The following is a 57671-nucleotide window of genomic DNA, read 5'->3' as shown; positions in this document are numbered from 1 at the left end:
TAATTGTAGTTTGGGATGCAGATACTGAACGACGTCATGGTTCCCCCGGGGCGCGGCGTAGTGATGCGCAGCGGCTATCGCATGGCGGCGCGTATATCGCCATGCCCGTGTGACCTGGCGGGCGCCAGTGCTTGACAGCCGCGTCCACGCTGTGAATGCGGGACCACCCAATGTTGGGTGTGTACGGAGCGTAACATGGCAGGCGATGGCAGAATTGCTGATCTGAAATCGCTGACGTCGTTCCGCTTTTTCGCCGCCTTGTGGGTGGTGCTGTTCCACTTCGGCGACCAGTTGCCGCTCGACTACCTGGCAATGAACCCGATCCTGCATGGCCAGCGTGCCGTGGATTTCTTCTTCATCCTCAGCGGCTTCATCCTGGCGCACGTCTATGGCGGACAGCTCGCGTCAGGTAGGTTCGTGTTGCGCAGCTTTCTCGTTAAGCGCCTCGCCCGGCTGTATCCCGTGCATGTCCTGGCGCTGTTCGGATCGCTGGCGTTCTTCATCGGCGCACACCTGCTGGGCGTGCAGATCAACAATGCCGCCAAATACGACCTGCGCCAGTTCGTGCCCAATCTGCTGCTGATCTCGACCTGGTTCCCCTTCGTCAGGCCCGCGTTCAACCTGCCGGCGTGGTCGATCAGCGCCGAGTTCGCCGCTTATCTGCTGTTTCCGTTTATCGCTCGGGCCGTGCTGTCACCGAGGTTCGGCGCAAGGACCTGGGTGGCGATATCGATCGTGCTGTTTGCGGTGTTCGAATTGTTCTCGAAGGCGGTGTTCGGGCATTCCGTGCTCCGGCTGATCGAGATGGGCGTCTTCCGCATCATGCCGCTGTTCGTGCTCGGCATCGTGCTGTGGAAGGGGTGGTCCGCGCGCGTGTTCGTGCCGCCGTTGTGGCTGCTGCTGCCGCTGATGGTCGTTGCGCTGGTGCTGGCTCCCTATCCGATGCTCGACGTGCCGGTCTTCGCGTTGATCGTCCTGATCGGCGCCGAGCAGACGGTGGCGGGCAAGGAGGGCGCTTTCGGTTCCGGACGGCTCGTGTTCCTGGGCGAGGCTTCCTACAGCCTGTATATGACGCACGGCCTCGTGCAGACGGTGTATTACGCCGTGCTGGGCAAGCTGCACGTGCCGCTGACGCAACTGCCGGTCGCGTTGGCGGCGTTCGCGATCGGGCTGGTCCTGTGCGTGCTGGTTTCGATCCTGACCTATCTTCTGGTCGAAGCGCCGTGCCGCAACCTGATCACGCGCTGGGCGCACACGCGGCTGCGGGCGCCCGAGAGTACCGTCGTGATCTGACGCAAGCGCCGGTACGCGCCGCCTGCGGTCACAACCAGCGTGGGATCGCCGATCGCATGCCGAATGACGGCGGTTGGGCGACTGTGCTCGGCTAGAGCGCCAGCTTCCAATCCCAGACCAGGGGATCCCCGTCCATCACTTCCACGCCCGCCGCGGCCAGCGCGTCGCGGATCGCGTCCGAGCGGGCGAAGTCCTTGGCGGCGCGCGCGTCGCGGCGCGCGGCAAGCTGCGCGTCGATCTCCGCGTCGCTCAGCGTGGCGCTGGCCGGGCGCAAGCGCAGCTCGGCGCGGGGCAGGGTGGCGAGATCGAGGCCCAGCAGCTCATCGAACCGCGCCAGCAGGGCGAGGCGCTCGCCCGGTTTCAGCTTCTTGTCGGCCAGCATTTCATCGAGCAGCGGCAGCGCGCGGGGCGTGTTGAGATCGTCCGATACCGCGGCGTCGAGCTGGTCGAGCCACGGGCTGTTCCACGGTTCCTCGATCTCGCCATCAGCGGTGTTTGCTACCTTGGCCTGCAGCGCCTGAACGACGATCACCAGCCGCTTCAATCGCGTGAACGCGGCAGCGAGGTTTTCCAGGCTAAATTCCAGCTCGCTGCGGTAATGCGCCTGCAGGCACATGAGGCGGTAGGCGAGCGGGTGTACGCCGAGATCGACGAGCGTCTGCAGCGTGGTGAAGCCGCCGCCGGATTTGCTCATCTTTCCAGACCGTTCGACCAGGAAGTTGTTGTGCATCCAGAAGCGCGCGCCGGTATCCGCGCAGTCGCAATGTGCCTGATTCTGCGCGATTTCGTTGGGGTGGTGGATCTCGCGGTGATCGATTCCGCCGGTATGGATGTCGAAGCTGGCGCCGAGATATTTCTGGCTCATCACCGAGCATTCGAGATGCCAGCCCGGCGCGCCGCGGCCCCAGGGGGAATCCCATTCCATCTGGCGGTTCTCGCCGGGCTCGCTTTTGCGCCAGATCGCGAAATCCTGCGGATGACGCTTGCCGGCGACGGGGTCGATGCGGCCCTCGCGCTCATCCTCGCGGATGCCGGCAAGGTGGCCGTAATCGGGCACCGTGCTGGTGTCGAAATAGAGCCCGCTGTCGAGCTGGTAGCAATGGTCGGCGATCTTTTCGCCAAAGGCGATCATTTCGGCAATGTGATCGGTGGCGAGCGGGAAGGCGCTGGGCGCGCGGATATGCAGGTCTTCCAGGTTCTGCTTGAACGCCGCGGTGTAATGCGCGGCGATGTCCCAGATGCTCTGCGCGCTGGCCCTGGCGGCGGCCTCCATCTTGTCGTCGCCGGCATCGGCATCGGAGGTCAGGTGGCCGACATCGGTGATGTTGATGATATGGGTCAGCGGATAGCGTTTCCATGTCAGGACGCGGCTCAGCGTATCCGTAAAGATGTACGCGCGCAGATTGCCGATGTGCGCGTAATTGTAGACGGTCGGGCCGCACGAATAGACGCGCACGTTGGCGGGATCGATCGGCGTGAACGTCTCGAGGCTGCGCGAGAGACTGTTATATAAGGTAAGCGGGGTCATGGGGCTCCCTTAGCGAAGCCGGAGCAGTCCGGCAAAGGGGAGGAGCCCGGGCGGCCAAACCGGCTTTTGGCTTGAAAGCCGGCCGGCCCACTGCTACGGCGCTCGCCTTCGCGGCGCGGACCTTAGGTTCGCGACGGCGTTAATGTATTGATTCGGCCATCACTGCGGCCACAACATCCGGAGCGTCTACACAACATGCAAATCATCGTTCGCGACAACAATGTCGACCAGGCGCTGCGCGCCCTCAAGAAGAAGCTGCAGCGCGAAGGTGTGTATCGCGAGATGAAGTTGCGCCGGCATTACGAAAAGCCGAGCGAAAAGCGTGCGCGTGAGCGCGCCGCGGCGATCCGCCGTGCGCGCAAGCTCGAGCGCAAGCGCCTGGAGCGCGACGGCGCCCGGTAAGACCTCCGGGGCGGCGGACTGCCGCCCCGTTATACCTATGATTTGATACCAACCGGCGGCGCGCCGTCGAGCCGAAGGCAGCCCCATGTCCAGCATCACCGCCGTTCCCTTGCAGCCGACCAAGCGCGGCGTGCTGGTGCTGATCTGGATCGGCGTGCTCGTCGCCGTGCTTGGCGCGTTCGCGCTCGCCGCAGCAGCGCCGGGCAATCCGGTGACCGACCTGCTGGCCACGAACAAGCGCGCCAAAGGCGTGGTCGAGACGCCGTCCGGCCTGCAATATCTCGTGCTCGAGCCGGGCACGCCGGGGCCCAAGCCGACCGATACCGATATCGCGCTGGTCAATTACGAGGGCAAGCTGCCCGACGGCACGATCTTCGATGCCTCCAAGCAGCCGACGCCGATGGCCGTTTCCGGCGTGGTCCCGGGCTTCTCCGAAGCGCTCAAGCTGATGCCCAAGGGCGCCAAGTACCGCTTCTGGATCAAGCCCGAGCTCGGCTATGGCGCACCGCGCCCGGCCGGCGCCCCGCCGCTCGACGGCACCGCCGCCGAGCTCGCCAAGAACGTGCTGATCTTCAACGTCGAGATGATCGAGTTCCTGCCCGAGGAAACCGTCCGCCGCCTGCAGATGCAGCAGCAGATGATGCAGCAGCAGGGCGCGGCACCGGGGCAGGGCGCTCCGGGCGGCATGCCGCAGCCGATGCCGGGCCAGTAAGCCGGCGCTTCGATCCGACCGCTCGGCCTATGTCTCCGGGCTGGCCGGCGGTGGCCGCCGGGTAGCGACTGCCCGGCGCAAGCCATAGCAAGCGCTTAACCAATATCGCTTATGCCCTGCCGATCCGGGACCTGATGGATCGACACGCGTATGAAGGGCATCATTCTCGCCGGCGGCAGCGGCACCCGCCTGTATCCGGCGACACTGGCGATTTCGAAGCAGTTGCTGCCCGTGTTCGACAAGCCGATGATCTATTATCCGCTGTCGGTACTGATGCTCGCCGGGATCCGCGAGATCCTGATCATTTCCACGCCGCGTGATCTGCCGCTGTTTCGCGAGCTGCTCGGCGACGGGGCGATGTTCGGCATCGCCATCTCCTATGCCGAGCAGGATGCGCCGCGCGGGCTGCCCGAGGCATTCATCATTGGCGAGGAATTCCTCGCCGGCGAGCCGTGCGCGCTGATCCTGGGCGACAATATCTTCCATGGCGACGGGCTGGTGGCGAAATGCCGCGCGGCGGCCGAGATTGCCGAAGCGGGCAGGGCGATGGTGTTTGCCTATCAGGTCGACGATCCAGAGCGCTACGGCGTGGTGTCGTTCGATGGCGCCGGCCGGCCCGTTGCGATCGACGAGAAGCCGGACGTGCCGGCCTCGACCTGGGCGCTGACCGGACTGTATTTCTGCGACGCCCGGGCCAGCGGGATCGCGCGCGGGCTGACTCCTTCGGCACGCGGTGAGCTGGAGATCGTCGATCTGCTGCGCGCCTATTTGGCGGAAGATGCGCTGGACATCGGGCGGCTCGGGCGCGGCTATGCCTGGCTTGACACGGGGACGCACGATTCGTTGCATGATGCCTCGTCCTTCGTGCGGACGATCGAGCGGCGGCAGGGCATCAAGATCGCCTGCCCGGAGGAGATTGCGCTGGATCTTGGCTATCTCGATGCGGCGGCGGTGAACGCGCGCGCCGATCTGCTCGGCCATACCGATTATGCGCGCTACCTGCGGGTCTGCGCGGCGGCGGCACGAGCGTGACCATCGGCGCCGCTCCCTCGGTCCGGACGGTGCTGGTGACCGGCGGGGCGGGCTTTATCGGCTCGGCGGTGTGCCGCCATCTGATCGGCGCAGGCGATACGCGCGTGATCAATCTCGACAAACTGACCTATGCCGCATCGCCCGAGGCTCTGGCGGCGGTACAGGAATCGCCGCGCTATCGCTTCGTGGCAGGCGATATCGCCGATCGCGCCTTGGTGTCGCGCATCCTGGCCGAGGAGCGGGTCGATGCGATCATGCATCTTGCCGCCGAAAGCCATGTCGACCGATCGATCGACGGCCCGGCCGTGTTCGTCGAAACCAACATCACCGGCACGTTCCACCTGCTGGAGGCGGCGCTGGACCATTGGCGCACGCTGACCGGCCGGGCAAAGACAACGTTCCGCTTCCACCACGTCTCGACCGACGAGGTGTTCGGCGATCTGCCGTTCGACGACAGCCGGTTCGACGAGGCCACGCCCTACAATCCGTCATCGCCCTATTCGGCCTCCAAGGCGGCATCGGATCATCTGGTGCGGGCCTGGCATCATACGTTCGGCCTGCCGGTGGTGCTGTCCAACTGCAGCAACAATTATGGCCCTCACCAGCATGCCGAGAAGCTGATCCCGCTGACCATTACGCGCGCCGCGGCGGGCGAGACGGTGCCGGTCTATGGCACGGGCGCGAACGTGCGCGACTGGCTGTACGTGGAGGATCACGCACGCGCGCTGGATCTGGTGGTGCGGCGCGGCGCGATCGGCGAATGCTATGTCGTGGGGGGGCGCGCGGAACACAGCAATCTCGCGGTCGTGACGATGATCTGCGATCTGCTCGATGACGTCCGGCCGAAACCCGGCTTGCGGCGCCGCGATCTGATCCGCTTCGTCACCGATCGGCCGGGCCATGATCGCCGCTATGCGATCGATCCGTCGCGCATCGAGCGCGAGCTGGGATGGCGGGCGGATACCAAATTTGCCGACGGCCTGGCTGCGACGATCGAATGGTATCTGGCGCACCAGCCGAGCATCGGCCTGACGGAGCGGCGCGGGGTAGCCTGAAATGCAGTGCACACGCTCTATCCTATTAAGGGCTGGATGGCAGGGAACAGGCCCGGCAGCGCTTCCACGGTAGGCACGCTGATACCGCACCGACATGTGGCCGCGAGAACCGACCGGGACGGCCTTGCTGAACCCCGCTGCCGGCCCGGCGCCCGCCTGACAGGAGCCCGGCGGAGCGGGGAAGGGAGCAACCGTGTTGAAGAAGCCGGCAAAAACAGGCAGTGCGGCCCGATGAACTTGCAGGTTAGTCCATGTTGCGCTGGCTGAAGCCAAAACCCGTCGTGGTCGTGCCGCCCCGCATTCCCCAGGGTCGCCGCGTCTATGCCATTGGTGACGTGCATGGCATGGCGGATTTGCTGGTCGCGTTGATCGACCAAATCTCTGCGGACGACGCAGCGCGCGGCCCGGCTACCACGCACATCGTCTTCCTGGGCGACCTCGTGGATCGCGGGCCCGATACCGCCCGCGTTCTTGATTTGCTCATCGAGGCGCGGTTCGGGACGGCGACGTTGCACTTCGTTGCCGGCAATCACGAAGAGATGATGCTGGCCTCGATCGACAATCGCAACGGGGAACGCGACGCCTGGCTGTCGTTCGGCGGCGCCGAGGCGCTGGAGAGCTACGGCATCGCAGCGGCGGCGATCGCGGCCGGCGGATTCGCCCTGGAACATGCGATGCGCACGGCAATTCCGGCGGCGCACCTGGAATTCATGGCTGGTTTCGACGACAGCGTCCGAATCGGCGACTATCTGTTCGTCCATGCCGGAATTTTGCCCGGCGTGCCGCTCGATGCACAGCAGCCGCGCGATCTGCGCTGGATCAGGAATAAGTTCCTCGACAGTCAGGTCGATCACGGCGTGATGGTGGTGCACGGCCACACGGTCGTCGACGAGCCGACCTTCGCGCGTAACCGAATCGGTATCGACACCGGCGCCTATCAAAGCGGGAAGCTGACCGCGTTGGGGCTGGAAGGCGATGCGCAATGGATCCTGTCTACCTGACCGCGGGTACAGCCGTCGCTTTAGCCTCGGCCACGCGAAGCGCTCGTCCGCTCCTGCGCGCTGGCGTGTCTGCGGGAATAGAGTGGGCGGCACGTAGCGACGCCGGGCGATAGCTTTTCAGCGCAGAGCCATCGGTACCTAACCGAGCACCATTGTTGCCCACCGGCATGCGGAAAGCCGCGCGTGCGGCGGCGGAGGGCACCCGAGGGCGGGAGACGATTCGCTGTGCTTATCTTATCGGTGCGGTTCCGGATTGCCGTTCGCTGCACAGGCAGTTTGCCCGCGCGTGGCATCGACTGGCACTGACCTGGGGGTGGCGCTGGCGCAGAAGCAGCTATGCGGGAAGTGGGCCAACGTCATGGCGGTTGCCACCGTGCCGAGCCCGATAGCCGTCGATTGGCCTAGCGATTCGTCCAACAATATTGCCACCGATCATGCCGGGCGACTGTCAGCGAAGGATATTGGGGCGGATAGCCCGAGAATAGCCTCCGGGCATGGCTCTCAATCCGGCCAAAGTAGCCGGGATCGGAAAGGTGTGGATGACACTGATCCAGATCTGTCCGAGTCGCTGCTCATCCAACGTCCCTCAGCCACGGTATGAACGTATTCCGGACATTACAGTCGCCCAGATACAAAAAGCCAGCATATCGCAAAACGATACACTGGCTTTTGATTAGGTGTGTTCGAAAACCCTACCTTGGCTCCCGCGCGAACGCGGTTACCATTGGAAGATTACGAAGGGCTCGAGGGGTTGTCGTCGCCGTCAACGGCAACGTAGATGCCTGCAGCAATCGCCGCAGCGGCCGCAACCGCAACGATGATGCCTTCCGAGCCTTCGAGGTTCGACTTGTTACGATCTGCAACAGACGTTCCAACGCGCTTTACCTTGCCAGCTTTGGCAACGCTTGCCGTCGACGCGGCAGCGGTCGTGGGAGCTGCCGCAGCTGATGCGATAGAGCTAAAGGCCAGCGAAGCCAATGTCGCACCTACGGCGATCTTGCGAAACATAAGAAACTCCCTTTTTTCTGATCTCGAAGATCAATTAGCATCGGCACGTTTAAATTTCAACTGACATTGTGCGTCGCGTCAAATTTCAATCAGTGATCGACAGCGGTATATTTTGACGGCGGAAAGCTGTCAACGACGCAAACCAGCTAGGCCGGCATATGTTCCGCCTAAATCGATCGGCATCGCGATCACCGGCGGGAGGGCTCGTCGATGGCCTGCGAGCTACTGACGGTGTCACGCCGCAGCATTGCCCTGCGCGGCGGCCAGGGTTCCGCGTGATTGCTCGGCGCGACGGTATTTCGCACCCATTCGTCGGATATAGAGGTTTGCGTTCGGCATCGTACGCTCCTAAGGTCCGCGGCGGTCTGCGACGGTCTTCTCCATGGGTGACCATTTGCTATTGTAGCCGAAATCGCCGTCTCGGGAGTTTTGAACTGTGTTACGCGCTTTTATCGATCGATCGAGGTCGTCGGCTCAATGCGTCTCGGCGCTGGCGCTCATTGCGCTCTCGACTGGCGTGATTTCCGGCTGTGCCGGCAAGCGCGGCGGCCCCGTACCATATAATAGGGCGGACTTTGTCGCACCTGATCTGCGCGAGATAAAATCCAGTGCGGCGCATCGGCTGCGTCCTGGCGACGTGGTGACCATCACGGTATTCCAGGCTGACTCGTTTTCCGGCGATCGCACTGTTGACGCCACCGGCCGCATTCAGATGCCGCTGATCGGCGCTGTCGACGCCGAGGGTAAAACTTCGCCCGAGCTGCAGGCGATTCTCACGGCGAAGCTCGCCTCCAGCTATCTGCGCGCACCGAGTGTGCAGGTGGTGATCAAGGAAGCCAAGAGCGAGAAGGTGACGGTCGATGGCTCGGTGCTGCAACCGGGCATTTACGAGATCGAGGGCGACATGACGCTGCTGCAGGCGGTGGCACTGGCGCGCGGACCTAACCCCGATGCCAATCCGAAGCGCGTGGTGATCTTCCGTACGATCAAGGGGGAGCGCCAGGCGGCTGCTTTCGACCTCACGACGATCCGTACCGGCCTCGAGCCTGATCCGTCAGTCTATGGTGACGATATCATCGTCGTTGATGGCTCGGCCACACGTCAGCAATTCCGCGATGTCATCTCGTCGCTGCCGTTGCTGTCCGTCTTTACGCGTTTCTGAGCCGGCACCGTCCGGCTGAATAAGATCTTGGAGTCCTCCATCTAATGAATGATCAATTGCCACAGGGGCTGGCAAACGCAGGGGCTCTGACAGGGGGCGTTCGCGGACCGCTGCGCACGACCACGGGCGGGGCGCTGGCGCTGCCGTACAACCATCTGGGTCAGGACGCGCAGGGATCGAGCTATCTCGACCTGTGGCGTACGATCGTGAAATGGCGCCTGGTCGTGCTGGGCGTGTTGCTGGCATCGATCGCGCTGGCCATCGCGGTCACGCTGCTCACGACCAAGATCTACCGCGCCTCGGCGACGCTGGAAATCGCGGCCGAGCAATCGCAGATCATGAATACGGACGAATCGAAGGCCAATTCGGTCCTCCTGGCGCGCCCGGATTATCTGCGTACGCAATATGGCCTGCTCGGCAGTAAGGCGCTGGCCGACAAGGTCGCGCGATCGATGGATCTCGGCTCGGTCGAGGGATTCGGTTACGAGCGCGGCGGAAAGCCGAATAGCGATCGCGGTGCCGCGCTGCGTCGTGCGGCGTCGGTGCTCAAGGGCAATTTCAAGGTCGTGCCTGACAATACCAGCCGACTGGTCGAAATCATCTATTTCGACCCCGATCAAGCGACGGCGACGCGCATCGTCAACGCCTTTGCGCGCAACTTCATCGAGTTCAATCTCGACCGCAAGATGAGCGCGACGGCCTATACCGGCAAGCTGCTGCAACGCCGCCTGGCAACGACCAAGGCCAAGCTGGAAGCGTCGGAACGGGCGGCGGTCGACTATGCCCGCAGCGCCGGCATCATCAACGTTACCACCGGTACCAATGCGGCCGGCGAATCCAGCGAGTCCTCGTTGACCAGCGGATCGCTGGTCGACTGGAACGGCGCGTTGGCGAAGGCGCAACAGGAGCGCATCGCCGCCGAGCAGAAATTCCGTCAGGCACAGGGGACGACATCGGAGGACATCACCAATCCGACGATCCAGTCGCTCCTGTCGGCACGTGCCCAGATCACGGCCCAGGTCGGCGAACTGCTCAATGTCTATCGTGAGAATTATCCTCAGATCGTTCAGCTGCGATCGCGGTTGAGCGATATCGATCGCAACATCGCGACCGAAAAGGCGCGCATCCGCAAGGCATTGCAGTCCGATTACCAGGCGGCGCTGGCCAGCGAAGGGCAGCTCAATGCCCAGGTCAACTCGCTGAAGAATTCGGTGATGACGCTCAGCGACAAGAACATCCAGTACACGATCCTGCGGCGCGAGGTGGACACCAACCGTGAATTGTATGCGGCGCTGTTGCAACGCTACAAGGAAGTGGACGTCGCGGACGGTGTCGCCGCGAGCAACATCGCGATCGTCGACGACGCAACCAGTGCGTCGCTCGCGCGACCGAACGCGCTGTTCAACTTGGGGCTCGGCGCGCTGCTCGGGCTGCTGGTCGGACTGCTTGCCGCCTTCGTGCTCGAATTCCTCGACGATTCGATCAAGATGCCGGACGATCTCGGCAGCAAGCTGGGTCTCCCCACGCTGGGCGCGATCCCGAAGCTGCCAGCCGGCGAGAACGTGATCGGCGAACTGGTGCATTCGGGCAGCCAGATCGCAGAGGCGTATTTCTCGGTCCGTACCGCGATCGAGTTCGGCACGTCGGCGGGCGCCCCACGCACGATTCTGGTCAGCAGCTCGCGGCCGGCCGAAGGGAAGTCGGTGACGTCGTTCGCGCTGGCTCAGGCGTTCGCCAAGGTCGGCAATCGCACGCTGCTGATCGATGCTGATATGCGCAAGCCGACGATCAAGTTGAAGGACGACCAGCATGGGCAGGCGATCGGCCTGTCCAATCTGCTCAGCGGATCGGAAGAGATCGAGCAGGCGATCTACGACGCCGGCATCGCCAATCTCTCGCTGATGCCGGCCGGTCCCGTGCCGCCAAACGCCGCAGAACTGCTGTCCAGCCGTCGGACCGCCGAGGTGCTCATGTTCCTGCTCGGGCGCTTCGATACGGTGATCATCGATGCGCCGCCGGTGATGGGACTTGCCGATGCCCCGATCCTGTCGTCGCTCGTCGAAGGCACGGTGTTCGTGGTCGAGGCCGGCAGCCGCCGCCTCGCGGTGCGCCGCGCGGTCGCGCGCCTCGAAGCGGCAGATGCGCAGCTTCTCGGTGCCGTGCTCACCAAGTTCAATCATAGCGCCCCCGGGATGGGCGACGGCTATGGCTATGGCTATGGCTATGGCTACGGATATGGCGGCACGGGCAAGTCGCGGTCGACGTCCACCGAGATCCGGGTCGGCACTGAAGAAAGCTGAACTGGGGTGGCTGAATGAGCGTGATGCGGTGGCTGGGCCGGGGGGGGCTGCTGGCGGGATTGTTGGTCGTGGCGTGGCTGGCGTTACGGTCAGCGATCGTGACGACCACCGCGGCGGTCGCTCCGGCCACGGCGCTGCGCGTGTCGCCGGGCAGTCCGTCGGCGCTCGAGAAGCTCGCGCTTGCGCAGGTGGGGCAGGGGGCGGGCATGGTCTCGCAGGATGCGCTGCCGGACGCGCGGGCCGCGTTGATCGCCCGACCGATCGCCTCCGTGCCGTTCTTTGTCGCCGCCCGGGCCGCGGAACGCGCTGACGACACTGCAGCCGCACTGCGACTGATGACCGCCGCGATCCAGCGCGATCCGCGCAACATCACGGTGCGCAACTGGTTGTTCGATTATTATTTGCGTCAGGGCGATATTCCGCGGGCCATTGTTCAGGTTGACGCGATCATGCGGCTGCGCCCCGCGGTGACCTTCAACATGACCCGGGCAATAGCCCCGTTGCTCGCGGTGCCCGGCGCGGTCGAGGCGATGGCTGCGACTTTGGCGCGCAATCCACCGTGGAGCAATACGTTCATCGATACAGCGAGCCGCGTGGACGCAACGGCACGCTCGTTCTACCGTTTGCTGGAACTGCTGTCCGCTGAGCCGAATTTCCGGCCGCGGGAATCCCTTGTTGCGCAGGTCGTATCGCTGGCGCTCGCGCGCGGGGATATAGAGCAGGCCAGCGCGCTGTATCGCAAGCTCGCACGGCTGGATGCCGACGATACCGCGCCGTTCGCCAGCTTCGAATCGCAACGGCCGGCACCGTTCGGTTGGACGTTGACCAGCAATCAGTCTGGTTATGCCGAACGCCGTGAGGCGGGCGACGGTCGCGACCTGTATGTAGAAGTGTATAACGATGCCATCGCGGGCAAGTTCGCCGCGCAGTCAATGGTGCTGCCGCCGGGGCGATACGGGCTGAGCGTCAAACTGGTCGCTGATGGCGCCGCCGTATCGGCCGCATTGCGTTGGCGTGTGAGCTGCGTACGAACTGGCGCCGAATTGTTGCGGATCGACCAGCCGGCGGCGCCGCCAGGCGTCGTTGCGTTAAGTGGCGCGTTCACGGTCGACGGTACCTGCCGGGAGCAGTCGCTCGCGCTGGAATATGATCCTGCGCTCGCCGCCGATCTGGGCGGGGTGCAGTATCGTGACCTGCGGATATTCAAACTGACCGCGGCCGAAGATCGCGCGACTGGGAGCAAACCTTCGTGAGCGATCGCGTGTCGGGCATTCTGCTGTGCGTTCTGGTCGGGCTGGCTATTGTTCTGGGCGGATCGGGCTTTGGCGTGATCGGCAACCTGCTCCTTCAGTTGCTGGCTCTGCCAGTCATCTTCATCGCGATACTACGCCTGGCGCGAGAACGACTCGACAACTGGACCAGAGCCGGGCTGGCGACGGTCGCCTTGATTCACCTGTTGCCGCTGCTGCAGCTGGTACCGCTCAGCCCCGCGCTGTGGACACAGATGAACGGTCGCGACTGGATCGCGCGTGGCTATGTCGATCTGGGCATCGCGCTTCCCTCGATCGGCATCTCGCTGTCCCCAGAGGAGACGCTCGCCTGGTGGCTGCACCTGTTTCCGGCGACGGGCGCTTTCCTGCTCGGGCTGACAGTGCCGCTGCGCGAACGCCGCTGGGTGGCGTGGGTAATCGTGGCGCTGACATTGGTTTCTACGGTGCTTGGCATCGTGCAGGTGGCGACCGGGTACGGCTATCTGTATCGCATCACGAATATCGGCAGCGCAGTCGGCTTCTTTGCCAACCGCAACCATCTCGCGACGTTGCTGGTGATGGCGATCCCGCTGACCTTCCTGCTGCTCGAGAAACGTCGCAAGCCGATGACCGGTACCCGGCTGTGGACCGCGATCTTTTCGATCTTTGCGCTGATCCTCGTCATGCTGGTCGGTATCCTGATGGCCGGGTCTCGCGCCGGGTTCGGCCTGTCGCTGATCGCGATCCTGCTTGGCGCGGCGACCGGAATACGCTGGTCGCGCGATGTCGCGCGGTGGGTGCCGGCGGTCGCGGCAATCGCGCTGGTACTGGCTGGCGTAGCGGTCTCGACTGTCGCACTCGACCCTGTCACGACAACGCAGGCGGCGGTTAAGACCGAACTGCAGGACAAACGCATCCGGGCGATTCCGGAAACCGTGGCGTTGGGCTGGAAGTACTTTCCGTGGGGCAGCGGGCTGGGCGCGTTCGACGCGACATTCCGTACCTCGACGAGCGACATCAACTTGGAGGATTATTACCTCAACCACGCTCATAACGACTATCTCGAGACATGGTTGACTGCGGGGGTGCTCGGCGTCGGGTTGATCGGAATTATCCTGATCCAGTATTTGGGCCTGCTGGGACGTGCTTGGCGTGCACGGCTTGCCGACCAACAAATGCTGTCCCGGCTGGGAGCGCTTTCGGTCGGCCTGGCGCTGGTCCACTGCGCGGTCGATTATCCGCTGCGCACGATCGCGGATGCAACGGTGTTCGGCGTGCTGGCAGCCTTTATCTACCCGGCCATGGCCGGAGCGATCCGCACCATCCCGCGCCTTCCGCAATCGCGCGTCACGGTAATCGAGTAAAACGTCCGGTTTCGTTCGGCGTGACAGCGATCCACGTTGGTCGACATTTCTGCTCAGCAAGAGCCGATCGGGCGGCATAGGCGTTCCCGATGCGGGAAACGTCGTTGGTCTTGAGATCATGTCGCCCGCTATGGGCAAGGCATGTGAACTTTGGCCGCCGCCGCTGTTTCATTCGGACGTATTGCGCATTCCGCGGCTTCGTCGGACGTATGCGCCTGTCCCATTTCGAGCGTGGTGGCATACCTATCGACGGCTTTGTGTCATGCATTGGGCCCAGCGACTCGGAGCCGACATGATAGGCAATTTATGTTCCAATGCGGGACGATGCGGCTGGTCTATCGACAGGACGTGTTGGTGCGTTTAAGCAACCGGAATGGGTGCTTCCTTGAGAGCGCCGACCGACGTGATGTCGCTGCAGGACAGGGCCTGCGCGCGTCGTCGTCGACAGTTGGCATCTTGGTAGCCTCGCGCGACGTCCTGCATCGTGCCGCGGCGCTGGAATTTTTTTCGCAGGGCGGGATTCCGCGGCATAACATGTGTCGTCGGGATAGTCGGAGACGGCCGATGTATGGGCATATTTATGAGTATTCTTGAACGCGCGCTCGCTGGCCGCAACCTGATCGGTCGCCGTCGCGTGACGATGGCGATCGACGTGCTGTTGGCGTGTATGGCGGAATATCTGACGCTCGTCGTACTGTTCCGATACGACCGGCTTGAATTCATCCTGCCGCTGGTGGCGGGAGCGGGAATCGCCGGCACGCTAGCCTTATATGCGGTGCAGGCGCATCGACAGACCTGGTCGCGCGTGTCGCTGAATGATCTGATGGCGCTGGCCATCGCATCGGCTATCGTCAGCCCGATCGTCTCCATTCTCGCGTGGATCTTCGTCAACGGAACGACTGCCCCGCGTGTACTGATCGGCACGTTCGTAATGCTGCTGTGCGCCTGGTCGGCGCCACGGCTGTTGATCCGGCTGTATTTCGAGTCGAAATCGCGCCCCGTGCGCACCGGCAAGGACGAGACCGTGCTACTCTACGGCAGCGGGCGCCGGGCGGAGAACTTCATTCGCTACAATAACGAGAGCGGCACTTACAGGATCGCGGGGCTGCTGCACGAGAATCCGGGCCTCGAGGGTCGCAAGATCCGGGGTGTCGCGGCGCTCGGCCGGCTCGACCAGCTCGACATGGTGCTCGACAAGCTGCTCGACCATGGGATCAAGCCACAGCGCTTGATCGTTACCGAGGATCGCGAACGGCCGGATGAACTCAGCATCGCGCTGGATGCGGCGGCGCGCAACGGACTGCGTCTGGCCCGCCTTTCGAGCGTGCTGAGCCTGGTCGAGCGCGGTTCATCCGATGTGGTCCGCGACGTGTCGATCGACGAAATCCTGCACCGCGAGCAGGTGGTGCTGAATGACAATCGCGTGCCCGACACGATTCGCAACCGGGTCGTCCTGGTGACCGGTGCGGGCGGATCGATCGGGTCCGAGCTAGTGCGACAGATTGCCGGTCACCATCCGGCACGGATCGTGCTGGTCGAGCAATCCGAGTTCAACCTGTACCAGATCGACATGGAGATGAGCGTACGCTTTCCCGGCGTCGAGCGGGTACGTGCGCTTTGCGATGTGCGCGACCTGCCGGCGCTGCGTCGCGTGTTCAAGCGCGAGCGCCCGGACATCGTGCTGCATGCCGCGGCCTTGAAGCACGTGCCGATGCTGGAGGATCAGCCCGCCCAGGCAATCCTGACCAACGTGCTGGGGACGTTCAACGTCGCGTCGCTGGCGCGCGACTTCGACGTCGACGTGTTCACGCTGATCTCGACCGACAAGGCGGTAAATCCAACCAACGTGATGGGCACGACCAAGCGCTGGGCCGAGATCATCTGCCAGGCGTTCGATGCCGATCGCGCGAACAGCCGCCGGCGGACGCGGTTTGCCTGTGTGCGTTTCGGCAACGTGCTTGACTCGGCCGGATCGGTGGTACCGCTGTTCCGGCAGCAGATCGCGGCGGGTGGGCCGCTGACGATCACGCATCCCGACATCACGCGCTATTTCATGACCATTCCAGAAGCGTGCGAGCTCATCCTGACGGCGACCGCGGCCACGCGCGATACGTTGCAGTCCGCGAGTCAGGTGTTCGTGCTCGACATGGGCGCGCCGGTCCGGATCATGGATCTGGCGGTCCGCATGGTGCAGCTGCATGGCCTCCGGCCTCACCACGACATCGCGATTTCGATCACCGGCCTGCGCCCGGGGGAAAAGCTGTACGAGGAACTAGCCCATACCGAGGAAGCGCTGGTTCCCGCGCCGTTCGCCAAGGCCAGCCTGGCAAAGGCGCGGGCGTGCGACGTGGCGACGCTGACCGACGCGTTCGGCCTGTTGCTTGCCGCGGTGGAAGCAGGGCAGGACGAGGCGATGATCGTGCGGCTGCAGCAATTGGTGCCCGAATTCGTGCGCGGTCCCGTCGCGGTTCCGGGTCTGGCTGCCGCCTGATTTCGCTGACAGTTAAGGACTCCCGCCGATGCCGGATATGATCGCCTCGCAGGCGGGGCTACGGCGCACGCGTGTGCTGTTCGCATTGCCTGAGCTGGGTGCTGGGGGCCCGGACCGCGTGATGTTCGAACTGATCACCCACCTCCCGCGCGATCGGTTCCTGCCGCTGCTGATGGTCGGACGCCGCGGCGGGCGGTACTTCGACATGCTGCCGGCCGATGTCGAGATTCATGTCGCGGGCGGCGGGCGCCGCTATCCGGTGCGTGCCTATGCCCGGTTGGTCGATAGTCTCAAGCCGGATATCGTCTTTACCACGCTGCGCATGAACCTCACGGCGGGGCTGGGCAGCTTCGTGCATCGGCACCGGCCGGTGCTGATCGAGCGTCAGGCGAACGCGATCGCGGCCGATTTCGCGATCCTGCGGCGCTCGTCGCTGATCAAGCACCGCGTGGCCGAGTGGCTCGTCAAGCTGGCGCTGCGCCGTGCCGACTGGCTGGTGGCACAATCGGCCGATATGGGCGCGGAGCTGCGCGGTGCGATGCCGGCGGCACGGCGCGGCCGCGTGGTGGTGATCGGCAATCCGGTCGACATCGCTTCGGTCGAGCAGGCCGCGAAGGCGCAGCATGCCACCGTGCTGCGGGGCAGCCCGGCGCTGCTCGGCGTGGGCCGGCTGATGCCGCAAAAGGGCTTTGACGTGCTGATCGACGCGTTGCCGGCGGTGCTTGCAGCGCATCCCGGCGCGCACCTGACGCTGCTTGGCGAAGGGCCGGACCGCGCGGCGTTGGCGGCCCGTGCGGCGGCGCTGGGCGTCGGCGACCGCGTGACGATGCCGGGGCATGCCGAAGGCGTGCTGGCAACGATCGCCAGTGCGGATCTGTTCGTGTCGTCCTCGCGCTACGAGGGGTTCAGCAACGCCATCCTCGAGGCAATCGCGCTCGGCGTGCCGGTCGCGGCGACCGACTGCCCCGGTGCGACCCGCGAGATGATCACCGAAGGGGAAAGTGGGTTCCTGGCGCCACTGCAGGACCCGGTCGGGCTGAGCGCGGCGATCGGGCGCGCGTTGGCGTCCGACCGTGTCGCCGTCGCGGCGCGTGCGCGGGCTCATGTCAGCGCGACGTTCGGACGCGATCGGATCGTCTCCGCCTATGCCGCCCTGTTCGATCGGGCGCGCGGCTAGGCGGCTGGCTTTCGGCGGCGCGACTGGATACAGGCGGACTCAATCGCATGGCAGCGATTGGCGGAACGAAATCATGGCAACTCAACATCTGAACGCAATGCAGCGGCTTCAGCGCGCGGGCGACACGCAAGGTGCAGTCCGCGCCGCGCAGCCCGTCGCGTCCGAACAGGCGCTGGCAGACAATGCAGTCGCGGCGGCAGCATCGACCGACCGCCTCGGGCGGGCAGTCGTATGGATCTTCGGCTTCTACCTGATCGGTAAGATCTTTTACGTCTTCAGCGGCGGCAGCGCGCAGCCTGCGGACATCATACTCGCCGGCCTCGGTTTCGTGGTCGTGTCGCCGGCCGCGTTCCTGAGCTTTTTGCGGCGCGAGATGACGCTGACGCTGATGACGATATGGATCCTGCTCGTGAACCTCGTATGGTTCATGATCACCGCGAAGTTCGATTTCCTCGGCTCGAACCTGTATTATGTGTTCAATCTTGTAATCGTCGTGGCTGCGCTCAGCGCGCGGTGGCGGCAGATCGAGTTGTTCGATCGTGTCGTGCCGTGGATGATCGGGGCCTCCGTGCTGATCGAGACACTGTTCCTACGCGTCGGTGGCTCGGGCGGTATGTTGCGTTCGATCGGCACATTCCGAAACCCGAACCAATTGGCCTATTGGGGCATCATCGTGCTCAGCCTGTTGCTGGTGCTGCGCCGTAATAAGCCACGCTTGATCGACGTGCCGGTCATGCTGATGGTGCTGTATTGCGAGGTCGCCGCGGCATCGCGCGCTGGCCTGATATCGACGCTAGTGCTGATCATGATTTGGGCTTGGTTCTACCTCAGCACGCCGACCAAGCGGCTGATGGGAATGGCACTGGGGACGCTGCTGATCGTCGGTGTCTACACGTCGAACAATATCCTGCGCGCGGCGGAGAGCGGTGCGGAGAGCTCCGCCATTGGTGAACGGCTGCAGAACGACAACGACGAGAGTCAGGTTGAGGAGCGCAATTACGACCGGCTCTATCGTTTCTACCAATATACGGTCCTGGGATCGGGCGAGGGTCAGATCAGCCGGTTCGTGCGGCAGGGCCAGGCCAACATGGAAATCCATTCCACGTTCGGAACGCTGCTATTCTCCTATGGTATTCCTGGGCTGGGGCTGTTCCTGCTGTTCATCGTGACGATCTTCCGGCGGGTCGAGCTACAATTCGCGGTATATCTGCTACCGGCGCTCCTTTACGGCGTCACCCATCAGGGGCTGCGCTTTACGCTATTCTGGGCGCTGGTCGGTATCATGCTCAGCATGGCACGGGAAACGTCGCCATCGCTGTCGGGCACGGCGGCGGGAGGCACGGCGGCAGGGGGCGCGGCCCCGATCGGGCGGCGGGAGCGCGGCATGGCGTTCCTGGCTGAGCGCGCTGGACGGCGCTGATCCGCCAGCCCGGGATTAGGCGGGTGCGGCCTGCTGCACCGCGCGAGCCCGGGTAAGGCGATTGAGCAGCTTGACGATGCGCAACTCGAACTGCGTGTATAGCAGGATCGAGACGACGATGCTGCCCGCGACGGCCAGTGCAAAGAACAGATAGGGCATGCCCAGCCCAAGCTTGCGCCATATCACGACCAGCACGTTGATCGTGTAGGGATGCGACAGGTACAATGAGTAGGATGCATCGCCGCAAAGCACGGCAAGTCGGAACAGCCGTCCGGGCGCGGTAGGCGTCGGTCCGAAGATGATACCAAATGACAAAAGTGCGGCGGGCAGGCCGAGCCCGAGCAGCCGGCCGTAGTCGGCAGCGATATGCCATTGTTGTTCGGCCACGAGATATGCCAGGCCGAGCGCGACGCACGACCATGCCTGATAGGCCTGCAGGCGAAAGCCGGACAGATACAGCCGTGCCAGCATGATACCGATCAGAAATTCGCCGATGATCTGGCGCGTCCAGAATTCGAGCACGAACCAGCCGCGCGGGATGAATGGGTTCAACAGCATGGCCGTGACGAACAGCGCGAAGAGGAACGTAATACCGCGACGCTTGCCGAGCAGGATGGCCACGGCGAACGCCGCATAGAACAGCATCTCGTAATTGAGCGTCCAGCCGCTGCTATGCATCGGCACGATATTGCCGTCGATCCGCGGCCAGGGGATGAACAGGTAGCTGGCCAGAATGCGTGGAGCGTTATAGGCGGAATGGTTCATCAGGTGCGGCGCGGCCAGCGCCACTCCGATGGTCATCGTCGTGAACAGCCAATAGAGCGGCACGATACGGATCAGGCGCCGCTTTAAAAAGGCGCGGGCATAGCCCGGCTGCGCGAAATGATCCTGGCTCAGATAGTACATGATGAAGCCGCTGATCACGAAGAAGATGTCGACCCCGACCGGATTGTAGATCGGGCGAAAATCGACCAGCGCGCCTTGCAGCATGATGCCGCGATCCCGCGTGATGAATTGAAGATGGCCGACGATCACCAGCCCCGCTGCAAGGAAGCGGGCAATCTGGATGTTGGGCAGAAAGTCCCGGTTCGCCTCGCGCTTGGCGGCCTTGGCCACCGGATCGCCGCTGAACGTCGAGGATGTCATCGGATGGGGCCTTCTTTACGAAGAAACGGGATTAGGCGCTGGTCGGACGGGCGATCGATGTCGATCGAACTTAGCGAAGCGTGCGGCCCGGTTGCGCGCCGGCACCTCAACTAGCGCATAGGTGATCGCCGCCAGCGCCACGGTGACCGCAAGATAACCGATAAGCAGCAAATCCATTAATGCGGGCGGGCCGACGATGCCAGTGTTGCCGGGCGAAGCCTGGCCCAATCGAAAGCCGTGGATGCCAAGCTTCGGCGCGATCGCGGCAACCGACAATAGACCGACGGAGACGACCATGTGAACCATGTAGATCGAGTAAGAACGCTGACCGACGAACTGGCCCGCCTTGCCGCGCAAAATCCGAGAAACGACGCCTTGTTCGTAGGCGTAGAGAAAGATCACGACCGCAAATACGGGCACCACAAGAATGCCGTAATAGAACGGCAGCCAAGTAACCGCCGCTACGGTAACAATGAGCGCGGCGACCTCGATCACATCTGGACATGGAATACGAAGCGCGGGGCGTTGGCGCCAGATCGCGTTGACCAGCACGCCTGTCGAGAAGCCGAACAGGCAACGCGGAACGCCGAAATCAAAGGTCGCTCTCGGGCCATATGCACCGGCTATGATATACCCGCAGGCTAGACCGACAACCACGAAGGCGTATGCGCCAAAACGATGGAATGCAGTGAACAGGAAGGCGAACAGCAGGTACGCGGCGAACTCCGCGCTGATCGACCATGCCGGGATGTTCCAGCTGGTCGACGGCAGCGTGTTCCACGCCTGAACGAGCAGGAGGTTCGCGGGGATATATGACAGCGAGTATTTATCGCTGAATGCGACCTCCCCGGTATCGATGCCTAGGCGCGATACACCGAGCAGCACGAGTTGATAGATCACGAACATACCGAGCACGGTCGCGTGCAGCGGCCATAGCCTGCCGATACGCCGGATAAGGAACGACCAGACATGGCGCCAATTTTCCGTCAACTGGTCGCGTGCTGCATGCGCGATCACGAAACCCGACAAGACGAAGAAGAAATCCACGAAGCGATACGTCATGCTGGAGAAGGCGAGCTGCGATAGAAAGCCATTGGTCTTCAGATGCCCCATCGCCACCGCGATCGCGCAGATCCCGCGCCAGGAATCGAGCGCGACGAAGTGATGCCGACGGACCGCCAGCGGATCGGCGGTCACGCCGGCATAGCCACAAGCGGCGCGGGCTTGGGCATCATCGCGCCGTTGCCACGCGCATCACCCGATCGACGGCTTCGGCGGCGTCGGCCATGTCGGCGTCGCCGAGCGTAGGATGGACGAGCAGCATCAGGCTTTCTTCCGCCAGCTGCATGGCGACAGGCAGGCGCTGGACCGGGCCGAGCTCGGCGGTGATGAACGCCCTTTCAAGGTAGATCTCGCTGCAGCTGCCAGTGAAACAGGGAACGCCCTCTGCCGTCACCGCTTCGGCAATGCGCTGATTGTTCCAATCCGATGCCAGCTGCTCGCGGTCGGCAAAGGCGTAATACTTGTAGCGCGCGTGGCCGATGCCGGCGGCCGGCACGGCCAGGCGGATGCCTGGCGTGTCGGCGAGGCCGGCATCGAGGAGCGCCGCGTTGGCCTGACGCCGCGCGGTCCATGCCGGCAATTTGGCGAGCTGCAGCCGGCCGATCGCCGCCTGTACCTCGGTCATGCGCCAGTTGGTACCGAAGCTTTCGTGCAGCCAGCGGAAGCCCGGCGCGTGGTCACGCTCGAACACCGCTTCGTAGGATTTGCCATGATCCTTATAGGCCCAGGCACGACGGAACGCAGCCTCGTCGGACAAGGCGAGCAGCCCGCCTTCGCCCGCGGTGGTCATGATTTTGTCCTGGCAGAAGGAGAAGGCGGCGGCATGGCCGTAGCTGCCCAGCGGGCGGCCGTCGATGGTCGCGCCGTGCGATTGCGCGCAATCCTCGATCACGATCAGGTCGTGCCGCGCCGCCAGTTCCATGATCGCGGGCATGTCACAGGGCCAGCCCCCCAGATGCACCGCGATGATCGCGCGGGTGCGGGGCGTGATGCAGGCGGCGATCGTCTCCGGCGTGACGTTCTGGCTGTCGGGATCGACATCGGCAATCACCGGCGTCGCGCCGCGCATCACCGCTGCGCTAGCCGACGCGATGAAGGTGCGCGTCGTGGTTATCACCTCGTCGCCAGCGCCGATATCGAACGCCATCAGCGCGAGTTCCAGTGCGAGCGTGCCGTTGGCCAGTGCAATCGCATGCGGCAGGCCCAGGGCAGCGGCGTACTCGCGCTCGAACGTAACGACTTCCTTGCCGGTCCATTGGTTGACCTTACCGGAACGGAGCACGCGCACGGCGGCCTCAACCTCGTCTTCGTCGAAATGCGGCCATGGCGCGAAGGGCCGGTCGCGTACCGGCGTGCCGCCATCGATCGCCAGAGCTGCCATCATGAAGTCTATTCCTTGATGCGGGCCGGCACGCCCGTCGCGCGCGCGCCCGAATGGATGTCGGATGTGACCGCCGCCCCCGCGCCGATCACGCAATCATCACCGATCGTGCGCAGCGGCACGGCGACTGCCCCCACCCCGATCAGCGTACGCAGGCCGATACGGACGCCGCCGCACAGTCTTGCACCGGGGCCGATATGCACGCCGTCTGCAAGAACGCAATCGTGATCGATCGATGCGCCGGTATTTACGATCACCCCACGCCCAAGCGCGGCGCCGGCGTTGACGATCGCGCCGGGGGCCAGGAAGGCGCCGGGGCCGAGCGTTGCGCTGACCGAGAGGATGGCGCGGGGATCGATCGTGGTCGCGACGACAAAGCCGCTGTTTTCGAGCCATTCGATCGCGGCGAGCCGCTGATGATTGTCGCCGATCGCCGGCATGACCCGCGCGCCTGGAGCGGCGAGCAACGTATCGCGCCCGCCGCTGACCGGCGCCCCCAGCATCGTGCCGCCCCATTTCGCCGGATCGTCGTCCAGTACTTCGACTGTCACGCCGGGTTCTGCGAGGCGCAACGATTCCAGCACGACCCGCGCATGGCCTCCGGCGCCAAGCAGGAAGATGCGGTTCACCGTTCTACCCCGGTGCCGGCCTTGCTGTTGGCGGTACCGGTAAACGGCTGCATCGTTTCGCCTTCGCTGGCATCGACGTCGGCGCGCCGCACCACCTTCATCACCGTGGTGAACAGGATGCGCAGGTCGAGCATCAGCGTATGCGTATCAACATACCGCGTGTCGTAACCGAGTTTCTGTTCCCAACTGATCGCATTCCGGCCGCTGACCTGCGCCAGACCGGTGATACCCGGCCGTACATCGTGCCGGCGCGCTTGCTCCGCGCTATAATGCGGCAAGTATGCCATCAGCAGCGGACGCGGACCCACCAGACTCATATCCCCGCGCAGCACGTTCCAGAACTCGGGCAGTTCGTCGAGCGAGGTGCGCCGCAGGAACGCGCCTAGCGGCGTGATCCGCGCCGTGCCGGCATCGATCCGGTCGCTGTCGTCGGACACCGTCATGGTGCGAAACTTGATCATCTCGAACGGCTTCGCGTGCAGCCCCGGGCGGCGCTGGCGAAAAAAGATCGGGCGGCCGTCGAGCAACAGGATTGCGAGCGCCACGGCGGCAATCACCGGCGACAATAGAACAAGCGCGAACGCCGCGGCAACGATATCGATCAAGCGTTTCACGCGGCCAATCCCATCGCACCGATCATTTCGGCATTCACCTTGTGCACGTCGTACCTGTCGCGGGCATAATCGAGACTAGCGGCCGCCATGCGCTCCGTCTTGGCGGAATCGGACAGTATCTCGATCACCGCACCGGCGAGCGCCTGCGGATCGCGCACCGGCACCAGCCGGCCGTTCCAGCCATCGCGCACCGTTTCGCGGCATCCCGGCGCATCGGTGGTGACGACTGGGCGGCCGGTGGCCAGCGCTTCCAGCACGGTGCGCGGCGTGCCCTCGTAATAGGACGGCAGGCAGAACAGGGTACAGTCGGCCAGCGCGGGCCGCACATCGTCGAGCGGACCAAGATAGACGATCGTGCTGTCGGCGACCCAGCCATCGAGATCGGCGCGCGAGATGGCAGACGGATTGGCCTCGTCGATCCAGCCCGCGATACGGAACTCGATATCAGGATGCGCGGCTCGCACGATGCGCGCGGCAGCGACATAATCCAGCAAGCCCTTGGCCGCGACCAGCCGCCCGATCATCAGCACGGATTTGCCAGCCGGCACCGGGGCAGGGCGAAAATGCTCGCGGTCGATGCCTGAACCGCTGACGATGACGACGCGCTGTCCGGGGCCCGTTAATCGCGCGCGCCGCAGCGTGGCGGCATCGTCCGGATTCTGAAAGATCACCGCCTCGGCACCTTTCAGCGCGGCCCGGTAGAGCGGCCAGATGAGCGTCCGCATCAGCCGCGCGCGGGCACTTTTGCTCTCAAACACATAGCCAAGGCCGGTGAGTAGTGCAAAGCGGTGCCTGACCCGCTCAAGCCGCGCAGCGAGCGTGCCGTAGATGACGGGCTTGATCGTATAGCTCAGCACATGGCTCGGGCGGATCGCGCGAATGAGCTTGCGATAGCCGGCCAGCGTGCCGAAATCGGCGAATGGATTGCCACCGGTGCGATCGAGCGTCGTATCGTGCGCGGTAACGATATCGGCCAGGTTGGAGCCGGCGATCGTTGCCACGGCATCCGGTGCAGCGACGTGCACCTCATGTCCCGCGCCAGCAAGCGTGCGGATCAGCGGACCGCGGAAATTGACGAGCGAGGGCGCATACGAGGCTATCAACAGAATCTTCGCCACAACCGCCCCCGTATCCGAGCGTCCGCCTATACGATATGGTCGCGAGCGAACAACCCCCGGGACGCAGGCATTTCCAAGTGCAGCCTTGGCGTGCCGCGCCAGGACGGTCGAGCCCAACACCAATAGGCGCAGACTTGTAACGCGGCCCCGCTGTCGATACTAACTCAGATCGGATCGATTGACCGGACTATGAACACGGCCGTTGATCGGGCCCGTATCGGCGCGGAATGCGGGGCAATCCCGCTTATGTCGATCGGGGCGGCGGCGAAAGTCGGAGCATGCCATGAAACTCGACGCCAAACTACTCGCCGCCCAAGAGGTGACCACCGCCTATCAACGCCGCGGCGTACGACGTGCCGCGCACGTCCTGCTGCCGACTGGGGCATATGCCTGGCTTCGTGGCTGGCGCCTGCGCTTCAACGGATCCGCGCTCGGCCGACGCGCACATCTCGCGGGGGGCGCTATGCTCGATCTCGCATCGCGCAGCGGCGTGCTGGCAGGGCTGCATTACACGCTGTTCTCGCGCGAATTCGATCGCGAGCATCGATCGGTGCTGGCCGCGCGCGCGCGCCATATCAGCGACGTGTTCGCCGGGCGCGGCAACCTGTACATGTTGCGGCGCAACGTCCACCGGATCGAGAAGGGGCTGATCATGAAGCCCGCGCGGCCGATCTTCGCGCTGGCGATGATCGAGGATACGGTGCGCGCGTTCGGCGACTGTTTGCACAGCGTGGATTGTGGAGGCCAGCAGGACGTCGTTTCGCTGCAATGGTCGCGGCAGGTGCTGGACGAATATTTCAGCCGCGTACACGATCACGATATCGTGGCGCGCGCGCGCTTCGCTTATGACGCGACCATCGCGCGGCACGATGCGCGGCTGGCCGATGACCGGCATCGTGCGCCGTTCAAGCGCCTGCCCGATACCGGCCTGCCCACGATCGAGCATATGGAGGCGATGGCGCTGTATCGGCGATCGGTCCGCTGGTTCACGGATAGACCAGTACCGCGCGAGGTGATCGATCGTGCGGTCGAGGTCGCAGGCGCGTCTCCCACCGCCTGCAATCGCCAGCCGTTCCGATTTGCGATCTACGACAGCCCGGAGGCGGTCGCCAAGGTGGGCGCAATTCCGAAGGGAACGCCGGGCTGGCTTCATCAGATACCCTGCTTCATCGTCATCATCGGCAAATTCGATGCCTTTCGATACGAGCGCGATCGTCATATCCCCTATATCGACGGCTGCCTGGCGGCGATGTCGTTGATCTATGCGCTGGAGGCGCAGGGCGTCTCGAGTTGCTGCGTCAATTTCCCCGATTATGCGGAAACCGAAAAACGGATGGCTGAAACGCTAGGGTTGCCCGCGTGGGAACGGGCGGTCATGTGCCTGGCGATCGGCTATCCCGACTTGGACGAGCGCGTGCCCTATTCGCAGAAGCTGCCACTCGACGGCCTGCGGCAATACAACAAGCTCGCCTGATCCGTTCAGCGCGGCACGACCGAACCGAACAGGTCGCTCAGGCCGGACCGTAGCCGAAGCGCCGCAGCATCACGCTTTTGCGATTGCCGCGACACGACCGCGGCACGATCCCGCTGCGCCTCGCGTATCCGATCGACAACCAGATCCTGCCAGCCGGGCGCACCCAGCTTTATCGGCGCGGTATCGAGCCCGATCTGCTTGAAGAAGCCGGTTAGCTTGAAGGTGCCGGTTTCCACTGGCACAACCGGCGTGCCGGCAATGATCGCCAGCACGCAGGTGTGCAGGCGGCTACTGACGACGACATCATACCGGCCGAGCAGCGCGACATACTCGCTGCAATCCGCCTCTCGCCCTTCCGAACGGACCTTTCCGCCCTGCAGCAGATCGGCCCAGAAAGGTTCGTCGGTGGTCCATTCGTTGCTGGTCAGAACGGGATCGAAACCTTCGCTGCCGAGCCGATCGAAAAAGGCAATCCAGTCCGCATCGAGACCCGCCGCACGGACCTGAAGCGCGTTGATCGCCAACGCGATCGTCGCGCCGCCGGCGAATGCCTGCTGCGCGGCGGGCGGCGGTGTGAGCAGCGCGGCATCGGGCAGGATGGCGGCGGACCGTACGCCGCCCGCCTCACGATAGGCCGCGGCACTTTCGTCATCGCGGAACTCCAGCGCGTGACATTGATCCATCACGTAGGCCGCGAGGCGACGGAGTAATGGATTTTCGACCTCGAAACTCAGGTTGACCATCACCGTCGGCACACCAAGCAACTGCGCCACCCGTAGTTCGAGCAGGTAGATCAACACGGTCTCGCCGCCCTGTGGAAAAAATTCGCCGGCGGGATTCATCACCAGCATGCCGGCATCGCGGATTTGCGCCAGACGCTTGCGATATTCCGCGCGACCCAGGCCCAGGCTGCTCAGGCGGCTGCGCACCTTGAGCAGCTGGCGCAACCTTGCGGTCTTGAGCGGTTGCGTGATGCTCGACTTGTGGCGAATCTCCGTTCGGGCCGGATAATGTGCAGGTCCGGCCGAGGACGCCTGCCGCGCCAAATCGGCAGCGATTTCTTTGAACCGAGTGATCGGATCGCCGGCACGCTCAAGCTGCGCGAGCGTGAACCGTTTCAGGTAAGACGGCGCGCGTTCCAGCGGCACCACCCTGCGCTCGGGATAGTTCGCCTCGAGCGTCGCCAGCCAAGCGCGAGACAGGGCCTGATTGCCCTGGTTTTGCGTGACAACCTTCGTGATCAATAGAATCGGTTTTGCATCGTGCATCAACATCGCCTCTCATCGGACATAAGATGGCAACAAGCGGAGCGAATCTAAATCGACAGAAGCCGGCGCCACTTGATTTCGTTGCCGGGTCGTTACGAGCCCCCACCCTTGCCGGCAAAAGGAGTCCTGTGCAACATCCGCTTGCGCGCCGCCGACCATCTGCCCGGCAACCATCGGTCGGGCAACAGGATGACCGGAACGGAACCCAGTGCCAGCAAGACGACCTGGCATGCGAACCGGAATGACCAGCCGTCGATGGCTGGCCGTAAGATCATTGTGTCGATGCCGACGATGATCGCCCCCAGCGCCGTGCCGGGCAACATGGCCATCAGAAGCTTGCCCAACGTGCCGTATGACCCCGTTTCCGAACGAGCCTGTGGCAGCAACATCGCAATATAGACCGCACCAGACACGACGAGCGCGACATATTGCAGCCCCTGCCGGGCAAAGATCAACAGGCCCAGCGTGATGACGACGAGCAGGAACAGCTGCCGAAGGATGAGATTGGTCATACTGCCCGCCGAGGCGGAGAGGCTGTCGAAATACAGCCGTCCGATCCGAGCCGGAAAGCTCGCCGCCAGTATCGCCACGACGGGGGCGGCCGACAGCCATTGCGTGCCGAGCAGCACCAGCACGATCGGTTCGCGCAGGACGATGACCGCAGCGGCGACTAGCCCGCTCAGCATAGTGACGAGGCGCAGCCCCATCACGCTGTGCTCGACCAGTCCCCCGTCGCGGCCCTTCAAGCCGGCAAACGCCTGGCGCAGCGTCTGGTCGACCGCGGCAAACGGCTCCTTCATCTGGACATTGATGTTGTACGCCCGGGCATAGAGACCGGTCGCGGCAGGGCCGAGCAGCAGCCCGACGATCAACGTGTCGACCGATGTCCATGCCCAGGCCAGGACGCGCGATAACGCCCCCGATCCGCCGACCATGCCGACACCGGCGAGCGTGAAGCGCTCGGGAAGGGCCAGGCCGATCCCGGCGCGGACCGAGAAGGCGATGGCGGTGGCGAACATGCCGATATTCTGCGCGATCAGGATGCTCCACAGGCCGAAGCCGGCAAACGCCATGATCACGGCCGGCAGCGAATAGGCCACGGCCGAGGCGATCGACAGCAACGCTGCCTCGCGGAAGCGCAGCTGTCGACGCAATACGGCCGTGCCGGCGATGAAATGAACGTTCATCAGCAACACCGGGATCGCTAGCCGCAACGCTTCGGATAGTCGCGGAAACTCCATGACGCGTTCCGCGAGCGGCGCGACGAAGAAGAGAATCGTGCCGAATATGGCGACGACCAGCAGGCTGAGCCAGATCAGGCTGCGCAACATGTCCGTCGTCAGGTCATCCTGCCGCATCACGGGAACGTCGATCAATCCCTCCAGCAGCGAGAGCACAAGCACGATGATCGACGACGATATCGCGACGATGCCGAAATCGGTTGGGGTAAGCAGGCGGGCTAGTGCCACCATGCTGATCAGCGTGATGAACGTGCGGCCGAACCGCGCGCCGACCATCCATGCCCCGCTGCGTGCGATCATCGTACCGAAATTTTCGGGGCGGCCCCGTTCAATGACTTCCGAGCCGTTCACTGGGCTTGTAACGCTTTCGCCTGCAGTGTCGGGACGTAATCGCGATACCAATCGACGAAGGCGGGCACCCCGACATCGATGCTGGTCGTCGGGCGATAGCCGAGATCGCTCTCGATCGCGCTGATATCGGCGAAGGTGTCCTTCACATCGCCGTCCTGCATCGGCAGCATGATCCGCTCCGCTTTGCGCCCGCACGCCTGCTCGATCACGTCGATCAGCCGCAGCAGTTCCTCCGACCGGTTGTTGCCAATATTGTAAACGCGGTGCGGCTTGGTGCTGCCGCCCGCCTTGATCGCGCCGTCGTCGGGCGGCGGATTATCCAGCGAAGCGACGATGCCGCTGACGATATCATCGATGTAGGTGAAGTCGCGGCGCATGGCGCCATCGTTGAACACCTTGATCGGCCGTCCCTCGAGGATCGCGTCGGTGAACAGCCACATGGCCATGTCGGGGCGGCCCCAGGGCCCATAGACCGTGAAGAAGCGCAAGCCGGTCTGCGGCAGGCGATACAGATGGGCGTATGTCTCGCTCATCAGTTCGTCCGACTTCTTGGTCGCGGCGTACAGCGACAGCGGATGATCGACGCGGTCGTCGACGGAGAAGGGAAGATGCTCATTGCCGCCGTAGACGGACGATGAGGAGGCATAGACGAGGTGGGCGACGCGCCGGTGGCGCGCGAGTTCCAGGATATTGAGGTGCCCGGACAGGTTGGACCGGGCATAGGCACGCGGGTTATCGATCGAATAGCGCACGCCGGCCTGCGCGCCGAGATGCACGATGCGATCGAACGCGGTCGTTTCGGCAAAGGCGTCCATCGCCTTATCGTCGGCGAAATCGAGTTCGACGAAGCGGAAGCGGTCGCCGCCGGCCTTGACGATCTCGGCGAGCCGGTCGCGCTTCAGCTGCACCGCATAATAATCGTTGAGATTATCAACGCCGACCACGCTTTCGCCGCGTGCGAGCAGCGCGATGGCGACATGCATGCCGATAAAACCGGCTGCACCCGTCACGAGGATCGGTTGGCTCATGTAATCTTCACCCTGCATTGGCGCCGTGCGATTGAGGTCGCGCGGCCGCGCCGCTAGTAGCCGGTTGCCCGTTCGTGACAACAGTGTTTTCCTGCGCGCAATCAAGGGATCGTTCCAATGCAGGAGTGTCGCGGTTGAAAGTCGGGCGGTGGCTGCGCGGAGGTCTGGGCGCGTGCTGCCTGCTGGCGGCGGGCCTTGCGCTGGCGGGCGACGACGCTGCGTTCGAGACGATGCGCGCCGCTGATCTGCGGCTGGCAAGGATCGCATGGCGCCTGAATGTCGGGAATGCCGCGCTGTGCCACATGCAGGAACCTGGAACCGGTCTCGTTCTGCACGCACTGGGTGCCTATCAGGGCGGCGATCGCGAGCGGGTGCGCGTCGCGTTCGACTTTACGACAGCGATCGGGGTGGAGGGGGTGATACCGGACAGCCCGGCGGATCGCGCCGGGCTGCGCCCCGACGATTCGATAGCATCGATCGCGGGCGTGCCGTTCGACGCGGCGCTGCCCACCGCCGGGGCACCGACCACCAGGGTCTTGAGGCAGGTCGCCGACGGCCTGGCGGCGCGGCCCGCGACAGGGCCGATCCAGTTTGTCGTGCAACGGCGCGGCACATCGCGCGCGGTCACGGTCGATGCGATCCCCTCGTGCCGGGCCCGGCTGGAGCTGTTGCTGGACAAGCGATTCGACGCAAGCAGCAGCCCGGGATTGATCCAGATCGGCTATGGCTTCCTCGATAGCTATGACGACACTTTCGTCGCCGCCGTGGTTGCACACGAGCTGGCGCATCTGGTCCTCGGCCACCATGCGGAGCTGACGCGGACCAAGGGCGGGCGGCGGGCGGCAGCGGTGCGGCGGACGGAGATCGAGGCCGATCGCTTGTCGGTCTATCTATTGGCCAATGCCGGGTACGATCCGGTGGACGCGGCGCGCTTCTGGCGACGCTACGGCCCGGAACATGGCTGTACCCTGCTGTGCGGCCCGGGCCACCCGGCCTGGTCCGACCGCGCGGCAGCACTGGGCAAGGAAGCCGCCGCGATCCCGCCGGATGCCGCGCGACCGCTGCGACCGGCGTATTTTGCCGGTCGGTTGCGCCCGATCAACTGACCAGACGAAGCGGTTCGCCATGTGAGCGAAGCGATGGCTGGTCGGGCCAGATGCCGCGCGTGTCGTAAACATATTTGCTGCCGCGCTCGTCGACCGGGACCGATTTGAACACATCGTGATCGACCAGCACGATCATGATCCCGCACTGTTCGATCGCGGCGTCGAGATCGGTGAGCGTGGCGCCGGACCCGTCGAATGCCGCCGGCAGGACGTCCGCATAGGGCTCGACGACATGGATCCGATCGCCGAAGCGCTGCGCCAGCACGCTCGACACCTTGAGCGCGGGGCTTTCGCGGAAATCGTCGATATTGGCCTTGAACGCCAGGCCCAGGCACGCGACCGGCAGTGTCGGATGCGCCTCGATGATCAGCGCGGCGCGCGCGATGACATAGTCGACCTTGGCGTCGTTCACCTCGCGGGCGGTTCGGATCAGCGGCGTATTCTCGCGATCGGCATGGACCAGGAACCACGGATCGACCGCGATGCAATGCCCGCCGACGCCGGGGCCCGGCGACAGGATGTTGACGCGCGGATGGCGGTTGGCGAGCCGGATCACTTCCCACACATCGACCTCCATCGTGTCGGCGACGCGGCTGAGTTCGTTGGCGAACGCAATATTGACGTCGCGAAAGGCGTTCTCGGTCAGCTTGGTCATCTCCGCGGCGCGCGCATTGGTGGTGACGCAGGCGCCGCGGACGAAGCGCTTGTAGAAGCCCAACGCCTTGCGCGCACAGCGCGGCGTGATGCCGCCGATCACGCGGTCATTGTCGATCAGTTCGACCAGGATGCGGCCGGGCAGCACGCGCTCGGGGCAATAGGCGATCGCGATGTCGGGAATATCGCCGGTCTTGCCCGGCACCTTGAGATCGGGGCGCAGCTCGGCGAGCAGGTCGCGGACCTTCTCGGTCGTGCCGACGGGCGAGGTCGATTCGAGGATCACCGTGTCGCCGGCCTTGAGCACGGTGGCGATGGTGGTGGCGGCCTGCAGGACATAGCCGATGTTGGGGGCGTGATCGTCGGCGAACGGGGTGGGCACGGCGATGACGAACACGTCGGCCGGCTCGATCTGCATCGAGGCGCGCAAGCTGCCGCGCGCGACGACGCCCGAGACCAGCCCGTCGAGATCGACCTCCTCGATATGCACCTTGCCCGAATTGACCGTGTCGACGATCGACGGGGTCACATCGACGCCGAGCACCATTGCCCCGGTCCGCGCGATGATCGCCGCGGTGGGCAGGCCGATATAGCCCAGCCCGACGACGACGACGGCGAGCGGGGAATCAGTGCGAAGCGACGAAACCATCGGCGATTACCTTTGCGATCCTGATCGAAGCATGACCGTTGCCGAACGGATTGTGGGCGCGGGCCATGGCCGAATAGGCGGCCTTATCATCGAGGAGCGTTGATATTTCGGAAACGATGCGCGCGGCATCGGTGCCGATCAGCTTGGCCGTGCCGGCGGTGACGCCTTCGGGCCGTTCGGTGGTGTCGCGCATCACCAGCACCGGCTTGCCCAGCGCCGGCGCCTCCTCCTGCACGCCGCCGGAATCGGTCAGCGCGATCTCGCACAGCCCCAGCGCGCGGACGAAATGCGGATAATCGAGCGGCGCGATGCGGGCGACGTTGGGACGATCGCCGAGCAGGTCGTCCATTACCGAGACGACGTTGGGATTGGGGTGGCAGGGGAACAGGATCGCGGTGTCGGGGCGATCGGCGATCGCCTGGATCGCGCGCGCGATATTGGCCATGCCGTCGCCGAAATTCTCGCGCCGGTGCGTGGTGACGAGGATGATGCGCTTGCCGGCGAAGCGCGCGGCGATCTCGTCCAGGCCGGACGCCAGCGACGGATCGGCGGCGAGCTTGGCCTGCGTGGCATAGAGCGCGTCGATCACGGTGTTGCCGGTGACGTGGATCGTCGCGGGATCGATATTCTCGCGCATCAGTGCGGCGGCGGCGGTGTCGGTGGGGGCGAAATGCTGGTCGGCGATCGGCGCGACGATGCGGCGGTTCACTTCCTCGGGCCAAGGCTGATAGATATCGCCCGAGCGCAGCCCCGCCTCGACATGGGAGACGGGGATCTTGCGATAATAAGCGGTGAGCGCGCCGACCATCGCGGTGGCCGTGTCGCCCTGCACGATGACGCGGTCCGGCCGTTCGGCGTCCATCACGTCGCCCAGCGCGATGAGCAGCCGCGCGGTCAGCCGATCGAGGCTTTGCCCCGGCTCCATGATGTCGAGGTCCAGGTCAGGCGTGATGCCGGCAATGGCGAGCACCTGATCGAGCAGCCCGCGATGCTGCGCGGTGACGCAGGTGCGGACGGCGAGGCCCGGCATGGTCTGCAGCGCGGCGACGACGGGAAACAGCTTGATCGCCTCGGGGCGGGTGCCGAAGACGACGAGGACTTTGCGCAGGGCGGGGGCGATGGAACTCATGGCCTGGGGATAGCGGCGATCGCTTAAGAGCGCGCTAACTGGATGCGAGTGCGAATCTCATGACTTAGCCACCTTATCGCCGCAAACATCCCCCACCGTGATGACTGATTGGGTTGCTGAGGATCGTCGCAAATGCAGAGCATGTCCCGGTCGTCCTGGCGCCTGAGCCTCCTCGCGCTATTCGCGCTTTGTCCTGCGGCGCAGACAAAGGCGGCGCCGTCTGGCAGCGATTGGCGGCCGGTGGTGACGGGGCGGCTGGAGAACGGCGTGCGCTACGCGATCCTGCCGCGAAGCGGCAAGGAGCCGGGCACCGGCCTGTTGGTGCGCAACGAGGGCGGTTTCATCGCCGAGCGGCGGCCGGGCGAGCGCGGGTTGGCGCATCTGATCGAGCATCTGCTGCTGGTCAGCCCGACGACCGACGCGCCGGACGAGGTGCGGCACTTCATCCGCATCGGCCTGCCGCTGACCTTCCCGGCGCCGTCGGCCGGCACGACCTCGTGGCGCGAAACGAACTATTTCTTGTCGACGCGGACCACGACGGCGGCGGATCTCGGCACGTTGCTCGGCCTGTTTCGCGGCGCGGCCACCGACCTGATCTTCCGGGCAGATATGGTCGACGAGCAGCGCGCCGACGTGATGCGCGAGATGGCCGGGCGGAAACCCGGCAATGACGTCTATGCCAGCTACATCGCCGCCGTCGCGCCGCAATCGCCCAATGACAGGATCGATGCGCAGAATTCCGACGACGTGCCGACCGCGTCGATCGCGACGATTCGCGGCCTCTATCAGCGGCTGTATCGGCCGGAAAACATGATGATCGTGGTTGTCGGGAACGTCGATGCGGCGCGGGTGCGGGCGTTGATCGAACAGCGCTTTGGCGATTGGAAGGCCGATCCTGCGGCTGCCGCGCCGCCCGCGCCGATGTTCAAGGCCGATCGCATCCGGCCGATCAGTTTCGCCGCGCAGCCGCAGGGGCGCCGGACGGCGCTGATCAGCGTGGTCATGCCGACGCCGGCCCCGCCGGCCTCGCGCCGCGTGCAGGCCGAGCGCATGCTGATGGACATGCTGGCGACCCGCGCGGTCAACGATCGACTCGCCCGCGCGCAGCCGGCCGGGCCAGCGGGCAAGGTCGGGATGTTCATCGACAATGGCGAACAGGGCCACCGGCAGATCATGCTGTGGGACAATTTCGCCGGCGATGCGTGGCGCCCGGCCATCGCCGGATTGCGCCGGATGACGTGCGATCTCGCGACGACCGGCTTCTCCGATGAGGAATGGCGCGCGGCCAAGCAGGGCGTGATCCGGGAACTCGAGCAACGCGCCGGCGCGATGGCCACCGTGCCCAATGTCGATCTGGCCAAGGATCTGTCGCATGCGCTGGCGGCCGGCGAAGCACTGATTCCGCCCGATGAGATGCTGCAGCGCGCGGTGCGCTGGTTGCCCAAAGTCGGCACGCGGACCGGCGGGGACTGGTGGCAAGCGCAATGGCGCGCCGGCCGCGAGCATCTGCGGGTCGAATTGCCCGAATTCATTGGGGTCGGCGACCCCGAAGGTGCGATCCGGGCGACCGCCGACGGCGCCGATCCGCGCTGCAAGATCCGGCAATAACCGTCTGTGTTGCAAGGGAAACGCTCATGCTGACGGGGCTGATCGTGGCGTTCGCAGCGAGCGGCGCGCCGACCGTCCTTGCCTCCATCGAGGGGTTCGATCTGGCCAAGGTGCCGGTCCGGGAAGCGACCTGTGCGGATCGCGCCGGATCGGACGATATCATCGTCTGTGCGCCGAAAAACATGGAGATCTGGCTTGCCGATAGCAGCGGCTTCGAGGCGAAACCGCTGCGCCCGACATTCGGGGGGCCATTGAACGCGGAGGGGATGGTCCATGTGATCCAGCATGAAACCCCGGTGGCGACGGTGCCGGCCGCGGCGGTGACGCTGAAATGGCATTTCTGATGCGGGCTTTGCAGTCTGCACGTCCCCGTCGCGGGCGCTAGCCGCCGATCGTCAGGGTGCCGGGGAGGGCGCCGGCGCGCAGCGGCAGCCCGGATCCTTGGGCAGCGTGATCGTGCGGAAGCGGAAGGCGAGCGCGTCGACGAGCAGCAGCTTGCCCGCGCTGTCGTCGCCGAAGCCGACGATCGCACGCATGACTTCGAGCGCGGCGAGGCTGCCCATCACGCCGGTCATCGCGCCGAGCACGCCCTGTTCGGCGCAACTCGCCTCGGCGCGATCGGGATCGTTGCCGACGAAGCAGCGGTAGCAGGGCTTGTCCGCTTCCCAGCCGCGGAACGTGGCGAGCTGACCCTCGAACTGGCCGACCGCGGCGGATACGAGCGGGATGCCGGCGTCGAGCGCGGCATCGGCCACCGCCAGGCGCGTCGCGAAATTGTCGCAACCGTCGAGCACCACATCGGCGCCGGCGATCAGCGCCGCGGCATTGTCGGCATCGATCCGGACGCTGTGCATCTCGACATCGACGTTCGCATTGAGCGCGGCGATCGCGATCGCTGCGGCGGCCGCCTTGCGCTGGCCGATGTCGGCGGTGCCGAAGATCGTCTGGCGCTGCAGGTTGGAGAGATCGACCGTATCGTCGTCGATCACGATCAGCCGGCCGATCCCGGCCGCGGCGAGATATTGCAGTGCCGGGCTTCCAATGCCGCCCGCGCCGACCACCGCCACGGTCGCGCGGCGCAGCGCCATCTGCCCGGCGCCGCCGACTTCCTTGAGCACGATATGGCGGGCGTAGCGTTCGAGATCGTTGTTGGTAAGGATCAGGCGTTCCAGTCGAACACGATCGTCGCGCGATACCATTGATCGGTGGTGGTGCGCTGGAGGTTGCCGCGCGCGAAGCTCAGCACCAGCCCGGCGCTAAATTGCTCCACCGTCGGGCAGTTGATCGCGCGCGGCACGGTGCGGCGCACCACGCCGTCGGCACCGACCAGGGTGGCGATCTCGACCCTGACGACATAACGGCCGTCGGCCGGGCGCGCGATCGGGCAGCGGCCGGCGGTGATCTCGCCCGCGACGAAATTGGCGAGCGCCGGCGCCTGTTGCGGCGTCGCGACATACGGCAGCGGCGCGAGCAGCGACCAGTCGGTCGGCACGGCAGGTGCGGCGGCAATCTGCGCCGCCGCGATCAGGATTGGTGCAATCATCATCAGCGACCCGTGGACCCGAAACCCCCGCTGCCCCGAACCGTGTCGTCGAGATCGGCGACCTCGTCCAGCGTCGCGCGCTGGACCGGGGCGGGGACGAGTTGGGCGATGCGATCGCCGCGCGCGATGACGAAAGGCTCGGTGCCGAGATTGGCGAGGATGACCTTCACTTCGCCGCGATAATCGCTGTCGATCGTGCCCGGCGTGTTGAGGCAGGTGACGCCGTGTTTGAGCGCCAGGCCCGAGCGCGGGCGGACCTGCACTTCGTATCCGGCGGGAATGGCGATGGCGAAGCCGGTGGCGATCGCAGCGCGCGCGCCGGGGGCGAGCGTCGTGGCGTCGGCCGACACCACGTCCATGCCGGCGGCACCGTCGGTCGCGTAGGCGGGGAGCGGCAGGCCGTCGCCATGCGGCAGGCGTTTCAGGGCAAGGGAAATCGTCGTCATGGCCGCCCATATAGGGGATTGGCCGCTCGGGCGCAAAACGACGCGGCAAACCATGCTTGTTCACCGCGATAGCTTTACGCGCTTCCCAGCCGGCACGTTTCTGGTATCGCGCGCTCGACGACTTCAACTGCGGGAAATATTCATGGGCTATCGGATCGTGGTCGCGGGCGCGACGGGCAATGTCGGGCGCGAGATGCTCAACATCCTGGCGGAGCGCGAATTTCCGGCCGACGAGATCGCGGTCGTCGCCTCGTCGCGCAGCCAGGGGCTGATGGTCGATTACGGCGACACCGGGAAACAGTTCAAGGTCCAGAACATCGACAATTTCGACTGGACCGGCTGGGACATGGCGCTGTTCGCGATCGGCTCGGAGGCGACCGCCAAATATGCGCCGATCGCCGCCGCCGCCGGCTGCACGGTGATCGACAATAGCTCGCTGTACCGCATGGATCCGGACGTGCCGCTGATCGTGCCGGAAGTGAATCCGGAAGCGATTGACGGCTATAAGGTGCGCAACATCATCGCTAACCCGAACTGCTCGACCGCGCAGATGGTGGTGGTGCTGAAGCCGTTGCACGACAAGGCGAAGATCACCCGCGTGGTCGTCGCGACGTACCAGTCGGTGTCGGGCGCGGGCAAGCAGGGCATGGACGAACTGTTCGAGCAGAGCCGCAACATTTTCGTCGGCGATCCGGCCGAGCCCAAGAAGTTCACCAAGCAGATCGCCTTCAACGTGATCCCGCATATCGACAGCTTCCTCGACGATGGTTCGACCAAGGAAGAATGGAAGATGGTGGTCGAAACCAAGAAGATTCTCGATCCCAAGATCAAGGTGACGGCGACGTGCGTGCGCGTGCCGGTGTTCGTCGGCCATTCGGAAGCGATCAACATCGAATTCGAGGATGAGATCTCGGCCAAGGAAGCGCAGGATATCCTGCGCGAGGCGCCGGGCGTGATGCTGTACGACAAGCGCGAGGATGGCGGCTATATCACGCCGGTGGAGTGCGTCGGCGAGTTCGCGACGTTCGTCAGCCGCGTGCGCGAGGATCCTACGATCGAAAACGGCATTAACCTATGGTGCGTGAGCGACAACCTCCGCAAGGGCGCGGCGCTGAACGCGGTGCAGATCGCGGAACTGCTCGGGCGCCGGCACCTGCGCAAGGGCGCCTGAGCCGATGGTCGCGGGCGGATGCCATTGCGGCGCGTGTCGATACGAACTCGCGCTGACTGACCTGCCCAAGGCCTATGCCTGCCATTGCCGCACCTGCCAGACCTGGTCGGGCAGCGCTTTCAGCGAGCAGGTTTTGCTCGCAGAAAGTGCGCTGTCGATTGCCGGGCCGGTGGTGCAATACGGATTCCAATCGCCGAGCGGCACGCAGTCGCTGCAGCGGATGTGCGGTGTGTGCCATGTGCGGTTGTTCAACACCAATACGATGCGTCCCGGTGTTGCCGTGCTCCGTGCGGGATCGCTGGACCGCAGCGACGAACTGGACGTGCCGGTGCATATCTGGGTGAAACGCAAACAACCCTGGGTCGTTCTTCCCGTGGACGCCGAGACGTTCGAGGAAGCCGCCACGATCGAGGCGATCTTCAAACTGTTCGCGCGCTGACACGGGAGGAGAAGATGGCCGACACGATGACCGGCGGCTGCCAGTGCGGGCAGGTGCGGTACAGCGTCACGATCGACAGCGATGAGGCCTATTTGTGCCATTGCCGGATGTGCCAGCGGGCGACGGGCGGGGTGTCGATCGCGTTCAAGAACGTGAAGATCGCCGACGTGACATGGACGACGCGCGAGCCGGATCGCTACCAATCCTCACCGATCGCTAAGCGCGGGTTCTGCGCCGCTTGCGGCACGCCGCTGACGTTCGAATTTATCGAGCCTGGCGCGACGATGGATCTGACCGTCGGCAGTTTCGACGATTCCTATCGCTTCACGCCGACCAGCCACTTTTCGCCCGAGACTTGGCACGAAGACTGGCTCGACACGCGCCACCTTCCTGCTACGCGGGCGGACGATAACCCTTCCACTCGTGACCGTTGGATCAAGGCAATTGGCAAAATCCCCGATTGAACCGCAGTTTTTCGAGAGCTTCGACGGCACGCGGCTGGCGTTTCGCGAACTGGGCGAGGGGCGGCCGGTCGTCCTGATCCACGGCTTCTTCTCCAACGCCTCGACCAATTGGGTGCGCTATGGCCATGCCGCGGCGGTGGCGGCGAAGGGATTTCGGGTGATCATGCCGGATCTGCGCGCGCATGGCGACAGCGCCAAACCGCATGACGCCGCGGCCTATCCGCCCGACGTGCTGATGCAGGATGGCTTCGCGCTGATCGCGCATTTGGGACTGACCGACTACGATCTTGGCGGCTATTCGCTGGGCGCGCGGACGACGGCGCGGATGATGGCCAGTGGGGCGACGCCCAGGCGCGTGGTGATTGCCGGCATGGGGCTGAGCGGGCTGACCGACACGGCGGGGCGGGGCGGCCATTTCCGCAAGATCCTGAGCAATCTCGGCAGCTTCGCGCAAGGCACCCCGGAATGGCTGGCGGAGGCGTTTCTCAAGACCACCGGCGGTGATCCGGTGGCGCTGCTGCATATCCTCGACACGTTCGTCGATACCCCGATCGCGGCGCTACGCGCGATCGAGCAGCGCACCCTGGTGGTGGCGGGCAAAGACGATGACGATAACGGCTCGCATGCCGAGGTCGCGGCGCTGCTGCCGGATGCGGTGCTGGTCGAGACACCGGGCGGGCATATGAGCGCGGTGACCAAGCCCGAGCTGGGCCACGCCATCGCGGAGTTCCTCGCCGCGGCTTGACCGGAGCCCAAGCGAAGGACAGGTTGCGGCATCCCACCGTTCAACCTGAGGTTTTCATGATCCGTACCGGTATTTCGTGCCTGGCGCTGTCGCTGGCAATGCTTGCCACCCCCGGCGTGGCGCAGACCGCACCGGCCGCTGCAACGGCCGCCGCGACCGCCGCAGACGCCGACGCGTTCGTCGCCGCGTCGGAAAAGACGCTGTTCGATTTCGGCATCCAATCGAGCCAGGTCAATTGGGTCAACGCGACCTATATCACCGACGATACCGATGCGATGGCCGCGCGGATCAATGCCGAGGGCACCGAGCTGTCGGTCAAGCTCGCGCTGGAAGCCGCCAAGTTCGACAAGGTGCCGGGCCTGTCGTTCGATACGCGGCGCAAGCTTGATCTGCTGCGCGGCGGCATCACGCTGCCCGCGCCGACCACGCCGGGCGCAGCGACCGAGCTCTCGACGCTGGTGACCAAAATGTCCTCCTCCTACGGCAAGGGCAAGGGCACGCTCGACGGTAAGCCGATCAACGGCAGCGATATCGAAGCGGCGATGGGCACGGAGCGCGATCCGGCCAAGTTGAAGGAAATGTGGGTCAGCTGGCACGACAATGTCGGTGCGCCGATGCGCCAGGATTATGCTCGCACGGTCGACATCGCCAACAAGGGCGCAACCGAGCTCGGCTACAAGGATGTCGGCTCGATGTGGCGCGCCGGCTATGACATGAGCCCCGAGGCGTTCGCCGAGCTGACCGACAAATTGTGGCTGGAAGTCGAGCCGCTGTACAAGTCGCTGCACACCTATGTGCGGTGGAAGCTCAACGAGAAATACGGCGACGCCGTCCAGTCCAAGACCGGGCCGATCCGCAGCGATCTGCTGGGCAATATGTGGGCGCAGGAATGGGGCAATATCTATGACGTCGTCGCGCCCAAGGGCGCGGGCGATCTCGGCTTCGACACGACCGAGTTGCTCAAGGCGAAGAATTACGACGCGCTGAAGATGGTCAAGACCGGCGAGGCCTTCTATTCCTCGCTGGGCTTTGCGGCATTGCCCGATACGTTCTGGGCGCGCTCGCAGATCACCAAGCCGGCGGATCGCGAGGTGATCTGCCACGCCTCGGCCTGGGATCTCGACAATAAGGACGATATCCGCATCAAGATGTGCACCAAGGTGAATGGCGACGATTTCGTCACCATCCATCACGAGCTCGGCCACAATTATTACCAGCGCGCCTATCAGAAGCAGCCGCCGCTGTATCTCAACGGCGCCAATGACGGCTTCCACGAAGCGATCGGAGATTTCGTCGCGCTGTCGATCACGCCCAATTATCTCGTGCAGATCGGGCTGCTCGATCAGGCCAGGGTGCCGAGCGCGGACAAGGATATCGGGCTGCTCCTGCGTCAGGCGATGGACAAGGTCGCGTTCCTGCCGTTCGGGCTGCTGATCGACAAATGGCGCTGGGGCGTGTTCGCCGGCGACATTCCGGCGACGGCCTACGAAAAGGGCTGGGACGATCTGCGGCTGAAATATCAGGGTATCGTGCCGCCGGTCGCGCGCGACGAGACCAAGTTCGATCCGGGCGCCAAATATCACGTGCCGGCAAGCACACCCTACACGCGCTATTTTCTCGCGCGACTGCTGCAATTCCAGTTCTACCAGGCGGCGTGCAAACAGGTCGGCTGGAAGGGTCCGCTGCATCGCTGCTCGTTCTACGGCAACAAGGAAGTCGGCGCGAAGCTGAACGCGATGCTTGAAATGGGGCAGAGCAAGCCGTGGCCGGATGCGCTGGAGAAGTTCACCGGCAGCCGCGAGATGTCGGGCAAGGCGATGGTCGCCTATTTCGCGCCGCTCAAGAAGTGGCTCGATGCACAGAACAAGGGGAAGCCGACGGGATGGTGATGTCGGCTATCGCGGCAATGTTGCTCGCCGGCGCGTCGTCCGCGCCGGTGACGGTGGAAATCGTTGCCTCCGGGCATATCGAGACCCCGGCACAGAAATACCGCCTGGCGGCGTCGCTCGATGTCTGCGCCACCTCACAGGCGGCGGCGGATCGGTTGCTGGCCAGTAAAAGCGCGACGATCGATGCAGGGCTTCGCGCGATCGGCGTGGGGCCGGCGGCGGCCTTGACCGGCGGCCTGTCGCTGCCCAATCTGATCAGCGACATGCGGCCGGGCAAGTCGAGCGCGAGCTGCCCGGCGCCCGACATGGCGATCGACGCCGCCGCCAGTGCGACGGACGAGGATCATGCCGATACCAAGGAAGAGGCCGCCGAGTTCGGCGCGAGCAGGAGCTTTTCGCTCGATGCGCCGAACGCCGCGGCAGTCGAGAAGGCGATCGCCCTGCTCGCGGCCAACGGCGCCAAGCCGGGGGACAAGGCGATCCCGATGCTCACCGACGAGGTCGGCGCTAAGCGCGCCGCCAAGCAGCAGGCATTGAACAAGGCGCGTGCCGAGGCCGACAGCTATGCCGCGTTGCTCGGCGGCAAGGCAGTGCTGACGCGGATCAGCGAACGGCAGGAACTCGGCCAGCAGTCGCTCGACTTCATGTCGCAGATCTTCCGCATGTTCGCCAAGGGCGGCGGTAGCGCACCGGACAGCGTGGCGACCGACGTGACGATCACCGTGGAGTTCGCGCTGGACGGCGCGCGCTAGTCACTGCCGCCATCCCCGCAGGCGCGGGGATGGCGGTAGGATGTCATTCCGGGATCGTGCCTTCGTCGGCGATGCCGGCCTGGAACGAGGCGGAGGAATCTGTGCCGTCGGCCTGATGCGCCTTCTGCCCCTTATTGGGCAGCGCCAGATCATTGGCAGGCGTGCTGCCGCGCAAGGCAAGCAGGCCAGCGGTCAGCGCCGCGCCGACGCCACCGACGATCGCGGCAAGGCCCCATTTGCTCGTGCCGGTGCTGGCCGGAGCGGCCTTGGCCGCCGTGCGGCGCCGTGTGGGGGCTTTCGCGGCCGGGGACGTCTTGGCCGCAGTCGTCCGTGATGTTGCTGCCGAGGCGCGCGGCGCTGCCGGCTTGCGCGCGGCCGGCTTCGACGCGGGGGTGCTGCCCGCTGCGGTCTTGCGCGCCGTCTTGCGTGGCGCAGCGGCCTTGCGCGGAGTCGCCGGCTTGCGCGGCGCAGGCGGCTTGGCCGAGGCGGGCGGCGTGTCGGTCGGATCTTTGGGCGGCGTGGCCATTGCGAAGGGACTCCTCGGTCGTTGAGCAAGCGTAACGCATCAACGCGTCAGGGTTTCCGCGAACGCAAGGCAAAGTTGCCCGCTGCCAGCGGCTTACCGGAACGGCGGCTCGTTGAACGCGCGCAGCTTGCGGCTGTGCAGCTTGGCACCCTCGCGGCGCAATTCCTCGCAGGTTTCGATGCCGATGCGCATATGTTCGTTGATCGCGCGTTCGTAGAAGCGGTTGGCTTGCCCCGGTAGCTTGAGTTCGCCGTGCAACGGCTTGTCCGACACGCACAGCAAGGTGCCGTAGGGCACGCGGAAGCGATAGCCCTGCGCGGCGATCGTCGCGCTCTCCATGTCGATGCCGACCGCGCGGCTGAGCGAGAAGCGCAGCGCCGATTTCGAATAGCGCAGCTCCCAGTTGCGATCGTCGGTGGTGACGATCGTGCCGGTGCGCAGCCGGCGTTTGAGCTCGTCCCCGGACTGGCCGGAGATTGTCTCCGCGGCACGCGCCATCGCTACCTGCACCTCGGCGATCGCCGGCACCGGGATCTCCGGCGGCAGCACGTCGTCCAGCACATGGTCGTCGCGCAGGTAAGCGTGCGCGAGCACGTAATCGCCGATCCGCTGGCTGGGGCGGAGACCGCCGCAATGGCCGATCATCAGCCATGCCTCGGGGCGCATCACCGCCAGATGATCGGTGATCGTCTTGGCGTTGGACGGGCCGACGCCGATATTCACCAAAGTGATACCGGTGCGGTCGTCCGCCATCAGGTGATAGGCCGGCATCTGGTGCCGCCGCCACGCGCTGTCACTGACGATCTTATCGGCATCGTCGCCATGGCGGATCATGATCCCGCCGGCGCCCGACAGGCCGGTGAAGCGGCTCGGCGTGCCGTCCGCCGCGGGGGCGAGCTGGCTCGCGCCCCAGCGGACGAACTCGTCGACATAGCGGTGATAGTTAGTGAACAGGATGAAGCGCTGCGAATGCTCGGCCGGCGTGCCCATATAGTGCCGCAGGCGGGCGAGGCTGAAATCGGTGCGCAGCCCGTCGAACAAAGCGAGCGGACGGGTGTCGTCGCTGGCGACCCACAGCCCGTCGGCGATCTCGTCACCGATATGCGCGAGCTCCGTGGCCGGGAAGAAGCGTGCGAGATCGGCGGCGGAGATCTCGTCGAGGCTGAGCGCGTGGCCGGGATCGATCACATACGGGAAGGGGATTTCCTGCCGCCCCTCCACCGCCTGCACCTCGACGTCGTAATCCTCGATCAGCAGTGTCAGCTGCTCGGTCAGGTAATCGGCGAAGATCGCCGGTTTGGTCACGCTGATCCGATAGTCGCCCTCGGTCACGAGCCGGCCGAACGAGCGGATCGGGGCGGGGCGATCATTGCCCCCGCGATAGGTCAGGCGGATCTCGGGATAGGCGAAACTGCCATCGCGGCGCGATTCGGGATCGGGCGTGGTGCCGTCGGCGATATAGGCGGTGAGCGCGGCTTGCAGGCGGTCGACCGACGCGCGGTAGAGCGTGTCGAGTTGGGCTACGATGTCGGAAGCGGTTGTCATCTGCCGGGGCTAAGGCAGGATCGTTACGCTGGCAAGACGGCGGCTGGCCAGCAAAAAGCCCCTCCCCGAGAGGAGGGGCTTTGCCGTATCAGTTCTTCTTGGTGGTCGAGCTCTTCGCGTTCGAGCTCTTCGACGCGGGCTTGCTGTCCTCGAGCAGCTTGCTCACGCCGAACGCGGCGCCGGCCACGGCCGCTGCTGCACCGGCCGCGATTGCCGCTGCCGTCTTGGGATTTTCCTTCGCTGCATCGAGCGCGGTTTCGAATGCGGCGGTGACCGACTTGGTCGCGCTGTCGATCGCTGCGGTGACAGCTTCCTGCGCCTGATCGTAGATCGTCTTGTCGGTGGCAATGCTGTCGTTCGCTGCGGTGGTGGTGTCGCTCATGAGTCGCTCCTATGGTCTGAAGATCGTTACACTAACGCAACCGGAGCCACCGCGTTCCCACGGCTGCACGTGATTTGGCGCAGCCGTGGAACGGGTTGGCCTCAGATCTCGCTGAGCAGATGTTCGGCCGACGAAACGCTGAATTCGCCGGGTTTCTCGACATTCAGCTGCGTCACGACGCCGTCCTCGACCAGCATCGAATAGCGCTGGCTGCGCTTGCCCATGCCGAACTTCGAACCGTCGAAGGTCATGCCGATCGCTTCGGCGAAGTCACCGTTGCCATCCGCCAGCATGGTGATCGCATCGGCGTCGGCGCTCTTGCTCCAGGCGCCCATCACGAAGGCATCGTTGACCGAGGTGAAGGCGATCTCGTCCACGCCCTTGGCCTTCAGCTCGTCGGCCTTGTCGACGAAGCCGGGCAGGTGACGCGCCGAGCAGGTCGGCGTGAACGCGCCGGGGACGGCAACGAGCGCCACCTTGCGGCCCTTGAAATACTCGTCCGAGCTGACCTGGTCCGGCCCGTTGGCGGTAACCTTGGTGATCATGGTGCTGGGAATGCGGTCGCCGACGCTGATCGTCATGAAATGTCTCCTGCGCACCGCGAGAACCGCGGCGTCCCGGCCTACCTCGTATGGCGGGCGCGGGATTTCAAGCATGGCGAGCGGCGGCGCGCGGCGCTAGAACGGCGAAGATATGGAAAGCGCACGTTATCTTACCGGACAGTTCCTCCTCGCCATGCCCGGCATCGGCGATCCGCGCTTCGACCACGCGGCGATCGCGATCTGCGCGCATGACGAGAATGGCGCGATCGGCATCGGCCTGGGCGCGGTGATTCCGGGCCTCGGGCTGCACACCTTGCTCGGGCAATTCGCGATCGACCCGGGCAACGCGCCCGACGCGCCGGTGCATCTCGGCGGCCCGGTCGAGCCGCGGCGCGGTTTCGTCGTGCATTCGACCGATTGGGGCGGGCAGGACACGATCGACGTCGCCGGGCGCTGGGCGCTGTCTGGCACGATCGACGTGCTGCGCGCGATCGCCGCGGGCAGCGGGCCAAGCCGCTTCGTGGTGGCGCTGGGCTATGCCGGTTGGGACGGCGGACAGCTGGATGCCGAACTGGCGCGGCCAGGCTGGTTCAATACACCGGGCGCGCTCGATCTTCTCTACGACACGCCGGCCGAGGAACGTTGGGCGCGCGGTTTTGCGGACGCGGGCGTGGATACGCGCCTGCTGACAAATGGGGCGGGGACCGCCTGACCAGAACATATAAGGATATCTTTATATTTGATCTGGGCGCGCTGGGCGGCTATGGCGCGGCCATGTCGATCGGCGCTGACCGTCTTGATCGATCCAACGATCTGGAGAAGCCCCGTGGCTACCGCCCCCGTACTTGAAACCAACGATTACGTCGTCGCCGACATCAGCCTGGCCGATTTCGGCCGCGCCGAGATCAACATTGCCGAGACCGAGATGCCCGGCCTGATGAGCCTGCGCACCGAATTCGGCGCGTCTCAGCCGCTCAAGGGCGCGCGGATCACCGGTTCGCTGCACATGACGATCCAGACTGCGGTGCTGATCGAGACGCTGACCGCCTTGGGCGCCGACGTTCGCTGGGCGACGTGCAACATCTTCTCGACGCAGGACCATGCCGCCGCCGCGATCGCCGCGTCGGGCGTGCCGGTGTTCGCGATCAAGGGCGAGAGCCTGGCCGATTACTGGAACTATGTCGGCGACATCTTCAGCTGGGATCGCGATGGTTCGGGCCAGACCGCCAACATCATCCTCGATGACGGCGGCGACGCGACGATGTTCGCACTGTGGGGCGCGAAGCTCGAAGCCGGCCACACGATGCCCGAGCCCGAGAATGAGGAAGAGGTCGAGATGCAGCGTGCGCTGAAGGCTTATGTCGCAAAGAACCCCGGCTACCTGACCGAGACCGTCAAGAACCTGAAGGGCGTCTCGGAAGAGACCACCACGGGCGTCCACCGTCTGTACGAGATCGCCAAGAAGGGCGAGCTGCCGTTCCCGGCGATCAACGTCAACGATTCGGTCACCAAGTCGAAGTTCGACAACCTTTATGGCTGCAAGGAGTCGCTGGTCGACGCGATCCGTCGCGCGACCGACGTCATGCTCGCCGGCAAGGTTGCCTGCGTCGCCGGCTTCGGTGACGTCGGCAAGGGTTCGGCCCAGTCGCTCCGCAACGGCGGCGCGCGCGTGATGGTCACCGAAGTCGATCCGATCTGCGCGCTGCAGGCGGCGATGGAGGGCTTCGAGGTCGTGACGATGGAAGAAGCGGTCACGCGGGCGGATATCTTCTGCACGGCGACCGGCAATGCCGACGTCATCACTGCCGATCACATGAAGGCGATGAAGCCGATGTCGATCGTCTGCAACATCGGCCACTTCGATTCGGAGATCCAGATCGCCGCGCTATCGAACTATGAGTGGACCGAAGTGAAGCCGGGCACCGACCTGGTGAAGTTCCCGGATGGCAAGCAGATCATCATCCTGGCAAAGGGTCGCCTGGTAAACCTGGGTTGCGCCACCGGTCACCCGTCGTTCGTGATGTCGGCCTCGTTCACCAACCAGACGCTCGCGCAGATCGAGCTCTGGACCAAGGGCGAGAACTACAAGAACGAAGTCTATGTCCTGCCCAAGCACCTCGACGAGAAGGTCGCGATGCTCCACCTCGAAAAGCTCGGCGTGAAGTTGTCGCAGCTGAGCGAGAAGCAGGCCGGTTATATCGGCGTGCCGGTCGAAGGACCGTTCAAGCCGGATCACTACCGCTACTGAGTATATCGGTTACCGTTTGGGGGAAGGGGCTGCGGAGCGATCCGTGGCCCCTTTCCTTTTGCGGTTGGACTGCACGCCGACCGTGCGGGAGATATGTCCGAATCCGACCTATGTGGTTGTAATGCGACAATATCGTCACAGTTCGAAATTATCTCCTGCAAGGGATTGCGACCGCGCGTCACATCCGGTGGAAGGGGCGTGTCCGGGGGGGCGTATTCTTACTTGAAGGTTTGGATGTCATGACTGTGTTCCGCGCTACAGCCCGCTATGCTGCGGGCTCCGCTCTTGCCGCCATGATGGTTGCGCTCGCTTCGCCGGCATTCGCTCAAGCCGATCCCGCGGCGCAGCCCGATCCCAACACCAATAGCCCGGCCGCAGCCTTGGCTGACCAAACCGAGGTCGACATTGGCACCGACATCGTGGTCACCGGTTCGCGCATCCGCCGCCCCGATTTCGATACGCCGAGCCCGGTCGTCTCGCTCAGCGCGGCGACGATCCAACAGGCGGGTACGACCAACCTGACGGACTTCCTGACCGGCTTTCCCGCACTCCAGGGTTCGTCCACCTCGGCCGACAATTCCGGCAGCGGTGCCGGTATCGGTTTCACCGGGCTCAACCTGCTCAACCTGCGTAACTTGGGTACGGAGCGTACGCTGGTGCTGGTCGATGGCCGTCGCCATGTCGCCTCGGTGCCCGGCAGTCAGTCGGTCGATATCAATACCATTCCCGTCGATCTGGTCGATCGCGTCGACGTGCTGACCGGTGGCGCGTCCGCCGTTTACGGTGCGGACGCGGTGAGCGGCGTCGTCAACATCGTGCTCAAGCAGAATTTTGAGGGCATTTCGGCGCGCGCGCAGGCCGGCATCAGCGAATATGGCGATGCGGGGAAGCGTTTCATCAGCGTCACTGCCGGTAAGAACTTTGCCGACGGGCGCGGCAACATCGCCGTTGCCTACGAATATGGCTCTGAAAGCCGCCTGCAGTCGCGCGATCGCGATCGTCTGACCGGCGCCAACCTGACCGGCTTCTACCGCAACCCGAACGATCCCGAGTTCCAGCCCGGTTATACCGGCGGCGCCAGCAACGGCATCCCGGATCGCATTCCGGCGCGCGATCTGCGCTATAACGATACGGCGCGCGAAGGCGGCATCGACGTCGATTTTGACGGCCTGCCCGATTATATCGTGAATGGTTCCGGCCAGTTGGTGCCGTTCGATGTCGGCACGGTGCTGCAACCCGGCGTCTCGAGTGGTGGCAACGGTACGCGGATCGCCGATTACCAGAATGATCTGCTGCCGAAGTTGAACCGTCACGTGGTCAATGCAGTTGGTCACTTCGATGTGTCGCCGGCACTCACGCTGTTTGCGGAAGGCAAGTACGCCAACAACAAATCGTATTCGCTTGGCCAGCCGTCGTTCGATTATTACCTGCTCATCAACGACGACAATCCCTACCTGCCGGCGTCTTTGGTCGGCAATGGCGGCGTTCTCGTGACGCGGGACAATTTCGATATTGGGCAGCGCGGCGAGAGCATCGAACGTGAAACGTTCCGCGGCGTCATCGGTGCGCGCGGCGCCGTAAGCGAAAATGCGAACTACGAACTGTCCTATGTTTACGGGCAGACCAACGTCACCAATAATTACGTCAATGACGTTTACGACGATCGCTTCCTCTATGCGATCGATGCCGTACGGGATCCGGCGACCGGGCAGGCCACCTGCCGGATCAATCTCGATCCGACCGCCGGTATCGATCAGCCCTATACCGATCGCTACACCGGGGCACCCGCCACGTTCCGCCCCGGCGAATGCGTGCCGTTCAATCTGTTCGGCGATAACGTGTCGAGCCAGGCGTCGCTCGACTTCCTGCGTGCCAACACGACGGATCGTTCGCGCATCCGTCAGCAGGTCGTCAGCGGCTCGTTGTCGGGTGATTTCGGGCAGGTCTTCCGCTTGCCCGGCGGGCCGGTCGGCTTTGCGATCGGTGCCGAATATCGCAAGGAACAGAGCAGCTTCACGCCCGATCCTCTTGCGGCACAGGGGCTAACCTTCACCAACGCGCTGGGCCGCGACAAGGGCTCGTTCGACGTAAAGGAAGTGTTCGGCGAGCTGAAGGCGCCGCTGCTGCGCGACATGCCCTTCGCGCATCGTCTCGAAGTGGGGGCGGCGATTCGCCTGTCGGACTATTCCACGATCGGCCGGACGACGACGTGGAAGGTCGACGGCAGCTGGGCGCCGGTACGCGACATCACGTTCAACGGCACCTATTCGAAGGCCGTGCGCGCACCAAATATCGGCGAACTGTTCGGCGCTCTGTCGCAGACCTTCCAGTTCATTACGGATCCCTGCGATCGCGCGGAAATCCAGAACGGAACGCAATTCCGCGCGGCAAACTGCCAGGCGTTGCTGAGCGGATTGGGCGTGGCCGATCCGGCAGCCTATGTCGACGGGCGAACCTCGAACATTCCGGGCTTCAGCGGTGGCAACGCCAACCTGCGCGAGGAGGAAGCGACGACCTGGACGGCCGGCGCCGTGTTCCAGCCGAGCTTCCTGTCGGGCTTCACGCTTCGTGCGGATTGGTATGACATCAAGCTGAAGAATGCGATCAACACCGTGACGCCGGGGCAGGTAGCACAGTTGTGCGTCGATCAAGCAACACTGGACAATCCGTTCTGTGGCCTGATCACGCGCACCACGACGGCGAGCAACACCGCGGATATCGGTAACATCACGAGCTTCTCTGTCGTGCCGCAGAACGTGGCGAGCTTTGCGACGGCGGGCCTGGACGTCAATCTGAGCTATCGCCTGGATGCCGGTTCGGCCGGTCTCTTCAGCCTGCGGGTGAACGGCAACTATCTCGACAAGCTGGAATTCTTCGGCACGCCGGGCGCAGACGTCACGGACAGCCGGGGCGAGCAGTTTGCGCCGAAATATACCGTCAATTCCGATCTGACGTGGCAGATGGGCAAGCTCACGCTGAACTATGGCCTGTCCTGGTACGACAAGACTTTGCGTTACAGCAATCAGACGGTTGCCGGTAATCCCGACATCGTCGCGAAGGAATATCTTTACCTGAAGGAACTGTGGCAGCACGATATCTACGCGAGCGTGGACGTGAATGACCGCTTCCAGTTCTTCGGCGGCGTCAACAACGTGTTCGGACAGCGGCCTGATATCGGCACGGACTCCTACCCCGTCTCGTCGATCGGTCGTTACATGTTCGCCGGTGCGCGCGTGAAGCTGCCGAGCTTCTGATCGAGCTCGGATGCTGGGCCGGGAGACCATCTCGGCCCATCCAATACCGTTACGAAAAGGCCGGATAGCATCGCTATCCGGCCTTTTTGCTGGCCGGCGGCTGCCGCCGCCGGTCCGCCGGTTGCTGCTTCCGCTGCTGTGACGCAGCGGCTATGACCCTCTCGTGATCCGGAAAGGGCGGCAGTGATCGAGGTTTCGACGTGGGGCAGCGTGACGGCCGGCATCTTCCTGGCCGCGCTGGTCGTCGTTGCCATCTACATGCTGTATATCGGCCTGCGCGCGCGGCGCGGTGCCGCGGCTACGGCAGCGAGCAATGCGCGGCTGGAGGCGCTGCTTGCCGCCGCGCCGGCGCTGGCGATGGTGGTGCGCACCGACGGGCGGGTCGAACTGCCCGAGCGGCTGGCCGACTGGTTCGGCCTGTCGCCGGCGCCGCGCTATCTGGCGGATCTCAGCGCAGGGGACCGGGGGATCGATGCCGCCGATCTCGCTGCGCTCAATGAGGATATTGCTGCCGCGCAAAAGGCCGGGCGGCCGTTTTCGCGCGCGGTGCGGGTGCAGGGATCGGCGCGCGCGCTGATGATCCATGGCGGTCGTGCGCCGCTGGCGCTGCAGGCGCCGGGCGGCGTCGTCCTGTGGGTGTTCGATGCGACCGAGAGCCATAGCGAGATCGCGCGGCTGTCGGCCGAAAGCGCCGGCGCGCAGGCGGCATTCGATGCGCTGACCGGGCTGATCGAGGCGGCGCCGCTGCCGATGTGGTATCGGGGGGCGGATCTTCGGCTGGCGATGGTCAATTCGGCCTATGTCGAGGCGGTCGAGGGCGCCGATGCCGCCGATGTCGTGCGGCGCGGGCTCGAACTGGTCGAAGGATCGGGCATGGGCGGGCCGCTCGCCAATGCAGTCGCCGCGCGCGACAGCGAGACGACGCAGATGCAGGCGATGCCGGCGACGATCCGCGGCGCACGGCGCATGCTCAGGGTGCACGACGTGCCCTTGCCGACCGGCGGCGTGGCCGGCTTTGCCGTCGATATCGAGGATCTCGAACAGGCGCGGGGCGGGATCAAGCGGTTCGGCGATGCGCAGCGTGCGATGCTCGACCGGCTGTCGGCCGGCGTGGTGCAGTTTGCCGCCGACCGGACGATGGTGTTCTGCAACCAGCCATTCCGCCGCCTGTTCGCGATGAAGGCGGAATGGCTGTCCGACCGGCCCGAATTCGATCGTGTGCTGGAGCGGATGCGCGAGGCCAATCGCCTGCCCGAGGTGCGCGATTTTCCGGGCTGGAAGGCGGAGCGGCGCGAGTGGTTTCACGCTGCCGACCCGACATTGGATGGCGCGATCGAGGAGAATTGGCATCTGCCCGGCGGCGTGCACCTGCGCGTCGTGGCGCAGCCACTTCCCGATGGCGGGCTGCTGCTGATCTTCGAGGATCGCACCGAACAGGTCCAGCTGGCCAGCGCGCGCGATACGCTGTTGCGCGTGCGCACCGCGACGTTCGACAATCTCTACGAAGCCCTGGGCGTGTTCGCCGCCGACGGGCGGCTGCAGATCTGGAACAACAAGTTCCGCGCGCTATGGGGCTTCGAAGAGGCGTTTCTGGCGACGCATCCGCGGGTCGATGCGCTAGCCGAGGCGGCGGCGGGCAAGCTCGCCAATCCGGCGCGCGCGGTGCTGATCGGCGACCTGGTACGCGCAGCGACGGTCGAGCGGCAGCAGCGCGGCGGGCGGGTGGCGTTTGCCGACGGGCGGCATTTCGAATTCGCCGCGGTGCCGCTGCCCGACGGCAACGGCCTGTTCACGATGCTCGACATTTCCGACAGCCGGCGGATCGAGCGCGCGCTGCGCGACCGCAACGAGGCGCTGGAGGCGGCGGATCGCGTGAAGACCGCGTTCGTCGCCAATATGAGCTATGAACTGCGCACGCCTTTGACCTCGATCAGCGGGTTCGCCGAGATGCTGAGCGCAGGCTATGCCGGCCCGCTGAGCGCGGATGCGGACGGTTATGTCGCGGCGATCCTCGAATCGGTCGAGCGGCTTGGCGGGCTGGTCGATGAAGTGCTCGATCTGACGCAGGAGGATGGCAAGGCGCCACGGCTCGACATCCGCGAGATCGATCTGGTGCGCGTGGCGCGACTGGCCGCGCAAGCGGCGCAGCCGGCGATGAAGCGCAAGAAGCTCGATTTCGCGGTCGAGATCATGCCGTCGACCGGCATGATCCGCGGTGATGCCGATCGCCTGCGGCAGGTGATCGAGCATCTGTTGAAACATGCTGTGGCCGGGACGCCGGAGGGCGGGCGGATCCTGCTGCACACCGACGGCAATGCGGCGTCGGCGCGGATCGTGGTGTCGGACGACGGCACGGGGATGGATGCGGCGGCGGTGGGGCGTGCGTTCGACCGCTTTGCCCAGCCCGATGTCAGCCGCGGCGGCGAACGCGCGCTGGGGCTCGGGCTGCCGCTGGCGAAGCAGTTCGTCGAGGCGCATGGCGGGACGATCGATCTGGTGTCGGAGCCGGGCGAGGGGACGCTGATCACCGTGGAAGTGCCGCGGCGGTAGCTTGCACGATGTCGGTCATGCGCATACGATGTGCGCATGCAGGAGGCGCATATGTCTGGTTCAGTTCGTGAAGCCCGCACGCCGTTTAGGCGACCGACAAATGTGTCGTTGGACGCGTCGCTGATCGACGAAGCCAAAGCGTTGGGCATCAATGTCTCGCGGGCCTGCGAGGAGGGGCTCGCGAAGCAGATCGCCAGCGCGCGACGGACACGGTGGATGGAGGAGAATGCGGAAGCGATGGCGGCATCCAATGCCTATGTCGCCGAACACGGCCTGCCGCTCGAAAAGTACCGGCTGTTTTGATGGCACGGTTCGACGTCTACCGAAGCGAAGGGGGGGGCGGCTATTTGCTGGATTGCCAATCCGACATGTTGATGACCCTTGAAACCAAGCTGATGGTGCCGCTCTTCCGGTATGAGGATGCGCCGATGCCGATCGCGCGGCTAAACCCCGTGTTCGAGGTGAATGGCGACCGGGTGGTGATGATGACGCAATACGCGTCGGCCATTCGGGCCAGCCACATCGGGATGCGGGTGCACAATCTGGATCATATGCATGATGCCGTGCGGGATGCCTTCGATACCTTGCTGGTCGGATATTGAACTTGGATAAAATCCTCGGCGATGCGGCCGCCACGGAACAGCTTGGCATCAGGCTGGCTGCGCTGGTGGCGGCGGGCGACGTTATCACGCTCAGCGGTCCGCTCGGTGCGGGCAAGACGAGCGTCGCGCGGGGGCTGCTTGCCGCGCTGGGGCTGGCGGGTGAGGCGCCCTCTCCGAGCTTCGCCATCGTCCAGCCCTATGCGCCGCCGGAGGTACGGCTGCCGGTGCTGCATATCGATCTGTATCGCATCGACGATCCGGACGAGCTCGAGGAACTGGGGCTCGACGATGCGGCGGAGGAGTCGGTGCTGATCGTCGAATGGCCGGAACGCGCGCCGGGGCATTGGCCCGAGGCACTCGCGCTGACGCTGGAGATCCTCCCCAACGGGACGCGCCGCTTGACAGCCGAGGTGCCGGCGGCATGGAAGGCGCGATGGCAGCAGATATGAACCCGCCGGCCGGTGCGGCCGAATTCCTCTCCGCGAACGGCTGGGGCGGGGCGGTGATTTCGCCTGTCGCGGGCGACGCCTCCTTCCGGCGCTATTTCCGCGCCAGCGATGGCGCGCGCAGCGCGATCCTGATGGATGCGCCGCCGCCTCATGAAGATCCACGGCCGTTCATCGCGATCGCCGAGTGGCTGGTCGAACGCGGGTTTGCCGCGCCGGCGATCCACGGCGTGGATTTGGCACAGGGCCTGGTGCTGATCGACGATTTCGGCGACGTGCGGATGCGCGAGACGGTCGATGCCGTGCCGGAAAGCGCGCTCCGGCTGTACGAAGCGGCAATCGACGTGCTGATCCGGCTGCGCGGTCATGCGGCGGGCGATGTGCCACCCTATGATGGCGCGGTACTGCACCGCGAGGCCAATCTGCTGACCGAATGGTATTGCCCGGCAGTGGGGATCGTGCCGGATCAGGCGGGCTACGACGCGGCCTGGGATGCGGTGATCGATGTTGCGCTGGCCGGGCCCAGCGTGACCGTATTGCGCGATTATCATGCCGAGAATCTGATGCTGATCACCGGCGGCGAAACCCTCGGCCTGCTCGATTTCCAGGACGCGCTGGCCGGCCACCCGGCCTATGATCTGGTGTCGCTGTTGCAGGATGCGCGGCGCGACGTGGACCCGGCGCTGGAGGCGGCGATGCTCGATCGCTATCGGCGGATCACCGGCGAGGGCGAGGCGTTCGACGCCGCCTATCATGTGCTCGGTGCGCAGCGGAACGCCAAGATTGTCGGCATCTTCACGCGGCTGTGGCGGCGCGACGGCAAGACCCGCTACGCCACTTTGTGTCCACGCGTGTGGGGCTATCTCGAGCGCGATCTCGCGCATCCGGCATTGGCGCCGGTCAAGGCATGGTTCGATGCCAATATTCCCGCCGCGCTGAGGGGCGATCCGATGGTGCTCTCGGCATGAACGTGCTCGCAATCCGGCCCGATCCGGGCGGCGTGGTGCCGGAAACGGCGATGGTGATGGCGGCGGGCCTCGGCAAGCGGATGCGCCCGTTGACCGCAACGCGGCCCAAGCCCTTGGTCGAAGTGGGCGGCAAGGCATTGATCGACCATGCGTTCGATCGGCTGCGCGCCGCCGGCGTCAAGCGCGCGGTGGTCAATGTGCATTATCTCGCCGATGCGCTGGAGGCGCATCTGTCGCATCGCGTGAAGGGGATCGACGTGGTTGTCTCGGACGAGCGGACGGCGCTGATGGAAACGGGCGGCGGGATCGTGCAGGCGCGCGACATGATCGGCGATGCACCTTTCGTGGTGGTCAACTCGGACAACCTTTGGCTCGATGGGCCGACCGATGCGATCAAGGCGCTGGCCGCGGCGTGGGACGACGACAAGATGGACGCGCTGCTGCTGATGGTGCCGCTGGCGCGCGCGCATTGCCACGGTGGGCAGGGTGATTTCCGCCTCGCGCCGGACGGTCGGATCACCGGGCGGCGCCAGCCGGGCCGCGTGGCACCGTTCGTCTATACGGGCGTGCAAATCCTGTCGCCACGCGTGATCCGGGAATGGCCTGAGGGGCCGTTCTCGACCATGTTGTTTTGGGAACGCGCGATCGCCGTCGGACGGGCCTATGGCGTGGTACACCAAGGCCTGTGGTTCGATGTCGGCACACCGCAGGCGATCCCCTATGCCGAAACGATGATGGCGGATGGCTGAGGGCCGCAAGCCCGCCCTCTATACGATCCCGGCGCACAGGGCTTTCGCCGACGCGCTGGCCGCCGGGCTGATCCGCCGCTCCGGGGGGGATCGCATGCGGCTCGCCCGTGGGCTGGTGCTGCTGCCCAACAACCGCGCCAAGCGCGCGGTGACCGATGCCTTCGTGCGCGCGAGCGATGGCGGGCTGCTGCTGCCGCGGCTGGTGGCGATCGGCGATCCCGAACTGGACGAAGCGGCCGGCGCGGCGATCGATCCGGCGGACGATGCCGATCCGGTGATGCCGGCGGTGGCGCCGCTCGAACGACGGATGATCCTCGCCCGGCTGGTGTCGGAAGAGCGCGGCAAGGCTGGGCAGCCGGTCGATGCGGCGGAAGCGGTGCGGCTGGCAGGGGAATTGGCGCGCACGCTGGATCAGTTGCTGGTTGAGGAAGTGCGCCCGGCGCGGTTGCGCGAACTGGAACTGACCGAGGAATTGTCCAGCCACTGGCAGAAGTCGCTCGCGCTGTTCGGGATCGTGCTGGACCGCTGGCCGGATGAACTGGCGCGGTTGAAGCGGATCGATCTGGCGACGCGGCGGGCGCTGCTGCTGGATCGTCTGACGGCGCGCTGGAAGGCCACGCCACCCAGCAGCTTCGTGTGCGCCGCGGGGATCATCGATAGTGCGCCGGCGGTGGCGCGGTTGTTGCGCTGCGTGTCGGAATTGCCCGCCGGATTGGTGGTGCTGGCGGATCTGGCGACCGGGATGGACGACAGCGAG

At 64.9% G+C, this 57671-nt stretch carries 54 protein-coding genes (2 of these 54 cut by a window edge); 33 read left to right on the top strand and 21 right to left on the bottom strand.

Features of this window, described 5'->3' with window-relative positions:
• A protein-coding gene (locus NV401_RS15610) for a glycosyltransferase family 2 protein (RefSeq protein WP_261295371.1) crosses the window boundary here: on the bottom strand, positions 1-38 show its start. 1018 nt of this gene lie to the left of the window's left edge; 38 of the gene's 1056 nt are visible here — the first part of the coding sequence; it begins with the start codon at positions 36-38; its stop codon lies beyond the left edge, outside the window.
• 157 nt (positions 39-195) lie between these two features.
• On the opposite strand from NV401_RS15610, the gene NV401_RS15605 reads away from it, so the two are divergent.
• Complete coding sequence (locus tag NV401_RS15605; protein ID WP_261295370.1) at positions 196-1293, top strand: acyltransferase family protein; 1098 nt, start codon at positions 196-198, stop codon at positions 1291-1293.
• A gap of 91 nt (positions 1294-1384) precedes the next feature.
• On the opposite strand, the gene cysS is transcribed toward NV401_RS15605, so the two are convergent.
• Complete coding sequence (gene cysS, locus NV401_RS15600; protein WP_261295369.1) at positions 1385-2821, bottom strand: cysteine--tRNA ligase; 1437 nt, start codon at positions 2819-2821, stop codon at positions 1385-1387.
• A gap of 195 nt (positions 2822-3016) precedes the next feature.
• On the opposite strand from cysS, the gene rpsU reads away from it, so the two are divergent.
• From rpsU to NV401_RS15575, 5 genes are all read left to right on the top strand, one after another.
• Positions 3017-3223, top strand: a complete 207-nt coding sequence (gene rpsU, locus NV401_RS15595; protein ID WP_069203433.1) for a 30S ribosomal protein S21 — start codon at positions 3017-3019, stop codon at positions 3221-3223.
• 85 nt (positions 3224-3308) lie between these two features.
• The gene (locus NV401_RS15590; protein WP_261295368.1) at positions 3309-3935 is read left to right on the top strand and encodes an FKBP-type peptidyl-prolyl cis-trans isomerase; all 627 of its coding nucleotides are present in this window, start codon (positions 3309-3311) and stop codon (positions 3933-3935) included.
• A gap of 150 nt (positions 3936-4085) precedes the next feature.
• A complete protein-coding gene (gene rfbA / locus NV401_RS15585) occupies positions 4086-4967 on the top strand; it encodes a glucose-1-phosphate thymidylyltransferase RfbA (RefSeq protein WP_261295367.1) in 882 nt (293 codons plus the stop codon).
• Positions 4964-6022 (top strand): dTDP-glucose 4,6-dehydratase, encoded by a 1059-nt coding sequence (gene rfbB / locus NV401_RS15580; protein ID WP_261295366.1) that lies wholly within the window; start codon positions 4964-4966, stop codon positions 6020-6022. The genes rfbA and rfbB overlap by 4 nt, the downstream gene beginning before the upstream one ends.
• A 254-nt stretch (positions 6023-6276) precedes the next feature.
• Positions 6277-7023 (top strand): metallophosphoesterase family protein, encoded by a 747-nt coding sequence (locus NV401_RS15575; RefSeq protein WP_380816431.1) that lies wholly within the window; start codon positions 6277-6279, stop codon positions 7021-7023.
• Positions 7024-7755: 732 nt separating this feature from the next.
• Here NV401_RS15575 and NV401_RS15570 read toward each other — a convergent pair.
• The gene (locus NV401_RS15570; RefSeq protein WP_261295364.1) at positions 7756-8031 is read right to left on the bottom strand and encodes a hypothetical protein; all 276 of its coding nucleotides are present in this window, start codon (positions 8029-8031) and stop codon (positions 7756-7758) included.
• Between the two features lie 436 nt (positions 8032-8467).
• Here NV401_RS15570 and NV401_RS15565 point away from each other — a divergent pair, with 436 nt between their 5' ends.
• The 7 genes from NV401_RS15565 (at position 8468) to NV401_RS15535 (ending at position 19195) form a co-directional block, all read left to right on the top strand.
• A complete protein-coding gene (locus tag NV401_RS15565) occupies positions 8468-9193 on the top strand; it encodes a polysaccharide biosynthesis/export family protein (RefSeq protein ID WP_261295363.1) in 726 nt (241 codons plus the stop codon).
• A 44-nt stretch (positions 9194-9237) separates the two neighbouring features.
• Positions 9238-11493 carry a GumC family protein gene (locus NV401_RS15560; RefSeq protein WP_261295362.1) on the top strand — a complete coding sequence of 752 codons (2256 nt, stop codon included), beginning with the start codon at positions 9238-9240 and terminating at the stop codon, positions 11491-11493.
• Positions 11494-11507: 14 nt separating this feature from the next.
• A complete protein-coding gene (locus tag NV401_RS15555; RefSeq protein WP_261295361.1) occupies positions 11508-12746 on the top strand; it encodes a tetratricopeptide repeat protein in 1239 nt (412 codons plus the stop codon).
• Entirely contained in the window at positions 12743-14107 is a 1365-nt protein-coding gene (locus NV401_RS15550) for an O-antigen ligase family protein (protein ID WP_261295360.1), read from the top strand. The genes NV401_RS15555 and NV401_RS15550 overlap by 4 nt, the downstream gene beginning before the upstream one ends.
• 580 nt (positions 14108-14687) lie before the next feature.
• On the top strand, positions 14688-16598 hold the full coding sequence (locus NV401_RS15545) for a polysaccharide biosynthesis protein (RefSeq protein WP_261295359.1): 1911 nt from the start codon (positions 14688-14690) through the stop codon (positions 16596-16598).
• 28 nt (positions 16599-16626) lie between these two features.
• Positions 16627-17775 carry a glycosyltransferase gene (locus NV401_RS15540; RefSeq protein ID WP_261295358.1) on the top strand — a complete coding sequence of 383 codons (1149 nt, stop codon included), beginning with the start codon at positions 16627-16629 and terminating at the stop codon, positions 17773-17775.
• Positions 17672-19195 carry an O-antigen ligase family protein gene (locus NV401_RS15535; RefSeq protein WP_261295357.1) on the top strand — a complete coding sequence of 508 codons (1524 nt, stop codon included), beginning with the start codon at positions 17672-17674 and terminating at the stop codon, positions 19193-19195. Before NV401_RS15540 ends, NV401_RS15535 begins: the two co-directional genes overlap by 104 nt.
• Before the next feature lie 15 nt (positions 19196-19210).
• Here NV401_RS15535 and NV401_RS15530 read toward each other — a convergent pair whose 3' ends face one another.
• Genes NV401_RS15530 through NV401_RS15505 form a run of 6 tightly spaced genes read right to left on the bottom strand, consistent with a single transcriptional unit; the run spans position 19211 to position 25145 of the window.
• Positions 19211-20341, bottom strand: coding sequence for an acyltransferase family protein (locus tag NV401_RS15530; protein ID WP_261295356.1), 1131 nt, complete (start codon positions 20339-20341; stop codon positions 19211-19213).
• A 15-nt stretch (positions 20342-20356) separates the two neighbouring features.
• On the bottom strand, positions 20357-21538 hold the full coding sequence (locus NV401_RS15525) for an acyltransferase family protein (RefSeq protein WP_261295355.1): 1182 nt from the start codon (positions 21536-21538) through the stop codon (positions 20357-20359).
• A gap of 34 nt (positions 21539-21572) precedes the next feature.
• Positions 21573-22787 carry a DegT/DnrJ/EryC1/StrS family aminotransferase gene (locus tag NV401_RS15520; RefSeq protein ID WP_261295354.1) on the bottom strand — a complete coding sequence of 405 codons (1215 nt, stop codon included), beginning with the start codon at positions 22785-22787 and terminating at the stop codon, positions 21573-21575.
• A gap of 5 nt (positions 22788-22792) precedes the next feature.
• A complete protein-coding gene (locus NV401_RS15515; RefSeq protein ID WP_261295353.1) occupies positions 22793-23413 on the bottom strand; it encodes an acetyltransferase in 621 nt (206 codons plus the stop codon).
• Positions 23410-24027 (bottom strand): sugar transferase, encoded by a 618-nt coding sequence (locus tag NV401_RS15510; protein WP_261295352.1) that lies wholly within the window; start codon positions 24025-24027, stop codon positions 23410-23412. The genes NV401_RS15515 and NV401_RS15510 overlap by 4 nt, the downstream gene beginning before the upstream one ends.
• Positions 24024-25145 carry a glycosyltransferase family 4 protein gene (locus NV401_RS15505; protein ID WP_261295351.1) on the bottom strand — a complete coding sequence of 374 codons (1122 nt, stop codon included), beginning with the start codon at positions 25143-25145 and terminating at the stop codon, positions 24024-24026. Before NV401_RS15505 ends, NV401_RS15510 begins: the two co-directional genes overlap by 4 nt.
• 283 nt (positions 25146-25428) lie before the next feature.
• Between NV401_RS15505 and NV401_RS15500 the strand changes: the two genes are divergently transcribed.
• On the top strand, positions 25429-26619 hold the full coding sequence (locus tag NV401_RS15500) for a nitroreductase family protein (protein ID WP_261295350.1): 1191 nt from the start codon (positions 25429-25431) through the stop codon (positions 26617-26619).
• Positions 26620-26624: 5 nt separating this feature from the next.
• On the opposite strand, the gene NV401_RS15495 is transcribed toward NV401_RS15500, so the two are convergent.
• The 3 genes from NV401_RS15495 to NV401_RS15485 all read right to left on the bottom strand — a co-directional run bounded on the left by NV401_RS15495 (position 26625) and on the right by NV401_RS15485 (position 30507).
• Positions 26625-27863, bottom strand: coding sequence for a polysaccharide pyruvyl transferase family protein (locus tag NV401_RS15495; RefSeq protein WP_261295349.1), 1239 nt, complete (start codon positions 27861-27863; stop codon positions 26625-26627).
• A gap of 116 nt (positions 27864-27979) precedes the next feature.
• Complete coding sequence (locus NV401_RS15490; RefSeq protein ID WP_261295348.1) at positions 27980-29428, bottom strand: oligosaccharide flippase family protein; 1449 nt, start codon at positions 29426-29428, stop codon at positions 27980-27982.
• Between the two features lie 47 nt (positions 29429-29475).
• Entirely contained in the window at positions 29476-30507 is a 1032-nt protein-coding gene (locus tag NV401_RS15485) for an NAD-dependent epimerase/dehydratase family protein (RefSeq protein WP_261295347.1), read from the bottom strand.
• A gap of 134 nt (positions 30508-30641) precedes the next feature.
• On the opposite strand from NV401_RS15485, the gene NV401_RS15480 reads away from it, so the two are divergent.
• Positions 30642-31613 carry a M48 family metallopeptidase gene (locus tag NV401_RS15480; RefSeq protein ID WP_261295346.1) on the top strand — a complete coding sequence of 324 codons (972 nt, stop codon included), beginning with the start codon at positions 30642-30644 and terminating at the stop codon, positions 31611-31613.
• On the opposite strand, the gene wecC is transcribed toward NV401_RS15480, so the two are convergent.
• On the bottom strand, positions 31606-32916 hold the full coding sequence (wecC, locus tag NV401_RS15475) for a UDP-N-acetyl-D-mannosamine dehydrogenase (RefSeq protein WP_261295345.1): 1311 nt from the start codon (positions 32914-32916) through the stop codon (positions 31606-31608). The genes NV401_RS15480 and wecC overlap by 8 nt on opposite strands.
• Positions 32894-34045 (bottom strand): non-hydrolyzing UDP-N-acetylglucosamine 2-epimerase, encoded by a 1152-nt coding sequence (gene wecB / locus NV401_RS15470; protein ID WP_315369730.1) that lies wholly within the window; start codon positions 34043-34045, stop codon positions 32894-32896. The genes wecC and wecB overlap by 23 nt, the downstream gene beginning before the upstream one ends.
• Positions 34046-34177: 132 nt before the next feature.
• Here wecB and NV401_RS15465 point away from each other — a divergent pair, with 132 nt between their 5' ends.
• Together NV401_RS15465 and NV401_RS15460 are read left to right on the top strand one after the other, a co-directional pair.
• A complete protein-coding gene (locus NV401_RS15465) occupies positions 34178-35653 on the top strand; it encodes a M16 family metallopeptidase (protein WP_261295344.1) in 1476 nt (491 codons plus the stop codon).
• Positions 35654-35679: 26 nt separating this feature from the next.
• On the top strand, positions 35680-35997 hold the full coding sequence (locus NV401_RS15460; RefSeq protein WP_261295343.1) for a hypothetical protein: 318 nt from the start codon (positions 35680-35682) through the stop codon (positions 35995-35997).
• Positions 35998-36048: 51 nt separating this feature from the next.
• On the opposite strand, the gene NV401_RS15455 is transcribed toward NV401_RS15460, so the two are convergent.
• Genes NV401_RS15455 through dut form a run of 3 tightly spaced genes read right to left on the bottom strand, consistent with a single transcriptional unit; the run spans position 36049 to position 37642 of the window.
• Complete coding sequence (locus NV401_RS15455) at positions 36049-36852, bottom strand: HesA/MoeB/ThiF family protein (protein ID WP_380816414.1); 804 nt, start codon at positions 36850-36852, stop codon at positions 36049-36051.
• Positions 36813-37199, bottom strand: a complete 387-nt coding sequence (locus tag NV401_RS15450; protein ID WP_261295342.1) for a hypothetical protein — start codon at positions 37197-37199, stop codon at positions 36813-36815. The genes NV401_RS15455 and NV401_RS15450 overlap by 40 nt, the downstream gene beginning before the upstream one ends.
• On the bottom strand, positions 37199-37642 hold the full coding sequence (gene dut / locus NV401_RS15445) for a dUTP diphosphatase (RefSeq protein WP_261295341.1): 444 nt from the start codon (positions 37640-37642) through the stop codon (positions 37199-37201). Before dut ends, NV401_RS15450 begins: the two co-directional genes overlap by 1 nt.
• Positions 37643-37784: 142 nt before the next feature.
• Between dut and NV401_RS15440 the strand changes: the two genes are divergently transcribed.
• From NV401_RS15440 to NV401_RS15415, 6 genes are read left to right on the top strand one after another with little or no spacing between them, the layout of a single operon-like run.
• Positions 37785-38813, top strand: coding sequence for an aspartate-semialdehyde dehydrogenase (locus tag NV401_RS15440; protein WP_261295340.1), 1029 nt, complete (start codon positions 37785-37787; stop codon positions 38811-38813).
• A gap of 4 nt (positions 38814-38817) precedes the next feature.
• Positions 38818-39252 carry a GFA family protein gene (locus tag NV401_RS15435; RefSeq protein ID WP_261295339.1) on the top strand — a complete coding sequence of 145 codons (435 nt, stop codon included), beginning with the start codon at positions 38818-38820 and terminating at the stop codon, positions 39250-39252.
• 14 nt (positions 39253-39266) lie between these two features.
• Complete coding sequence (locus NV401_RS15430; RefSeq protein ID WP_261295338.1) at positions 39267-39716, top strand: GFA family protein; 450 nt, start codon at positions 39267-39269, stop codon at positions 39714-39716.
• Positions 39697-40461, top strand: coding sequence for an alpha/beta fold hydrolase (locus NV401_RS15425; RefSeq protein ID WP_261295337.1), 765 nt, complete (start codon positions 39697-39699; stop codon positions 40459-40461). Before NV401_RS15430 ends, NV401_RS15425 begins: the two co-directional genes overlap by 20 nt.
• A 56-nt stretch (positions 40462-40517) precedes the next feature.
• A complete protein-coding gene (locus tag NV401_RS15420; RefSeq protein WP_261295336.1) occupies positions 40518-42350 on the top strand; it encodes a M2 family metallopeptidase in 1833 nt (610 codons plus the stop codon).
• The gene (locus tag NV401_RS15415; RefSeq protein ID WP_261295335.1) at positions 42344-43102 is read left to right on the top strand and encodes an SIMPL domain-containing protein; all 759 of its coding nucleotides are present in this window, start codon (positions 42344-42346) and stop codon (positions 43100-43102) included. The genes NV401_RS15420 and NV401_RS15415 overlap by 7 nt, the downstream gene beginning before the upstream one ends.
• A 43-nt stretch (positions 43103-43145) precedes the next feature.
• On the opposite strand, the gene NV401_RS15410 is transcribed toward NV401_RS15415, so the two are convergent.
• From NV401_RS15410 to NV401_RS15395, 4 genes are all read right to left on the bottom strand, one after another.
• Complete coding sequence (locus NV401_RS15410) at positions 43146-43628, bottom strand: hypothetical protein (RefSeq protein ID WP_261295334.1); 483 nt, start codon at positions 43626-43628, stop codon at positions 43146-43148.
• 93 nt (positions 43629-43721) lie between these two features.
• Positions 43722-45173: an AMP nucleosidase gene (locus NV401_RS15405; RefSeq protein WP_261295333.1), complete on the bottom strand. Its 1452-nt coding sequence runs from the start codon at positions 45171-45173 to the stop codon at positions 43722-43724.
• Positions 45174-45261: 88 nt separating this feature from the next.
• Positions 45262-45555, bottom strand: a complete 294-nt coding sequence (locus tag NV401_RS15400) for a hypothetical protein (protein WP_261295332.1) — start codon at positions 45553-45555, stop codon at positions 45262-45264.
• Between the two features lie 101 nt (positions 45556-45656).
• Entirely contained in the window at positions 45657-46136 is a 480-nt protein-coding gene (locus tag NV401_RS15395) for a peroxiredoxin (RefSeq protein ID WP_261295331.1), read from the bottom strand.
• Positions 46137-46248: 112 nt separating this feature from the next.
• On the opposite strand from NV401_RS15395, the gene NV401_RS15390 reads away from it, so the two are divergent.
• From NV401_RS15390 to addB, 10 genes are all read left to right on the top strand, one after another.
• Complete coding sequence (locus NV401_RS15390; RefSeq protein WP_261295330.1) at positions 46249-46809, top strand: YqgE/AlgH family protein; 561 nt, start codon at positions 46249-46251, stop codon at positions 46807-46809.
• Positions 46810-46923: 114 nt separating this feature from the next.
• Positions 46924-48345: an adenosylhomocysteinase gene (gene ahcY, locus NV401_RS15385; RefSeq protein WP_261295329.1), complete on the top strand. Its 1422-nt coding sequence runs from the start codon at positions 46924-46926 to the stop codon at positions 48343-48345.
• 239 nt (positions 48346-48584) lie between these two features.
• On the top strand, positions 48585-51599 hold the full coding sequence (locus tag NV401_RS15380; protein WP_261295328.1) for a TonB-dependent receptor plug domain-containing protein: 3015 nt from the start codon (positions 48585-48587) through the stop codon (positions 51597-51599).
• A gap of 183 nt (positions 51600-51782) precedes the next feature.
• Positions 51783-54149: a sensor histidine kinase gene (locus NV401_RS15375; RefSeq protein ID WP_380816403.1), complete on the top strand. Its 2367-nt coding sequence runs from the start codon at positions 51783-51785 to the stop codon at positions 54147-54149.
• Positions 54150-54200: 51 nt separating this feature from the next.
• Positions 54201-54452, top strand: coding sequence for a type II toxin-antitoxin system CcdA family antitoxin (locus tag NV401_RS15370; protein WP_261295327.1), 252 nt, complete (start codon positions 54201-54203; stop codon positions 54450-54452).
• Positions 54452-54751: a CcdB family protein gene (locus NV401_RS15365; protein ID WP_261295326.1), complete on the top strand. Its 300-nt coding sequence runs from the start codon at positions 54452-54454 to the stop codon at positions 54749-54751. Before NV401_RS15370 ends, NV401_RS15365 begins: the two co-directional genes overlap by 1 nt.
• 2 nt (positions 54752-54753) lie before the next feature.
• Complete coding sequence (gene tsaE / locus NV401_RS15360) at positions 54754-55200, top strand: tRNA (adenosine(37)-N6)-threonylcarbamoyltransferase complex ATPase subunit type 1 TsaE (RefSeq protein WP_261295325.1); 447 nt, start codon at positions 54754-54756, stop codon at positions 55198-55200.
• Complete coding sequence (locus NV401_RS15355; RefSeq protein WP_261295446.1) at positions 55197-56165, top strand: aminoglycoside phosphotransferase family protein; 969 nt, start codon at positions 55197-55199, stop codon at positions 56163-56165. The genes tsaE and NV401_RS15355 overlap by 4 nt, the downstream gene beginning before the upstream one ends.
• The gene (locus NV401_RS15350) at positions 56162-56914 is read left to right on the top strand and encodes a nucleotidyltransferase family protein (protein ID WP_261295324.1); all 753 of its coding nucleotides are present in this window, start codon (positions 56162-56164) and stop codon (positions 56912-56914) included. Before NV401_RS15355 ends, NV401_RS15350 begins: the two co-directional genes overlap by 4 nt.
• Positions 56907-57671 carry the beginning of a double-strand break repair protein AddB gene (gene addB, locus NV401_RS15345; protein ID WP_261295323.1) on the top strand. Its footprint extends 2208 nt past the window's final position, so 765 of the gene's 2973 nt are visible here — the first part of the coding sequence; its start codon is at positions 56907-56909; its stop codon lies off the right edge, out of view. Before NV401_RS15350 ends, addB begins: the two co-directional genes overlap by 8 nt.

The sequence above is a fragment of the Sphingomonas hylomeconis genome, from assembly GCF_025370105.1.
Taxonomy (GTDB): Bacteria; Pseudomonadota; Alphaproteobacteria; order Sphingomonadales; family Sphingomonadaceae; genus Sphingomonas; species Sphingomonas hylomeconis.
This window is presented reverse-complemented; position numbering and strand designations above follow the sequence as displayed.

Bases quoted from the DNA above. Each gene is read 5' to 3' on its own strand.
- wecB (WP_315369730.1), bottom strand. From the start codon at position 34,045: ATGAGTTCCATCGCCCCCGCCCTGCGCAAAGTCCTCGTCGTCTTCGGC.
- NV401_RS15450 (WP_261295342.1), bottom strand. From the start codon at position 37,199: ATGATGATTGCACCAATCCTGATCGCGGCGGCGCAGATTGCCGCCGCA.
- NV401_RS15380 (WP_261295328.1), top strand. From the start codon at position 48,585: ATGACTGTGTTCCGCGCTACAGCCCGCTATGCTGCGGGCTCCGCTCTT.
- NV401_RS15435 (WP_261295339.1), top strand. From the start codon at position 38,818: ATGGTCGCGGGCGGATGCCATTGCGGCGCGTGTCGATACGAACTCGCG.
- NV401_RS15350 (WP_261295324.1), top strand. From the start codon at position 56,162: ATGAACGTGCTCGCAATCCGGCCCGATCCGGGCGGCGTGGTGCCGGAA.
- NV401_RS15355 (WP_261295446.1), top strand. From the start codon at position 55,197: ATGAACCCGCCGGCCGGTGCGGCCGAATTCCTCTCCGCGAACGGCTGG.
- NV401_RS15490 (WP_261295348.1), bottom strand. From the start codon at position 29,428: ATGATCGCACGCAGCGGGGCATGGATGGTCGGCGCGCGGTTCGGCCGC.
- NV401_RS15455 (WP_380816414.1), bottom strand. From the start codon at position 36,852: ATGGTATCGCGCGACGATCGTGTTCGACTGGAACGCCTGATCCTTACC.
- NV401_RS15420 (WP_261295336.1), top strand. From the start codon at position 40,518: ATGATCCGTACCGGTATTTCGTGCCTGGCGCTGTCGCTGGCAATGCTT.
- NV401_RS15370 (WP_261295327.1), top strand. From the start codon at position 54,201: ATGTCTGGTTCAGTTCGTGAAGCCCGCACGCCGTTTAGGCGACCGACA.
- NV401_RS15530 (WP_261295356.1), bottom strand. From the start codon at position 20,341: ATGACATCCTCGACGTTCAGCGGCGATCCGGTGGCCAAGGCCGCCAAG.
- cysS (WP_261295369.1), bottom strand. From the start codon at position 2,821: ATGACCCCGCTTACCTTATATAACAGTCTCTCGCGCAGCCTCGAGACG.
- NV401_RS15400 (WP_261295332.1), bottom strand. From the start codon at position 45,555: ATGAGCGACACCACCACCGCAGCGAACGACAGCATTGCCACCGACAAG.
- NV401_RS15520 (WP_261295354.1), bottom strand. From the start codon at position 22,787: ATGATGGCAGCTCTGGCGATCGATGGCGGCACGCCGGTACGCGACCGG.
- NV401_RS15415 (WP_261295335.1), top strand. From the start codon at position 42,344: ATGGTGATGTCGGCTATCGCGGCAATGTTGCTCGCCGGCGCGTCGTCC.
- NV401_RS15540 (WP_261295358.1), top strand. From the start codon at position 16,627: ATGCCGGATATGATCGCCTCGCAGGCGGGGCTACGGCGCACGCGTGTG.
- NV401_RS15440 (WP_261295340.1), top strand. From the start codon at position 37,785: ATGGGCTATCGGATCGTGGTCGCGGGCGCGACGGGCAATGTCGGGCGC.
- NV401_RS15430 (WP_261295338.1), top strand. From the start codon at position 39,267: ATGGCCGACACGATGACCGGCGGCTGCCAGTGCGGGCAGGTGCGGTAC.
- NV401_RS15560 (WP_261295362.1), top strand. From the start codon at position 9,238: ATGAATGATCAATTGCCACAGGGGCTGGCAAACGCAGGGGCTCTGACA.
- NV401_RS15590 (WP_261295368.1), top strand. From the start codon at position 3,309: ATGTCCAGCATCACCGCCGTTCCCTTGCAGCCGACCAAGCGCGGCGTG.
- NV401_RS15365 (WP_261295326.1), top strand. From the start codon at position 54,452: ATGGCACGGTTCGACGTCTACCGAAGCGAAGGGGGGGGCGGCTATTTG.
- NV401_RS15405 (WP_261295333.1), bottom strand. From the start codon at position 45,173: ATGACAACCGCTTCCGACATCGTAGCCCAACTCGACACGCTCTACCGC.
- NV401_RS15605 (WP_261295370.1), top strand. From the start codon at position 196: ATGGCAGGCGATGGCAGAATTGCTGATCTGAAATCGCTGACGTCGTTC.
- NV401_RS15390 (WP_261295330.1), top strand. From the start codon at position 46,249: ATGGAAAGCGCACGTTATCTTACCGGACAGTTCCTCCTCGCCATGCCC.
- NV401_RS15410 (WP_261295334.1), bottom strand. From the start codon at position 43,628: ATGGCCACGCCGCCCAAAGATCCGACCGACACGCCGCCCGCCTCGGCC.
- NV401_RS15460 (WP_261295343.1), top strand. From the start codon at position 35,680: ATGCTGACGGGGCTGATCGTGGCGTTCGCAGCGAGCGGCGCGCCGACC.
- NV401_RS15395 (WP_261295331.1), bottom strand. From the start codon at position 46,136: ATGACGATCAGCGTCGGCGACCGCATTCCCAGCACCATGATCACCAAG.
- NV401_RS15555 (WP_261295361.1), top strand. From the start codon at position 11,508: ATGAGCGTGATGCGGTGGCTGGGCCGGGGGGGGCTGCTGGCGGGATTG.
- wecC (WP_261295345.1), bottom strand. From the start codon at position 32,916: ATGGTTTCGTCGCTTCGCACTGATTCCCCGCTCGCCGTCGTCGTCGTC.
- rfbA (WP_261295367.1), top strand. From the start codon at position 4,086: ATGAAGGGCATCATTCTCGCCGGCGGCAGCGGCACCCGCCTGTATCCG.
- NV401_RS15500 (WP_261295350.1), top strand. From the start codon at position 25,429: ATGAAACTCGACGCCAAACTACTCGCCGCCCAAGAGGTGACCACCGCC.
- NV401_RS15570 (WP_261295364.1), bottom strand. From the start codon at position 8,031: ATGTTTCGCAAGATCGCCGTAGGTGCGACATTGGCTTCGCTGGCCTTT.
- NV401_RS15465 (WP_261295344.1), top strand. From the start codon at position 34,178: ATGCAGAGCATGTCCCGGTCGTCCTGGCGCCTGAGCCTCCTCGCGCTA.
- NV401_RS15545 (WP_261295359.1), top strand. From the start codon at position 14,688: ATGAGTATTCTTGAACGCGCGCTCGCTGGCCGCAACCTGATCGGTCGC.
- rpsU (WP_069203433.1), top strand. From the start codon at position 3,017: ATGCAAATCATCGTTCGCGACAACAATGTCGACCAGGCGCTGCGCGCC.
- NV401_RS15485 (WP_261295347.1), bottom strand. From the start codon at position 30,507: ATGAGCCAACCGATCCTCGTGACGGGTGCAGCCGGTTTTATCGGCATG.
- dut (WP_261295341.1), bottom strand. From the start codon at position 37,642: ATGACGACGATTTCCCTTGCCCTGAAACGCCTGCCGCATGGCGACGGC.